At 74.9% G+C, this 53,566-nt stretch carries 41 protein-coding genes, 1 tRNA gene and 12 pseudogenes; 20 read left to right on the top strand and 34 right to left on the bottom strand.

Annotation, left to right across the window (positions count from 1 at the left end):
• Nucleotides 1–185: hypothetical protein (locus BJF88_RS20350; protein ID WP_222843956.1), on the top strand; the 185-nt coding region annotated here is incomplete at its 5' end.
• Between the two features lie 67 nt (nt 186–252).
• Here the strand turns inward: BJF88_RS20350 and BJF88_RS07830 are convergent.
• Nucleotides 253–1,703: pseudogene (locus BJF88_RS07830) on the bottom strand (aldehyde dehydrogenase family protein).
• A 214-nt stretch (nt 1,704–1,917) separates the two neighbouring features.
• Nucleotides 1,918–3,216, bottom strand: coding sequence for a GAF domain-containing protein (locus tag BJF88_RS07825; RefSeq protein ID WP_075828398.1), 1,299 nt, complete (start codon nt 3,214–3,216; stop codon nt 1,918–1,920).
• 118 nt (nt 3,217–3,334) lie between these two features.
• Between BJF88_RS07825 and BJF88_RS07820 the strand changes: the two genes are divergently transcribed.
• From BJF88_RS07820 to BJF88_RS07810, 3 genes are all read left to right on the top strand, one after another.
• Nucleotides 3,335–3,760: a hypothetical protein gene (locus BJF88_RS07820; protein ID WP_075828397.1), complete on the top strand. Its 426-nt coding sequence runs from the start codon at nt 3,335–3,337 to the stop codon at nt 3,758–3,760.
• 100 nt (nt 3,761–3,860) lie between these two features.
• The gene (locus tag BJF88_RS07815) at nt 3,861–4,772 is read left to right on the top strand and encodes a sulfurtransferase (protein WP_075828396.1); all 912 of its coding nucleotides are present in this window, start codon (nt 3,861–3,863) and stop codon (nt 4,770–4,772) included.
• Nucleotides 4,773–4,938: 166 nt separating this feature from the next.
• The gene (locus tag BJF88_RS07810; RefSeq protein ID WP_075828395.1) at nt 4,939–5,397 is read left to right on the top strand and encodes a SufE family protein; all 459 of its coding nucleotides are present in this window, start codon (nt 4,939–4,941) and stop codon (nt 5,395–5,397) included.
• Nucleotides 5,398–5,408: 11 nt separating this feature from the next.
• On the opposite strand, the gene BJF88_RS07805 is transcribed toward BJF88_RS07810, so the two are convergent.
• The 5 genes and pseudogenes from BJF88_RS07805 to eda form a co-directional block, all read right to left on the bottom strand.
• Entirely contained in the window at nt 5,409–6,413 is a 1,005-nt protein-coding gene (locus BJF88_RS07805; protein ID WP_075828394.1) for a bile acid:sodium symporter family protein, read from the bottom strand.
• Between the two features lie 91 nt (nt 6,414–6,504).
• Nucleotides 6,505–6,966, bottom strand: coding sequence for a zf-TFIIB domain-containing protein (locus BJF88_RS07800; RefSeq protein ID WP_075828393.1), 462 nt, complete (start codon nt 6,964–6,966; stop codon nt 6,505–6,507).
• Between the two features lie 84 nt (nt 6,967–7,050).
• Nucleotides 7,051–7,257, bottom strand: coding sequence for a hypothetical protein (locus BJF88_RS07795; protein ID WP_075828392.1), 207 nt, complete (start codon nt 7,255–7,257; stop codon nt 7,051–7,053).
• A gap of 282 nt (nt 7,258–7,539) precedes the next feature.
• Nucleotides 7,540–8,670, bottom strand: coding sequence for a sugar kinase (locus BJF88_RS07790; protein ID WP_075828391.1), 1,131 nt, complete (start codon nt 8,668–8,670; stop codon nt 7,540–7,542).
• A 2-nt stretch (nt 8,671–8,672) separates the two neighbouring features.
• Nucleotides 8,673–9,328, bottom strand: a pseudogene (eda, locus tag BJF88_RS07785) (bifunctional 4-hydroxy-2-oxoglutarate aldolase/2-dehydro-3-deoxy-phosphogluconate aldolase).
• 70 nt (nt 9,329–9,398) lie between these two features.
• Here eda and BJF88_RS07780 point away from each other — a divergent pair.
• Nucleotides 9,399–10,253: an IclR family transcriptional regulator gene (locus BJF88_RS07780; RefSeq protein WP_083648970.1), complete on the top strand. Its 855-nt coding sequence runs from the start codon at nt 9,399–9,401 to the stop codon at nt 10,251–10,253.
• A 45-nt stretch (nt 10,254–10,298) separates the two neighbouring features.
• Nucleotides 10,299–10,682, top strand: a complete 384-nt coding sequence (locus BJF88_RS07775; RefSeq protein ID WP_075828390.1) for a universal stress protein — start codon at nt 10,299–10,301, stop codon at nt 10,680–10,682.
• Here the strand turns inward: BJF88_RS07775 and BJF88_RS07770 are convergent.
• Together BJF88_RS07770 and BJF88_RS07765 are read right to left on the bottom strand one after the other, a co-directional pair.
• A complete protein-coding gene (locus BJF88_RS07770) occupies nt 10,679–11,644 on the bottom strand; it encodes a VOC family protein (protein ID WP_075828403.1) in 966 nt (321 codons plus the stop codon). The genes BJF88_RS07775 and BJF88_RS07770 overlap by 4 nt on opposite strands.
• A 2-nt stretch (nt 11,645–11,646) precedes the next feature.
• A pseudogene (locus BJF88_RS07765) lies at nt 11,647–12,524 on the bottom strand (NAD(P)H-binding protein).
• 165 nt (nt 12,525–12,689) lie between these two features.
• On the opposite strand from BJF88_RS07765, the gene BJF88_RS07760 reads away from it, so the two are divergent.
• Complete coding sequence (locus BJF88_RS07760) at nt 12,690–13,097, top strand: helix-turn-helix domain-containing protein (RefSeq protein WP_075828389.1); 408 nt, start codon at nt 12,690–12,692, stop codon at nt 13,095–13,097.
• Between the two features lie 23 nt (nt 13,098–13,120).
• On the opposite strand, the gene BJF88_RS07755 is transcribed toward BJF88_RS07760, so the two are convergent.
• Complete coding sequence (locus BJF88_RS07755) at nt 13,121–14,194, bottom strand: hypothetical protein (RefSeq protein WP_075828388.1); 1,074 nt, start codon at nt 14,192–14,194, stop codon at nt 13,121–13,123.
• A gap of 68 nt (nt 14,195–14,262) precedes the next feature.
• Complete coding sequence (locus BJF88_RS07750) at nt 14,263–15,411, bottom strand: SPFH domain-containing protein (protein ID WP_075828387.1); 1,149 nt, start codon at nt 15,409–15,411, stop codon at nt 14,263–14,265.
• A gap of 203 nt (nt 15,412–15,614) precedes the next feature.
• Between BJF88_RS07750 and moaA the strand changes: the two are divergent.
• Nucleotides 15,615–16,732: pseudogene (gene moaA / locus BJF88_RS07745) on the top strand (GTP 3',8-cyclase MoaA).
• A gap of 150 nt (nt 16,733–16,882) precedes the next feature.
• On the opposite strand, the pseudogene BJF88_RS23280 reads toward moaA, so the two are convergent.
• Both BJF88_RS23280 and glp read right to left on the bottom strand, forming a co-directional pair.
• A pseudogene (locus tag BJF88_RS23280) lies at nt 16,883–17,125 on the bottom strand (molybdenum cofactor biosynthesis protein MoaE); the annotation flags it as partial.
• A 62-nt stretch (nt 17,126–17,187) separates the two neighbouring features.
• Entirely contained in the window at nt 17,188–18,483 is a 1,296-nt protein-coding gene (gene glp, locus BJF88_RS07735) for a gephyrin-like molybdotransferase Glp (RefSeq protein ID WP_075828386.1), read from the bottom strand.
• On the opposite strand from glp, the pseudogene nhaA reads away from it, so the two are divergent.
• Nucleotides 18,392–20,094: pseudogene (gene nhaA / locus BJF88_RS07730) on the top strand (Na+/H+ antiporter NhaA). The gene glp and the pseudogene nhaA sit on opposite strands and share 92 nt — an antisense overlap.
• A gap of 28 nt (nt 20,095–20,122) precedes the next feature.
• Here the strand turns inward: nhaA and BJF88_RS07725 are convergent.
• The 10 genes and pseudogenes from BJF88_RS07725 to BJF88_RS18960 all read right to left on the bottom strand — a co-directional run bounded on the left by BJF88_RS07725 (nt 20,123) and on the right by BJF88_RS18960 (nt 29,097).
• Complete coding sequence (locus BJF88_RS07725; RefSeq protein WP_075828385.1) at nt 20,123–20,668, bottom strand: thioredoxin domain-containing protein; 546 nt, start codon at nt 20,666–20,668, stop codon at nt 20,123–20,125.
• Nucleotides 20,669–20,747: 79 nt separating this feature from the next.
• On the bottom strand, nt 20,748–20,990 hold the full coding sequence (locus BJF88_RS07720) for an acylphosphatase (RefSeq protein WP_075828384.1): 243 nt from the start codon (nt 20,988–20,990) through the stop codon (nt 20,748–20,750).
• Nucleotides 20,987–21,463 carry a dsRBD fold-containing protein gene (locus BJF88_RS07715; RefSeq protein WP_075828383.1) on the bottom strand — a complete coding sequence of 159 codons (477 nt, stop codon included), beginning with the start codon at nt 21,461–21,463 and terminating at the stop codon, nt 20,987–20,989. The genes BJF88_RS07720 and BJF88_RS07715 overlap by 4 nt, the downstream gene beginning before the upstream one ends.
• Entirely contained in the window at nt 21,460–23,526 is a 2,067-nt protein-coding gene (locus BJF88_RS07710) for a thioredoxin domain-containing protein (RefSeq protein WP_139315969.1), read from the bottom strand. Before BJF88_RS07710 ends, BJF88_RS07715 begins: the two co-directional genes overlap by 4 nt.
• Before the next feature lie 828 nt (nt 23,527–24,354).
• Nucleotides 24,355–25,209 (bottom strand): hypothetical protein, encoded by an 855-nt coding sequence (locus tag BJF88_RS20345; RefSeq protein ID WP_222843955.1) that lies wholly within the window; start codon nt 25,207–25,209, stop codon nt 24,355–24,357.
• Nucleotides 25,166–26,461, bottom strand: coding sequence for a hypothetical protein (locus tag BJF88_RS20340; RefSeq protein WP_222843954.1), 1,296 nt, complete (start codon nt 26,459–26,461; stop codon nt 25,166–25,168). Before BJF88_RS20340 ends, BJF88_RS20345 begins: the two co-directional genes overlap by 44 nt.
• Before the next feature lie 85 nt (nt 26,462–26,546).
• A pseudogene (locus BJF88_RS07695) lies at nt 26,547–27,298 on the bottom strand (amino acid ABC transporter ATP-binding protein).
• A 79-nt stretch (nt 27,299–27,377) separates the two neighbouring features.
• A complete protein-coding gene (locus tag BJF88_RS21720; RefSeq protein ID WP_255371866.1) occupies nt 27,378–27,740 on the bottom strand; it encodes an ABC transporter permease subunit in 363 nt (120 codons plus the stop codon).
• A gap of 461 nt (nt 27,741–28,201) precedes the next feature.
• Nucleotides 28,202–28,822, bottom strand: a complete 621-nt coding sequence (locus BJF88_RS07685) for a transporter substrate-binding domain-containing protein (RefSeq protein ID WP_255371869.1) — start codon at nt 28,820–28,822, stop codon at nt 28,202–28,204.
• The gene (locus tag BJF88_RS18960; RefSeq protein WP_139315968.1) at nt 28,759–29,097 is read right to left on the bottom strand and encodes a hypothetical protein; all 339 of its coding nucleotides are present in this window, start codon (nt 29,095–29,097) and stop codon (nt 28,759–28,761) included. The genes BJF88_RS07685 and BJF88_RS18960 overlap by 64 nt, the downstream gene beginning before the upstream one ends.
• Before the next feature lie 143 nt (nt 29,098–29,240).
• Between BJF88_RS18960 and BJF88_RS07680 the strand changes: the two genes are divergently transcribed.
• The 5 genes from BJF88_RS07680 to BJF88_RS21710 all read left to right on the top strand — a co-directional run bounded on the left by BJF88_RS07680 (nt 29,241) and on the right by BJF88_RS21710 (nt 32,943).
• Nucleotides 29,241–29,504: a DUF6343 family protein gene (locus BJF88_RS07680; RefSeq protein WP_075828382.1), complete on the top strand. Its 264-nt coding sequence runs from the start codon at nt 29,241–29,243 to the stop codon at nt 29,502–29,504.
• Nucleotides 29,505–29,532: 28 nt separating this feature from the next.
• On the top strand, nt 29,533–30,153 hold the full coding sequence (locus BJF88_RS20335) for a hypothetical protein (protein ID WP_222843953.1): 621 nt from the start codon (nt 29,533–29,535) through the stop codon (nt 30,151–30,153).
• 11 nt (nt 30,154–30,164) lie between these two features.
• On the top strand, nt 30,165–30,596 hold the full coding sequence (locus BJF88_RS20330) for a hypothetical protein (RefSeq protein ID WP_222843952.1): 432 nt from the start codon (nt 30,165–30,167) through the stop codon (nt 30,594–30,596).
• 93 nt (nt 30,597–30,689) lie between these two features.
• Nucleotides 30,690–31,739 (top strand): hypothetical protein, encoded by a 1,050-nt coding sequence (locus BJF88_RS21715; RefSeq protein WP_255371865.1) that lies wholly within the window; start codon nt 30,690–30,692, stop codon nt 31,737–31,739.
• Between the two features lie 136 nt (nt 31,740–31,875).
• Nucleotides 31,876–32,943: an FUSC family protein gene (locus BJF88_RS21710; RefSeq protein WP_255371864.1), complete on the top strand. Its 1,068-nt coding sequence runs from the start codon at nt 31,876–31,878 to the stop codon at nt 32,941–32,943.
• 107 nt (nt 32,944–33,050) lie between these two features.
• Here the strand turns inward: BJF88_RS21710 and BJF88_RS07665 are convergent.
• Together BJF88_RS07665 and BJF88_RS07660 are read right to left on the bottom strand one after the other, a co-directional pair.
• Nucleotides 33,051–33,124: transfer RNA gene (locus tag BJF88_RS07665), tRNA-Met, on the bottom strand.
• Between the two features lie 167 nt (nt 33,125–33,291).
• Nucleotides 33,292–36,370 (bottom strand): annotated as a pseudogene (locus BJF88_RS07660) (UPF0182 family protein).
• 133 nt (nt 36,371–36,503) lie between these two features.
• Between BJF88_RS07660 and BJF88_RS21705 the strand changes: the two are divergent.
• A pseudogene (locus BJF88_RS21705) lies at nt 36,504–36,950 on the top strand (PPA1309 family protein); the annotation flags it as partial.
• Between the two features lie 215 nt (nt 36,951–37,165).
• On the opposite strand, the gene BJF88_RS07650 reads toward BJF88_RS21705, so the two are convergent.
• Nucleotides 37,166–38,272, bottom strand: coding sequence for a PDZ domain-containing protein (locus BJF88_RS07650; RefSeq protein WP_255371868.1), 1,107 nt, complete (start codon nt 38,270–38,272; stop codon nt 37,166–37,168).
• Nucleotides 38,273–38,437: 165 nt separating this feature from the next.
• Between BJF88_RS07650 and BJF88_RS07645 the strand changes: the two genes are divergently transcribed.
• Nucleotides 38,438–39,946 carry a zinc-dependent metalloprotease gene (locus BJF88_RS07645; protein WP_075828381.1) on the top strand — a complete coding sequence of 503 codons (1,509 nt, stop codon included), beginning with the start codon at nt 38,438–38,440 and terminating at the stop codon, nt 39,944–39,946.
• On the opposite strand, the gene BJF88_RS21700 is transcribed toward BJF88_RS07645, so the two are convergent.
• Nucleotides 39,943–40,083, bottom strand: a complete 141-nt coding sequence (locus BJF88_RS21700; protein ID WP_255371863.1) for a hypothetical protein — start codon at nt 40,081–40,083, stop codon at nt 39,943–39,945. The two genes, BJF88_RS07645 and BJF88_RS21700, sit on opposite strands and share 4 nt — an antisense overlap.
• A 94-nt stretch (nt 40,084–40,177) precedes the next feature.
• Nucleotides 40,178–40,420, bottom strand: a pseudogene (locus tag BJF88_RS21695) (YgjP-like metallopeptidase domain-containing protein); the annotation flags it as partial.
• A 370-nt stretch (nt 40,421–40,790) separates the two neighbouring features.
• On the opposite strand from BJF88_RS21695, the gene BJF88_RS07635 reads away from it, so the two are divergent.
• On the top strand, nt 40,791–41,888 hold the full coding sequence (locus tag BJF88_RS07635; RefSeq protein WP_255371862.1) for a ThiF family adenylyltransferase: 1,098 nt from the start codon (nt 40,791–40,793) through the stop codon (nt 41,886–41,888).
• 63 nt (nt 41,889–41,951) lie between these two features.
• On the opposite strand, the pseudogene BJF88_RS21690 reads toward BJF88_RS07635, so the two are convergent.
• Nucleotides 41,952–42,226, bottom strand: a pseudogene (locus tag BJF88_RS21690) (WhiB family transcriptional regulator); the annotation flags it as partial.
• A 575-nt stretch (nt 42,227–42,801) separates the two neighbouring features.
• Nucleotides 42,802–44,876: pseudogene (locus BJF88_RS07620) on the bottom strand (ATP-dependent helicase).
• A gap of 144 nt (nt 44,877–45,020) precedes the next feature.
• Here BJF88_RS07620 and BJF88_RS07615 point away from each other — a divergent pair.
• The gene (locus BJF88_RS07615; RefSeq protein WP_075828378.1) at nt 45,021–45,287 is read left to right on the top strand and encodes a mycoredoxin; all 267 of its coding nucleotides are present in this window, start codon (nt 45,021–45,023) and stop codon (nt 45,285–45,287) included.
• 8 nt (nt 45,288–45,295) lie between these two features.
• Here BJF88_RS07615 and nudC read toward each other — a convergent pair whose 3' ends face one another.
• Nucleotides 45,296–46,297: an NAD(+) diphosphatase gene (gene nudC / locus BJF88_RS07610; RefSeq protein WP_075828377.1), complete on the bottom strand. Its 1,002-nt coding sequence runs from the start codon at nt 46,295–46,297 to the stop codon at nt 45,296–45,298.
• An 87-nt stretch (nt 46,298–46,384) separates the two neighbouring features.
• Here nudC and BJF88_RS07605 point away from each other — a divergent pair, with 87 nt between their 5' ends.
• The gene (locus tag BJF88_RS07605) at nt 46,385–47,308 is read left to right on the top strand and encodes a phosphotransferase (protein ID WP_075828401.1); all 924 of its coding nucleotides are present in this window, start codon (nt 46,385–46,387) and stop codon (nt 47,306–47,308) included.
• Between the two features lie 19 nt (nt 47,309–47,327).
• Here BJF88_RS07605 and BJF88_RS07600 read toward each other — a convergent pair whose 3' ends face one another.
• The 3 genes from BJF88_RS07600 to BJF88_RS21680 form a co-directional block, all read right to left on the bottom strand.
• A complete protein-coding gene (locus tag BJF88_RS07600; RefSeq protein ID WP_083648967.1) occupies nt 47,328–50,783 on the bottom strand; it encodes an ATP-dependent DNA helicase in 3,456 nt (1,151 codons plus the stop codon).
• Nucleotides 50,780–51,946 carry a PD-(D/E)XK nuclease family protein gene (locus tag BJF88_RS21685; RefSeq protein ID WP_075828376.1) on the bottom strand — a complete coding sequence of 389 codons (1,167 nt, stop codon included), beginning with the start codon at nt 51,944–51,946 and terminating at the stop codon, nt 50,780–50,782. Before BJF88_RS21685 ends, BJF88_RS07600 begins: the two co-directional genes overlap by 4 nt.
• 1,070 nt (nt 51,947–53,016) lie before the next feature.
• Entirely contained in the window at nt 53,017–53,295 is a 279-nt protein-coding gene (locus BJF88_RS21680; protein ID WP_075828373.1) for a hypothetical protein, read from the bottom strand.
• 86 nt (nt 53,296–53,381) lie between these two features.
• Here BJF88_RS21680 and BJF88_RS21675 point away from each other — a divergent pair.
• On the top strand, nt 53,382–53,566 hold a 185-nt coding region (locus BJF88_RS21675; RefSeq protein ID WP_255371861.1), incomplete at its 3' end, for a hypothetical protein.

Here is a 53,566-nt window from a genome sequence, read left to right as displayed (position 1 = left end):
CGCTGGTGTTCGACCCGCCCGGGACCTCGAACGGGGAGCGGCCCGCGAGCAGCGTGTACGTGGACCTCCTGGCGGGGACGGACGAGAACGACGTCGCTCGCTGCCGAGCACGAGGTCGGTGCCGTGATGACGCTCAGAACGACGTCAACCCCGTGCTCGGCGGCGGGCGGGACGGGCCGGCCTAGAAGAAGCCGAGCTTCTGTGCCGAGTACGACACGAGCAGGTTCTTCGTCTGCTGGTAGTGGTCGAGCATCATCTTGTGGTTCTCGCGCCCGACGCCGGACCCTTGTAGCCGCCGAACGCGGCCGCCGCGGGGTACGCGTGGTAGCAGTTCGTCCAGACGCGGCCGGCCTCGATGGTGCGGCCGGCGCGGTAGGCCGTGTTCCCGGACCGCGACCACACCCCGGCCCCGAGCCCGTAGAGGGTGTCGTTGGCGATGGTCATGGCGTCGTCGAAGTCGGTGAAGTCCGTGACCGCGACGACGGGGCCGAAGATCTCCTCCTGGAAGATCCGCATGGAGTTCTTGCCCTCGAAGATCGTCGGCTGCACGTAGTAGCCGCCCTCCAGGTCCCCGCCGAGCTCCGCCCGCGCCCCGCCCGTGAGCACCTTCGCGCCCTCGGCCTTCCCGATGTCGATGTACGACAGGATCTTCTCGAGCTGGTCGTTGGACGCCTGCGCGCCGATCATCGTCTCGGTGTCGAGCGGGTTGCCCTGCTGCACCGCCCGGGTGCGCTCGAGCGCGTCGCCGAGGAACGAGTCGTAGATCGACGACTGGATGAGCGCGCGCGACGGGCACGTGCACACCTCACCCTGGTTGAGGGCGAACATCGTGAACCCCTCGAGCGCCTTGTCGTAGAAGTCGTCCCGGGCGTCGGCGACGTCGGAGAAGAAGATGTTGGGGCTCTTCCCGCCGAGCTCGAGCGTCACCGGGATGATGTTCTGGCTCGCGTACTGCATGATCAGGCGCCCGGTCGTCGTCTCGCCCGTGAACGCGATCTTGCGGATGCGCGGCTGGACGCGAGCGGCTTGCCCGCCTCGACGCCGAACCCGTTGACGACGTTGACCACCCCGGGCGGCAGCAGGTCGCCGATGAGGTCCATGAGCAGCAGGATCGACGCGGGCGTCTGCTCGGCCGGCTTGAGCACGACGCAGTTGCCGGCCGCGAGCGCCGGCGCGAGCTTCCACGTCGCCATGAGGATCGGGAAGTTCCACGGGATGATCTGCCCGACGACGCCGAGCGGCTCGTGGAAGTGGTACGCGATGGTGTCCTCGTCGATCTCGGAGATCGACCCCTCCTGCGCGCGGATCGCGCCCGCGAAGTAGCGGAAGTGGTCGATCGCGAGCGGGATGTCGGCGGCGAGCGTCTCGCGGACGGGCTTGCCGTTCTCCCACGTCTCCGCGACGGCGATCTTCTCGAGGTTCGCCTCCATGCGGTCGGCGATCTTGTTGAGGATGTTCGCGCGCTCGCTGACGGACGTGCGTCCCCACGACCGGGCGGCGCCGTGCGCGGCGTCGAGGGCGCGCTCGACGTCGTCGGCGGTGCCGCGCGCGACCTCGGTGAAGGGGCGGCCCGTGACGGGGCTCGGGTTCTCGAAGTACTGGCCGCTCGACGGTGCGACGTACTCGCCGCCGATCCAGTGGTCGTACCGGGACCGGTACTCGACGACCGCGCCGTCGGTGCCCGGGGCTGCGTAGACGGTCATGCTGCCTGCCTCCTCGCCGTGCTGCCTCGTCGCGCCCGCGCGGTCGGGGTGTCCGACGGCGGTGCGCGGCCCGGCGCGTCGTCGCGCCGTGGTCGTCACGGTAGGCAGCGGAGGGTTGCAGCAGCGTTGCAGCGGCGGCGTGCGGGTGGCGGCGGGTGGCGGCGGGCAGCGTCGAGCACGGGGTTGCTCGCGCCCGAGCACGAGGTCGGTGGCGTCATGGGCGCGTCGCGACATCAAACTCGTGCTCGGCGGGGGTGGCGGGCCCGCTCAGCGCAGGACGGTGTCGAGCACCGCGAGGTGGGCACGGGCGCGCGCCGCAGGGGGCTGCCGTCGTCGGTGAGGTGCACGAGGCGGGTCCACGCGGCGTGGTCCTCGGCACCGTCGTCGGTGCGGGTCCACGTGTCGAGCACGCCGCGTCGTCGCTCGCGTGCACGGCGGCGCGCAGCTCGGCGGCGAGCTCGGCGCGCAGGCGTTCGATCCCCGGCGCGCTCGAGCGGACGAGCAGCGGGCCGCCGTAGGCGGCGACGGCCCCGGCCACGTCGCCGCGCGCGAGCCGCTCGCGGACGACGCCGACGTCCGTGGCCACCGGGCGGGCGAGACGGTAGGGCCGCGAACCGACGAGCAGGGTCCCGGCGACGCGTCGCAGGCGGGAGACCTCGGCGCGCACGGTGACGGCGGACAGGTCGCCGGGGTGCAGCAGCACGGCGAGCTCGTCGGCGGACAGGCCGCGGGGGTGCTCGGCGAGCAGCGCGAGGATCTCGGCGTGCCGCAGGGAGAGGCGGCGTGCGCCGTCGGGCAGGACGACCGCCGGGGTGCCGAGGAGGCGCAGGGCAGGTGCGCCGTGCCGCCCGTCGGCGGCGACCGCCCGCGCGGCCAGCTCGCGCTCGAGCGTCGCCACGGTCGCGCGCACGAGCGACAGCACGACGTGCGACGCGGCGGGCAGCCCACCCGTCACGTCGAGCACGCCCACCACCTCTCCTCCGGGGCCGCGGATCGGCGCCGCCGCACAGTTGAGGTCCTGCACGGGACGGGAGAAGTGCTCGGCGCCGAGCACCTGCACGGGACGCCGCGTCGCGAGGGCCGTGCCGGGCGCGTTGGTGCCCACCCGCTCCTCGCGCCACACGGCCCCCTCGGCGAACCCGACCCGCTCCACCGCACCGCGCGTGCGGGCGCTGCCCTCGACCCACAGCAGGCGCCCCGCGTCGTCGGACACCGCGACGACGAGGCCGTCGTCGCGCGCGCCGTCCACGACCAGCTCGCGCACCACCGGCATGAGGGACGCGAGCGGGTGCGCCGCGCGGTACGCCTCGAGCTCGTCACCGGCGAGGCCCTCCCCCGGGCGCGGCGTGTCCGGGTCGACGCCCGAGCGCAGGCTGCGCCGCCACGACGCGGCGACGAGCGGGTCGACCCCGGGGAGCAGCGCGCCGGTACCGAGGAAGACGTCGTAGGCCGCGCGGACGGAGCGGGGGTCGCGGCGCGCGGGGCCGCCGGGTGTCGCTGGCCGCTCCGCCATGCCCACCTCCGACGTCGGCGTCCGGGTGCTGTCGTCAGTGTAGGGGGCGCCGTGACCTCGTCACACGGCGTTGTCCGCCCGCCCGGCGCGCCCGGGTTCCAGGGCGTACCGTCGACCCATGGTGCGTCCAGCGGCCGTCGCGCTCGCGTACGCGGCGGCGACGGTCTACGGCTCGTGGGTGGCGGTGCTCCACGACCTGCGCTCGGAGCCGTTCGGCCGCGACGTCATCCCGCTGCCGGCGTCGCGGACGGTCGCCGTCGGGCTCGGCGGCGGGACCGCGATCCCGGCCGTGATGTCGGCGGTCGCCGTGCTCGCGGCGTTCCGGTCCGAGCGGGACCCGCGATGGGCGCGGGTCTGCGTCGGGATCGGGTCCACGTCGGTCGTCGGCACGCTCGTCGAGGCGGCGACCTGGGGTCGGCGCGCGCCGGGGCCGGACATCGGAGCCTCGGTGGTGCTCAACCTCGGCGTGTCGGTCGCGCTCGTCGCGCACGGCCTCGGCAGCCGGTCCCGGACGCTCCGCACGGCGGCGGGACGTGGCGCGTAACACTGTCTCAGGATGCGCTCCCCGCTTCTCGTCAGGTGGACGCCCGGCCTAGCCTGGCGGGCGGACCGGACGACCAGCCGGACGATCAGGAGGACCCCCCATGCCCGCACCGCTCGACACCAGCGAGAAGATCACGCAGTACGCCCACCCGGACCGCCTCGTGAGCACGGCGTGGCTCGCGGAGCACCTCGGGGAACCGGGCATCGTCGTCGTCGAGTCCGACGAGGACGTGCTGCTCTACGAGACCGGGCACATCCCCGGCGCCGTGAAGATCGACTGGCACACCGACCTCAACGACCCCGACACCCGCGACTACGTCGACGGCAAGGCGTTCGCCGAGCTGCTCGGCTCGAAGGGCATCGCGCGCGACACGACGATCGTCGTCTACGGGGACAAGAACAACTGGTGGGCCGCCTACGCCGCGTGGGTCTTCACGCTCTTCGGCCACGAGGACGTGCGTCTGCTCGACGGCGGCCGCGGCACGTGGATCGCGGAGGGCCGCGAGACGACGACGGACGTCCCGACGCCCGAGCCGGTCGAGTACCCCGTCGTGGAGCGCGACGACGTGACCGTCCGCGCCTTCAAGGAGGACGTCCTCGCCCACATCGGCAACGGCCCGCTCGTCGACATCCGCTCCCCGCAGGAGTACACGGGCGAGCGCCTGCACATCCCGGACTACCCGGAGGAGGGCGTGCTGCGCGGCGGGCACATCCCGACGGCGCGCAACGTCCCGTGGGCGACCGCGGTCGCCGAGGACGGCACGTACAAGTCGCGCGCCGAGCTCGAGGCGATCTACCAGGAGGGCGGCCTCGGCCTGCGCACCGACGACGAGGTCGTCACCTACTGCCGCATCGGCGAGCGCTCGAGCCACACGTGGTTCGCGCTCACCTACCTGCTCGGCTTCGACACCGTCCGCAACTACGACGGCTCGTGGACCGAGTGGGGCAACGCCGTGCGCGTCCCGATCGTCAAGGGCGACCAGCCCGGCGACGCCCCCGCGTCGCTCGGCTGACCCGCCGCCCGGCCGACCCGGCGCGCGGCCTGTCCGGCGCCCGGCCGCGCCCCTCCTGCCCGACGGCGCAGGGCGGGCCTCCCCGCGAGGCTCGCCCCGCGCCGTCGGCGTCCCGCCCGACGAACCCGCGCCGCGGCGCACCCGACGAGATGCGAGGATCGACAGCATGAGCGCTCCCCCGACCGACGCGGCGCTGCCCGCCACGCTCGCCGAGATCCGCGACGACTTCCTCGCGCTGCCCGAGCGCGAGCGGCTGCAGCTCCTCCTCGAGTTCGCGAACGAGCTGCCCGACCTGCCGGAGCGGTACGCGAGCGCGCCCGGGATGCTCGAGCGCATCGAGGAGTGCCAGTCCCCCGTGCGCGCGTTCGCCGAGGTGGGTGACGACGACGTCGTGCACTTCTACGCGACCGCGCCCGCCGAGGCGCCGACCACGCGCGGCTTCGCGTCGATCCTCGCACAGGGCCTGTCCGGCCTCACGGCCCAGCAGGTGCTCGACGTGCCCGACGACTTCCCGGGCAGCATCGGGCTCACGCGCGCCGTGAGCCCCCTGCGCCTCGGCGGGATGAGCGGGATGCTCACGCGGGCCAAGCGTCAGGTACGCGAGCAGGTCGCCGCACGAGCCTGAGGCGGGGCGGATCAGGCGCGCAGCGCCAACCGACGCGCGAGGACCGCACAGACCATGAGCTGGAGCTGGTGGAACACGATCACCGGTACGGCCACGACGCCCGCGACGGCCACGGGCAGCAGCACGCTGGCCATGGGCAGGCCCGTCGCGAGCGACTTCTTCGACCCGCACATGAGCAGCGCGACGCGGTCCTCGAGCGGCAGCCGCAGGGCGGCACCGCCCCACCAGGTGGTCGCGAGCATCGCCGCGAGCAGCACCGCGCTCACGCCCACCAGCGCGACGACGGCCCAGCCCGACACGCTCGCCCACACGCCCGCGGACGAGGCGGCGGCCACGGCCCCGAACACCACGACGAGGATCGTGCCCCGGTCCACGCCGAGCGTCAGCCACCGCCGGGACCGGATCCAGCCGCCGACCCACGGCTGCAGGAGCTGACCGACGACGAACGGCACGAGGAGCTGGAGCAGCACGGTGCGCAGGCCGCCGAGCCCGCCGGCCACGTCACCGGCCACGTCACCGGCGGGAGGCTCGGGCACGACACCCGCGCCGTCGGACAGCAGCCACAGCACGAGCAACGGCGTGACGAGCATCCCGACCACGTTGGAGACCGTCGCGCCGCAGACCGCGCCCGCGACGTTGCCGCGCGCCACCGAGGTGAACGCGACCGACGACTGCACCGTCGACGGCAGCAGGGACAGGAAGAGCACGCCCGTCGCGAGGCCGGCGCCGAGCAGCGGCACGACGGCCCACGCGACGAGCAGCCCGAGCAGCGGGAAGACGACGTAGGTCGACGCGAGGACCGCGCCCTGGAGCCGCACGTTCCGCAGCCCCGCCCACACCTCGCGCGTCGACAGCCGCATCCCGTAGACGAGGAACAGCACGGTCACCGCGAGGTCGGCGACGACGTCGACGACGCGCTGCGCCGCAGGCGGGACCGGCACCAGCAGACCCAGCACCAGCACGACGAACAGGGTCACCACGAAGGGGTCGACCCACCGGGCCAGCACAGCGCGCACGACGCCCGAGTCTAGGGCGACCGCTCTAGGACGACCGCCGCCCCGCGCCGCCGCGTCGACGGTCACGCGCGCCGGCGACCGGCGTCGGACCTCAGAAGTCGAAGAGGTCCTCCAGCCACGACTCCTTCTTCTTGCGCTTGCGGTAGCGCGGGTCGTAGCCATAGCGGTCGTCGTCGCGACGGTCGCCCCCGTACCGCCCGTCGTACCGGCGGTCGTCGCGGTAGCGGTCGTCGCGGTAGCGGTCGTCGCGGTAGCGGTCGTCGCGGTAGCGGTCGTCGTCGCGCCGGTCACCGCCGTACCCCGGCGGCGTGCCGTAGGGGGCCGGTGCGGCGGGCGGGTACGTCGTGGGGGCTGGTGCCGGTGCGGGAGCCGGGGCGGCGCCGCCTGCGGGACCCGTCGCCTCGGCGGCGATCTCCGCCTCGAGGGACCGGTCGATGATCTTGTCGAGCTCGCCGCGGTCCAGCCACACGCCACGGCACGTGGGGCAGTAGTCGATCTCGACGCCCTTGCGCTCGGTCATGACGAGCACGGTCTGGTCGGTCGGGCACAGCATGGGTCCTCCAGAGGTCGGTCCTCGTGTCCCAACGTGCCGCGCGCCGCGCGGGTTCCCCGGCGCACCCCGGGGCGGAGGTCGTCGTCAGGCCCGCTCGACGTCGAGCCGGCCGAGGAGCTCGCCGACGCGGTGCACGTCCTCGTCGAGCGCGGCGATCGCGTCGGCCACGCGCGGCAGGAAGTCGGCGCCGGCGAGGAACCACTCCGCCCCGGCGAGGTAGCGCGCGGCGGCGACGTCGTCGTGCAGGGCGATCGCGAGGTCCGCCCGCAGCACGAGCGCCCGGAACCGCACCCGCTCCGAGACGCGCGCGCGCGGACGCCCTCGGCCGCGAACGCCGCGTCCAGCACGCGTGCCGCGCCCGCCGGGTCGCCAGCGGCGCGCAGGATGCGCGCGTGGTCGAGCGCGTGCGCGAGGTCGGGCGGTCGCTCGACGCGTCGCCGGGGCAGGCCGGGTACGGCCACACGTCCTCTGGTCACGCGCCCTCCCTGCCGCCCCCGGTGCTCGCGGGTTCACCCTATCCCCGCGCGGGAGGGCGGGCACCGGCCGTCCCGGCGCCCGCCCTCGCCGCGGGGCTCAGCGCTGGACGCGCGCGCTGCCGCCCGACGCGAGCTTACGGACCTCGGCGAGCGACGCCGTGGACGTGTCGCCGGGCGTCGTCATCGCGAGCGCGCCGTGCGCGGCGCCGTACTCGACCGCCTCGGCGATCGACCCGAGCTCCAGGAGCCCGTACGCGAGGCCCGACGCGAACGAGTCGCCGCCGCCCACGCGGTCGAGGATCTCCAGGCCGGGGCGGTGCGTCGCCTCGGCGAAGCCCTGCACGCGCGACCAGGCGATCGCGCCCCAGTCGTTCACCGTCGCGGTCCGGACGCCGCGGAGCGTCGTCGCGATCACCTGGAAGTTCGGGTACTCGTCGGCGGCGCGGCCGATCATCGCGCGGAACGCGCCCGTGTCGAGGTCGGTGAGGCTCTCGTCGACGCCCTCGACCTCGAACCCGAGCGAGGCGGTGAAGTCCTCCTCGTTGCCGATCATCACGTCGACGTAGCGCGCGAGCCGGCGGTTGACCTCCTGCGCTCGCTCGACGCCCCCGATGCCCTGCCACAGCGACGGGCGGTAGTTGAGGTCGTAGGACACGACCGTCCCGTGCCGGCGCGCGGCGGCCATCGCGGCCTCCGCGACGTCGGCGCTCGACTCCGAGAGCGCGGCGAAGATGCCCCCGGTGTGGAACCAGCGCACGCCCTGCCCGAACAGCGCGTCCCAGTCGACGTCGTCGGGCCGCAGCTGCGAGATCGCGGTGTTGCCGCGGTCCGAGACGCCGACCGCGCCGCGCACGCCGAAGCCCCGCTCGGTGAAGTTCAGGCCGTTGCGCAGGCTGCGGCCGATGCCGTCGTAGGGGCGCCACACGACGTGGCTCGTGTCGAGCCCGCCGGTGAGCATGAGGTCCTCGACGAGCCGGCCGACCTCGTTGTCCGCGAGCGCCGTGACGACGGCGCCGCGCAGGCCGAAGCAGCGGCGCAGGCCGCGGGCCACGTTGTACTCGCCGCCGCCCTCCCACACGTCGAAGCTGCGGGCCGTCTTGATGCGCCGCTCGCCCGGGTCGAGCCGGAGCATGACCTCGCCGAGGGCGACGACGTCGTAGGCGCACTCGTCGGCGGGGCGGACCGCGAGGGGCGGGGTGGTCGCGGCGGCGGTCGTGCGGTCGGCCATGATCAGGCTCCTTCGGTGACGGGGAAGGACGCGGCGAGCTCGACGGCCTCGCGCGTGCGGCGGGTGATCTCGGCGGTGTCGCCGGCGCGCACGAGCGCGCGGTCGACCATCCAGGAGCCGCCGGCGGCGAGCACGGAGGGCAGGGCGAGGTAGTCGCCGAGGTTGACGGCGCTCACCCCGCCCGTGGGGACGAAGCGCAGCCCGGGGAACGGGGCGGAGAACGCCTTCACGGCGGCGGGGCCGCGACGACGTTCGCGGGGAACAGCTTGACGGTGCTCAGGCCGAGGCCGAGGGCGGCGATGATGTCGGACGGCGTCGCGACGCCGGGCAGGACAGGGACCCCGCGCTCCTGCGCGCGGCGCACCACGTCGACCGAGAGCCCGGGTGACACGAGGAAGCGCGCACCCGCCTCGACCGCCTCGTCGACCTGCGCGGGCGTCACCACGGTCCCCGCGCCGACGAGCACGTCGGGCACCTCGCGCGCGATGGCGTCGATCGCCGCACCGGCACCCGCCGTGCGGAACGTGACCTCCGCGACGGGCAGGCCGCCGTCGCGCAGCGCTCCGGCGACCTCGAGCCCCTCGCGCGCGTCGTCGACCACGACGACGGGCACGACGCGCGCGCGGCCGATCTCCTCCAGGACGGTGTCGGGTGACATCCTCGCTCCGTTTCGCTATGGTGAACGCTCGTTGTTCACTGCGGAACGCACTCTAGAGGAGGACGCCCGGATGCCCCAACCCGACCCGGCGCCGTCGGGCACCCCCGCGCCCCACGCCGTCCCGGCGACCCCCAGCCCGCTCGGGAGCGTGGACAAGGCGCTCGCGGCCCTCGAGGCGCTCGCCGCCGCCGGGCCGGACGGCCTCCCGCTCGGGCTCCTCGCGCAGGACCTCGGCCTGCACAAGGCGTCCCTGCACCGCACCCTGGCGGCGCTGCGCCACCGCGGCTACGCCGAGCAGGACGAGGAGAGCGGGCGGTACCGGCTCGGGTCCGCCGCGACCGCGCTGGCCACCGTCTACCTGGGCGAGGAGAATCTCCCCGCGCTCCTGCACCCCGCGCTCGTGGCCGTGTGCCAGGCCACCGACGAGCTGGTCCACCTCGGCGCGCTCGCCGGCACCGAGATCGTCTACCTCGACAAGGTCGAGCCCGCCCGCACGGTCCGCGTCTGGTCCGCGGTCGGTCGCCGCCGCCCCGCCGCCACCACGGCGCTCGGGCGCGCTCTCCTCGCGCACCAGGACCTCGACGACGCCCGGCTCGGCTGGTACGCCGACGCCGCCCCGCCGGACCTGACGACGGCCGACCTGCGGGTGATCTGCGCCCGCACGCGCGAGCAGGGGTTCGCGCACGAGGTCGAGGAGAACGAGGCCGGGATCAGCTGCGTCGCCGTCCCCGTGCTCCGCGGGGGGCGGCCGGTCGCGGCGATCAGCGTGACCGTGCCGGTCGAGCGCCTGGGTGCGCGCCGCCGCCGGGAGGTCGAGGACGAGCTCGCGCGCGTCGTCCCGGCGCTGCTGCCCCCCTCGCTCGGGGTCCCGGGCGCGGTGTCCGCGCGGTCCGCCGCTCGGACGGCGGCCCCGCCGCCCGTGTGAGAGAGTTCAATCCGCACTCCGACCGGCAGCACGGAAAGGCCCGCGATGACCGTCCTCGTGGCGTACAACGACTCACCGCAGGGCGAGACGGCGCTGCACGCCGCGATCGCCGAGGCGGAGCGCCGCGGCACCTCGCTCGCCGTGCTCGTGCTCACGCCGCAGGACGAGGGCGCGGGCGTGCCGGCCGCGCTCGCGCACCAGCTCGACGCCCTGCCGGCGGGCATGGAGCGGCCCGACGTCACCTACCGCTCGGAGCACGTCGACCCGGCGGACGCGATCGTCGAGGAGGCCGAGCGCCTGCGGCCCGAGCTCGTCGTCATCGGCGCGCGCAAGCGCTCCCCCGTGGGCAAGTTCCTGCTGGGCAGCACGACGCAGCGCGTGCTCCTCGACTCGCCCTCCCCCGTCCTCGTGGTCAAGGCCCGGCACTAGCCCGCGCGCACCTCGACCCGGTTGCGCCACGGGTCCTCGAACCGCAGGACGGCGCCGTCGTGCGCCGTCGCGACCCCCGCGCGGGCGAGCCGCTCGCCCAGCGCCCCGACGTCGTCCGCCCCGGGCACCGTGATCGCGACGGCACCGAGGCCGAGCGACGACGCCCGCGGCCCGGCGCCGCGGCTGTTCCACGTGTTCATCGCCATGTGGTGGTGGTAGCCGCCGGCCGAGACGAACAGCGCCCCTGGGACGGTGGCGGTCTCCTCGAAGCCGAGCGTGTCGACGTAGAACGCGCGCGCCGCGCGCACGTCGCCCACCTGGAGGTGCACGTGCCCCACCGCCGCACCGCCCGGGCCGGTGGGCGACGCGTCCGCCCGCTCCCCCGCGTCGGCGCGCGGGCCCGCGAGCAGGTCGCGGGACGCGTCGCTCAGGTGCTCCGCGAGGAACGCGTTCGGGTCGAGGTGCAGCGTGTCCATCCGCACCCCGTGCTCGTCCCAGCCCCACGTCTCGCGCGGGCGGTCGGCGTACAGCTCGACGCCGTTGCCTTCGGGGTCGGTGAAGTAGAAGGCCTGGGAGACGAGGTGGTCGGCGCTGCCGACGAACGTGCTCGGCGCCGTCGTCGCCACGGACGCGAGCGCGTGCGCGAGGCCGGATTCGTCGTCGAACAGCACGGCGGTGTGGAACAGGCCGGCCTCGCGACGCCCGGGCACCGGCAGGTCCGGGGTGCGGTGCAGGACGACGAGAGGCGTGGCGCCGCGTCCGAGCACGACCGTCTCGGCACGCCGGGCGCCGTCGGGCAGGACGAGCGCGTCCGGCAGCGGCAGCACCACGAGCGACAGCGCGTCCCGGTAGTACCGCGTCATGAGGTCGAGGTCGCGCACGTGCAGCGTGACCGCGTCCATGCGGGTGTCCGCGGGGAACAGGTCGTCCGCGGCGCGCTCCGTGCCGGGCCGCTGGGGCATCGTCACCCCTCCCGGCCGGCGGCCGCGCGCAGCCCGTCGACGAGCGGGGTCGTGGGGCGGCCGAGGAGACGCGCCAGGTCGCCGGTCACGTCGGACAGCAGCCCGTCCCGGATGTTGCCGTCGAGCGCCACGACGAAGCCGGCCGTGCCCTCGTCCAGACCGGCCCCGACGAGCAGCCCGTGGTGCTGCTCCGGCGTCACCCGGCGGTACGCCACAGGCCGGTCGACGACCTCGGCGGCGGCGGACGCCAGGTCGTCGTACGTCCAGGCGACGTCTCCCCCGAGCTCGTACACCGCGCGTCGTGGGCGCCGTCGCGCAGCGCCTCCAGCGCAACGACGGCGGCCGCCTCGGCGAAGTCGGCGCGGGACGCGCTCGCGACGCGCCCGTCGCCCACGCTCGCCACGATCTCGCCCGTCTCGCGAGCACGCAGCACATCCGCGACGTAGTTCTCGGTGTACCAGTTGTTGCGCAGGACGGTCGTCGACAGCCCGGACGCGGCGAGCAGCTCCTCGGTCGCCTTGTGCTCGGGTGCGAGGACCAGGGCCGAGGTGGTCGCCCGGGGCGCGCTCGTGTAGACGAGGCGCGAGACACCGGCGGCGAGCGCCGCCTCCACGACGGCGCGGTGCTGCTCGACCCGGCGGCCCACCTCCGACCCGGACACGAGCACGAGCACGTCGACGCCGGCGAGCGCACCCTTCACGGTCTCGGGCCGGTCGTAGTCGGCCTCGCGCACGACGACGCCCCGCTCGGCGAGGTCGGCGACGGCCGCGACGTCACGGGCCGTGGCGACGACGTCACCCGGCGCGGTGCCGTGCGCGAGCAGGGAGTCGACGACGAGGCGACCCAGGTGTCCGCTGGTTCCGGTCACGGCGACGGTCATGGAGGCTCCTTCGGATGGGCGGCGGGGCGCGGCGGGCACCGGCCCCGAAGGCGTCGCGCGGGACGCACACCTTGATCATGCACTTACTTTTCGCCAGTACCAACCGGATGCTTGTGCGGCGTGGATCACAGCGCACCCACGGTGAGCGCGCCGTATCCTGGCCGCATGACGACGGACACCCGCGCGCTCGACGCCGGCCCCACCGACGAGATGGTGGCCGACGTCTTCCAGCGCGGCTGCACGTCCCGCCACGTCCTCGAGTCCGTCACCGGCCGCTGGGGCGTCCTGACGGTCGCGGGCCTGCGCGACGGCGGCGTGCGCTTCAACGCGCTGCGCCGCCGCATCGACGGCGTCAGCGAGAAGATGCTCGCCCAGACGCTGCAGGGCCTCGAGCGTGACGGGATCGTCGTGCGCGACGTGCGGGGGACGATCCCCCCGCACGTCGAGTACTCGCTCACCCCCCTGGGCCGGCGCGTGGCAGACAGCCTCACCGCGCTCATCGACGTGCTCGAGGACGCCGTCGACGAGGTGGGCGCGTCCCAGCGCGCGTACGACGCGCGCCGGGGCTCCTAGCGCCGGCGCGGCGGCCGGCGACCTCAGCCGGCGCCCTGGCTCGCCAGGTACCAGACGACGACGGCCGCGACCACCGCGAGCCCCGCGAGCACGGCCAGCGTGATCTTCCAGGCGCTGTACGGGCGGCGCCCGACGACCTCGCCCGTGTTCGCGTTGACCATGACCTGCCACTGCTTGCCCGCGTACACGTAGGTCGCGACCCACAGGGGCAGCAGCACGAGCTTGAACATCACGGCGGCGTACGCGGTGCTGATCGCGTGCACGCGCTGCTCGTCACCGCCGATCGCGGACCGGACGTCCCCGCGGATGACGGGCGCCATCTCGTCCTTCGCGCGCTCCAGGCCGTGCGGGGGGTCGACGTCGTAGCGCGCCGTCGCGTAGCCCGCCAGGTACTCGGGGCGGTAGGGGCTGGCCTGGTCGAGCTGCCAGGGCCCGAGCCGGTCCAGGTCGCGGTCCGGGACCTGCGTCGAGGCGGGCACGAGCACGTCGTCGAAGAAGCGCTGCGTCGTGCCGGCCACGGGAGTCCAGCGCACGCGCCGCTCGGTCCGCCGGTTCTCGCCGTCGCCCACCGTGACGTAGTACGCGTCGCCGCGCTGACCGGACCACCGCGACGTCGTGTCCGCGTCGAACGTCCAGTGCGGCACGTACGTGCCGTGCAGCGACTCCGTGTCGCCGACCTTCTTCAGCGCCCCCGGCGCGAACCAGCGCGAGCGCACCCACGACCGGAACGCGTCGCGCGCCGCGTCGCCCCCGACCGCGAACGGGAGGACGGCCTCCGGCTCGACGACCCCCTCGACGGGGCTCGCGACGACGAGGTGGCCACCGCAGAACTGGCACGCCACCGACAGGTCCGTGCCGTGCGTCGTCGCGCCGCAGCCGTCGCACGCGAGGGCCTGGTCGCCCGCGAGCGCGACCGGCGCGGCTCCCGTCGCCAGCCAGGAGTCGTACGCGTGCTCGTCGACGGCGTCGCCGGGGGCGTGCACGATCTCGACGCGCGAGCGGCACGCCACGCACTCGAGCGACCCGGCCGCGGCCGAGTACGCCAGCTGCGACCCGCACGCCTCGCAGCGCGTGCGGACGAGGTCCGCCGCCGGCACCGGCCGCGGAGACGGCGGCGAGGTCGGCAACGGCGGTGGACCCGGCCGTGACGCGCTGCCGGGACCGGTCACGCGCCCGCCCCGGGCGCCGCGCCGTCCTGCGGCAGCGGCGGCGGGACGGCCGCGAAGAGCGGCGAGAGCGCCGCCACCTGCCCCGCCGCCGTCCAGCCCGCCATGCCCTCCTGCCACACGAGCGTCTCGCGCGTGACCTCACCGGACCGCACGAGTGCGCTCAGGTCGGCGACCGACCCCGGGCCGGCCTGCGCCCCGCCGACCGCCCAGTACCAGGGAGAGCCCGCGCCCGGCAGGGGCGGCGGTCCGGCCGGCGCGGACTGTGGCTGCGCGGGGGCCGCGGGCGCCGTCGAGCCGCCCAGCGACTGCGCCATCTGCTGCCCCATCGCCATGCCCATGCCGAGCCCCAGGCCCTGCCCCGCGCCGCCCGGGTTCCCGGCCGCGGTCTCGATCGCGTTCGCGGACTGGAGCTGCGTGTACCGGTCGAGGTCGCCGACGACCGCCATCTGCGTGCGCTTGTCGAGCGCGGCCTCGACCTCGGGCGGGAACGAGACGTTCTCCAGGACGAAGCGCGGCACGGCGACGCCGTACTGCGCGAGGTCCTCGCTGAGCTGGCCGCCGATGCGGTCCGCGATCTCGCGCTGGTTGGCCGCGAGGTCGATCGCCGCCACGCCGGCCTCGGCGAGGGCCGGGCCCAGCCCGCCCACGACGAGGCGGCGGAAGTACTCGCCGATCTCGTCGGTGCGGAACTGCGGGTCGGTGCCGACGAGCTGGCGCAGGAGCGCCGCCGGGTCGACGACCTGCAGCGCGTACGTGCCGAAGGCGCGCAGGCGGACGGCGCCGAGCTCGGGGTCGCGCAGCATCACCGGGTTCTGCGTGCCCCACGTGAGGTCGGTGAACTGACGCGTGGCGACGAAGTACACCTCGGCCTTGAACGGCGAGTCGAACCCGTACTTCCAGCCCTGGAGCGTCGAGAGGACCGGCAGGTTCCTCGTCTCGAGCGTGTAGGTGCCGGGCTCGAACACGTCGGCCAGCCGGCCCTCGCTGACGAAGACCGCCGCCTGCCCCTCGCGCACCACGAGCTGCGCCTGGTTCTTGATCTCGTTCCCCTGCCGGGGGAACCGCCAGACGATGGTGTCCCGGCTCGCGTCGAGGAACTCGATGATGTCGATGAGCTGGCCGCGAAGCTTGTCGAAGAAGGCCATGCCGTCTCTTTCGTGGGTGCGTCGTCCGTCGGGCGGGTGGGCCGACCGCCGGCCCGCGGCGAGCATAGCCGAACGGCATGACGAGGCGTGTTTTCCACCAAGCGACGGCAAAACGCGCTGCGTGGGCGGTGGTGCCCGTCCCGGTCCGTCCCGGCCCGTGCCCGGCCGTGCGCCACGCGCGGTCGCCCGCCTACGATCGACGGATGACCGCCGTCGCGCTCGGGATGCCTCAGGTGCGCGGTCGCGCGCCCTCCGCCGGCCGCCCCGGCGTCCTGCCGGACGACCGGCCCGCGACGGAGGCGCTCGTGGACCGCTACGGCCGCGTCGCGCGCGACCTGCGGATCTCGATCACCGAGAAGTGCACGCTGCGCTGCACGTACTGCATGCCCGCCGAGGGCCTGCCCGCGATCCCTCGCGAGGACCTGCTCACGCCCGCCGAGATCGGGCGGCTCGTGCGGGTGGCGGTCGGCCGCCTCGGCATCACGGACGTCCGGTTCACCGGCGGCGAACCCCTCGTGCGACGCGACCTCGCCGAGATCCTGCGGCTGTCCCGCGACGCCGCCCCCGACGTGTCGCTGTCGATGACGACCAACGCGATCGGTCTCGACAAGCGCGTGCACGAGCTCGTGGCGGCGGGGCTCGACCGGGTGAACATCTCGCTCGACTCCGTCGACCGCGAGCACTTCGCGCGGCTCACGCGCCGCGACCGGCTGCCGACGTCGTCGCCGGGATCCGCGCCGCGCTCGCCGCGGGCCTGGCACCCGTCAAGCTCAACGCGGTCCTCATGCCGGAGACCCTCGCGGGCGCGGCCGACCTGCTCGCGTGGGCGGTCGACCACGGGTGCCACCTGCGCTTCATCGAGCAGATGCCGCTCGACGCGGACGGGCGCTGGACGCGCGACGACCTCGTCTCGGCCGCCGACCTGCTCGGCGTCCTGGGCGGGCGCTTCGCTCTCACGGAGGTGGGTCGCGACGACCCGTCCGCGCCGGCCGAGGAGTGGCTGGTCGACGGCGGGCCGCAGACGGTGGGGATCATCGCGTCGGTGACGCGTTCGTTCTGCGGCGACTGCGACCGCACGCGCCTCACCGCGGAGGGCACGGTGCGCTCGTGCCTGTTCGGCGACGACGAGACCGACCTGCGCGCGGTCCTGCGCTCCCCCGACCTCGACGAGGACGCCCGGGACGACGCGATCGCGCGCGCGTGGCAGGGCGCCATGTGGGCCAAGCCCCTCGCGCACGGGATGGACGCCGACGACGCCCGGGCCCGTGGCCGGGAGACGTTCGCCGCGACGTCGCGCTCGATGGGGGCGATCGGCGGCTGAGCCGCGCAGGTCCCGCGGACCCGGGGGCCCGTCAGAGCCCGACCCACTCCGAGACGCCGTCGGTGAAGTGCTGACGCTTCCAGATCGGCACTCGGCCTTGATGCGCTCGACGAGGAGCGAGCAGGCCTCGAACGCCTCGCGGCGGTGCCCGGCGGAGGCCGCCGCGACGAGGGCGACGTCACCGATCGTCAGCGTGCCGTACCGGTGGACCGCCGCGAGGCGCAGACCCGTCTCCGCCGCGACGGCGTCGACGCAGCGCCGCAGCACCGCCGTCGCGTCCGGGTGCGCCTCGTAGTCGAGACCGGTCACACCGCGCTCGTCGTCGACGTCCCGCACCACGCCCCGGAACGTGACGACGGCACCGTGCTCGGGCGCCGCGACGGCGTCCTCCACGGCGCGCGACACCGACGCGTCGAGCACGTCGTCGGTCACCCGGCTCACGGCACCGCCTGCGCTCACAGCTCCCACACCTCCAGCTCGGTCCCGGCGTCCCACCCTGTCATGTCCGCCGGGACGTCGACGAGCACGTCGGCGCGCGCCATCGAGGCGACGAGGTGCGACCCCGGCCCGCCCACGAGACGCACGCCGCCACCCGGCACGCTCGCGCCCCGCAGCAGCTGGCGTCTCCCGGCCGGCGACTCGCCCGCCTCGACGACTCGCGCGCGCCGCACTGCGCGCGCGGGCGGCCGACCGGCCGCCTGCCCGAGGAGGTCCCGCAGGAAGACGACGAACGACACCTGCGCGCTCACCGGGTTGCCCGGGAACGTGAGGACCGGTGTGCCGTGCACGGTGCCGAGCCCCTGCGGGCCGCCCGGCTGCATCGCGACCGAGCGGAAATCCACGCCGTCACCCACGCCGTCGCCGGTGGTGCGGCGGCCCAGCGCGTCCTTGACCACCTCGTACGCCCCCTGGCTCACGCCACCGGACGTGAGGACGAGGTCCGCGTCCTGCGCCGCCGCCTCGAGCGCACGCGCGAACGCGTCGACGTCGTCGGGACAGCGCGCCACCGTCGCGACCGTGCCTCCGGCACGCCGGACGGCCGCCGCGAGGGCCGGACCGTTCGCGTCGAACACCTGGCCGGGGCCGGGCTCGGTCCCCGGACCGACGAGCTCGGCCCCGGTCGACAGCACCGCGACGCGCGGGCGGACGAGCACCCGCACGCGTGCGACCCCGCACGCCGCCGCCGCCGCGAGGTGGTGGGGCGCGAGCACCGTGCCGTCGACGAGGACGACGTCGCCCGCGCCGACGTCGCTGCCGGCCTCGCGCACGAAGTCGCCCGGTGCCCGTGGGACGAGGACGTCGACCGTCCGGTCGGCGCCACCGGCCGTCGTGCGCGCGTCACCGGGCGGCACGGGCGCGAAGGTCCTCGCCCCGGTGTCCTCGACCGGGACCACGGCGTCCGCGCCGTCGGGCACCGGCGCGCCCGTCATGATGCGCGCCGCCGCACCGGGCGCGAGGGCCGGCGCGGTGCCCGCCCGCGCCGGGACCTCGGCGACGACGGGCAGGCGCGCGGGCGACCCGGGTGCGCCGTCCGCGACGTCGCGCGCCCGGACGGCGTACCCGTCCATCTGCGCGTTCCGGAACCGCGGCACCGCGTGCGGTGCCACGAGGTCGCCGGCGAGGACCCGGTCGAGCGCGTCGGCGAGGTCGACGTCCTCGGTGCGCGCGCGCCGTCGGGCCGCCTCCACGAGCGGCGCGAGCAGCGCCGCGACGTCCGCGCGGTGCTGGTCGACGCTCACGCGTCCCGCCACGTCCTCACCTCCGTCCTGCCCGCCGTCGTCGGGGGCCGTGCCCAGCCTGCCACGTCGTCGCGGCACGTCACGTCACGTCACGTGGCTATACGTTCCGCACGTCGCGGAGGACCGTTGCGGAAGCACCGGCGGGCGGCGAGAGTTGTCACGCTGTGCAGCGGTCGCCCGCCCGACGTCCGCCCGACCCGCCGGAGGCCCCGTGACCCAGCCCGCCCCGCCGCCGACCACGCCGCAGTTCCCCGTCCCCGCGCGACCGGGTCCGCCCCTGCGCATCCAGCTGCGGCCGCTCGCCCCGTCGCTGCGCTCGTTCCTCGCGACCGAGGCCGGCGGCGCGGTGCTGCTGCTCGCCGCGACGGTCGTGGCGCTCGTGTGGGCCAACTCGCCGTGGTCGTCCGCGTACGACGACCTCTGGCACGCCACGGCCGGGTGGACGCTCGGCCCGTGGTCCTTCGAGATGGACCTGCACCACTGGGTCAACGACGCCGCGATGGCCGTGTTCTTCCTCGTCATCGGCCTGGAGATCAACCGGGAGGTGACGAGCGGCGAGCTGCGCAACCGGCGCACGGTCGCCGTGCCGGCGCTCGGCGCGCTGGGCGGCCTCGCCGTGCCCGCGCTGATCTTCCTCGCGTTCAACGCCGGCTCCCCCGCGCAGCACGGCTGGGGCATCGTCATGTCGACCGACACCGCGTTCCTCGTCGGCATCCTCGCGCTGTTCGGCCCGCGCTGCCCCGACCAGCTGCGGCTGTTCCTGCTCACCCTGGCGGTGGTCGACGACATCGGCGCGATCACCGTGATGGCGCTGTTCTACACCGACGAGCTGTGGCTGCCGGGACTGCTCGTGGCCGGGCTGCTGGTCGCCGCGATCGTCGTCATGCGATGGCTCGGGGTGTGGCGGCTCGCCCCGTACGTGCTCGTCGGGCTCGGGCTGTGGGCCGCGGTCTACGCGTCGGGCGTGCACGCGACACTCGCCGGCGTGCTGCTGGGTCTGCTCGTGCCGTCGCGCTCGTCGCGGCCCGTCGACGTCGCGCTGGTGCCGAAGTACGCCAAGCGCCTCGCCCAGGAGACGACCGCCGAGCGCGAGCACCTCACCGAGCTCGCCGCGCGCGCGGCCGTGCCGACGAGCGAGCAGCTGCAGCGCGTGCTGCACCCGTGGAGCGCGTACGTCGTGGTGCCGGTGTTCGGCCTGGCCAACGCGGGCGTCGCCCTCGACGCCGAGTCGCTGCGCGCCGCGGCGACCTCCCCGCTGACGATCGGCGTCGCCGTCGCGCTCGTCGCCGGGAACGCCGTCGGGATCTACGGGCGTCCGCGCTCGCCCTGCGCCTCGGCCTCGGCGACCTGCCGGGACGGGTGCGCTACTCGCACCTGCTCGGGGGCGCGATGCTCGCGGGCATCGGGTTCACGATCTCGCTGTTCATCGCCGAGCTCGCGTTCGACGACGAGGTCCTCGTCGAGCAGGCGAAGATCGGCATCCTCGCCGGGTCGCTCGTGGCGGCCGTGCTCGGCTCGCTCGCGCTGCGGCTCTTCGGCGAGCGCTGGCCGCTGTGCTCGCCGGGGGCGGACGGACCGCCGCCGTCGCTCCCGCCGCTGCCCTGGCGCGCGCCCGCGACCTGAGCGGGGAGGGCCGGGCCCCGCGGCGGCGCTACCGTGCCGGCAGGGCGGCGACCGCGGCCTCCAGTCCCTCCCGGGTGACCCGGCCGCGGTAGCGCACGCCGTCGACGAACAGCGTCGGCGTGCCCTGCACGCCGAGCGCGAGGGCGTCGGCGTAGTCGCGCTGCACGACGGCGGCGAACTGCTGCGCCGCGTCGCCGACCACCGCGGCGCCGTCGATCCCGAGCTCCCGCGCGCGCTCGGCGAGCCCCGCGTCGTCGAGCCGGTCCTGGTGCGCGAAGAGCGCCTCGTGCATCTCCCAGAACCGGCCGTGGGCGTCCGCGGCCTCGACCGCGAGCGCCGCCGTGAGCGCGTACGGGTGGATCTCGAACAGCGGGAAGTGGCGGAAGACCAGGCGCACGCGGCCCGCGGACGACGCCACGACGTCGCGCAGCACGGGTGCCGCGGCGGCGCAGTACGGGCACTCGAGGTCCCCGAACTCGACGATCGTCACGGGTGCGGCCGGGTCCCCGAGGACGTGCGCGTCCTCGGGGACGAGCTGCTCGAGGGGGACGCGCGCTGCGGTCTGCTCGGTCACCGGCTCAGCATGGCACGCGGACGCTCTCGCGCGACCCGTCGGGGCGGCGGCCCCGCGGGGGCGGTCCGGCTCGGGGCGGTCAGGCGTCGCCCGAGCGCTCGACGTCGACCCCGCTCACCCGGCCCGGCGTCGGCCCGTCGCGCAGCCACGCCACGAGGTCCCCGAGCGCGTCCGGCCGTCCCGTGGCGACCACCTCGACCGTGCCGTCGGGCAGGTTGGCGGCCTCGCCGTCGAGCCCGAGCACACCGAGCCGCTCGCGCGTCGCCGCGCGGAAGCCGACGCCCTGCACGCGCCCGTGCACGACGGCGCGCACGCGGCTCACTGGTGCACGTGCGCGGGCACGCCCGTCGAGGACTCGATGTCCGCCTCGGCGTCGTCGAGCAGGCGGTCCGCGAGGCGCCGCAGCGCGCGCCCGACGGCGATCTCGTCGCCGATGATCGGGACGTCGGTGTCGTGCGGGTCGCGCCGCGCACGGCCCACCGTGCGGACGTGCTCGGGCGGCCCGGCGACCAGCACCGCCTCCGCGGTGGTACGGCCCTCGGACTCGACGACGCTCACCTGGACGCGCCACACCTTCGTCGTGTCCGTCCCGTCGCCGTTCTCGGCGCCCGGGACGTGCTCGACGTAGCTGTCCGAGCCCGGGTAGACGAGCGTGCGCTCGCCCGTGTCGCCCCACTCGACGAGATAGGGCGGCGAGCCGTCGTCGTGCCGCAGCTCGACGACCACGCCGTCGCGCACCGCGCCGCCCACGACGCCCGACGCGGTGACGATCCTGTCTCCGACCGATGCCTTCATGGCTCCTCCTCCGGCGGGTCCGTCGGCCGACCTCGGCACGCCCCCGTCGCACCGAGGTGCCCTCCCATCATGCGGCGGCGTCCGGCGTCCTGCACCCGTGGGGGCACGCGTCGGCGGGCGGCCGGACGGTGCGCCGGCTCAGGCGCCGAGCTGTCGACGCAGGTCCTGCGGGTCCTGCGCCGGCAGCCGACACACGAAGTCCGCGCACAGGTAGCGCCCGGCCCGCGGCCGGCGAGGCTCTCCAGGCCGTCCCCGCCGAGCGCGGCGGCGTCGTCGGGCGTCGCGGCGACCAGCAGCGCCCCGGGGTGGTACCAGTCCCGCGCCGCCGCGAGGAACGCGGCGCGCGGCGCGTCGTCGGCGACGACGACGAGCTGGTGGGCGGGCTCGGCCAGCCCGACGGCGAGGCGCAGCACCCCGCCGGCCGCCAGGGGGCGCCCGCTCGCCCCGCGCGACGCCGCCGCGTACGCCTCGGCCGCGGCGCGGTAGCGCCCCTCCCCCGTCGCGAGGTGGGCCAGCAGCGCGGCGCGCGCGGCCGTCGTCGGGCCGGACGGGGTGGCGCCCTCCGACGGGTCCGCGGCCGCGCCCGCGTCCAGCCCGATCCCGGTGAGCACGGGGTCCGTGCCCTGCGGCGCGCGCAGGCCCGCGTCGGCGGTCACGGTCGCGGCGACGAGCCGCAGCCCCTCGCTCACGTAGCGCGTGCGACCGGTCAGCCCGCCGAGCACCAGGAGGGCGGAGGCGAGCGCCCCGTGGTCCTCGAGCGTGGCGACGGCCTCGGAGACGCGGTCGTCGACCGACGCGCGCGCGAGGCTGCCGTCGGGGCGCACGTGCGTCGCGAGCAGCCGGTCCGCCGCGGCGCACGCGGCGTCGGTGAGCTCCGGCAGGTCGAGGTGGTGACCGGCGCGTGCGAGCGCCTCGACGGCGAGCCCGTTCCAGCCGGTGAGGACCTTGGTGTCGAGCGGCGGCGGCTCGTGCGCGGCGCGCTCCGCGGGCGGCAGCAGGTACCACCCGCCCTCGACGCGTCGACCGTCGAGCGTCGACTCCGAGTCCTGCGCGCTCGCGAACGCGCCGCCGGGCAGGCGCAGCGTCCGCAGCAGGAACTGCCCGACGCCGGCCGCGACCTGCGCGGCGCGCGCCGCGCCGTCCTCGTCGCGGTCCCGACGGCGCAGCACCGCGAGCGTCGTCGCGGCGGACAGGAGCTGGGCGTTGTCGTAGAGCATGCGCTCGTAGTGCGGCTCCGACCAGTCCGCGCGGGTCGCGTAGCGGAAGAACCCGCCGTCGGCGTCGCGCAGCGGGCTCGCGGCCATCGCGTCGAGCGTGCGGCCCGCGAGCACGAGGGCGCGCGCGGCGACCGCCTCGTCGACGACCGACGACGCGGCGACGTCGAGCAGCAGCTCCAGCCCGGGCGCGACCGGGAACTTCGGCGCCGCGCCGAACCCGCCGTGCTCCCGGTCCTCCAGCGCCTCGAGGCCGTCGACGACGCCGGGCGCCCAGCGCGCGACGTCGTCGGTCCCTGCGGTCGCACCGTCGGGCTCGCCCGCTGGTCCCGTCGCCGCCCGGCCGGCCGCGGCGTCGCGCAGTGCCGCGCGGATCGACCCGCCGGTCTCGAGCACCTCCGCCCGCCGCTGCGTCCACGCCCGAGCCACGGCGTCGAGCACGTCCCGGAACGCCGGATGACCCTGCACGGGCACGGGCGGCCAGTAGGTGCCTGCGTAGAACGGCGCGCCGTCCGGCGTCGTGAACACCGTGAGCGGCCAACCGAGGTGCTGCGTGAACGCGCTCGCCGCCGCCATGAGGCTCGCGTCGACGTCGGGGTGCTCCTCGCGGTCCACCTTGACGGCGACGAACCGATCCCCGAGCGCCGCACCGACCTCCGGGTCGGAGAAGCTCTCGCGCGCCATGACGTGGCACCAGTGGCACGTCGCGTACCCGACGGACACCATGACGGGCACGTCGCGCCGGCGGGCCTCGGCGAACGCCTCCTCACCCCAGGGGTACCAGTCGACGGGGTTGTCGGCGTGCTGGCGCAGGTACGGGCTCACGGCGTCGGCGAGGCGGTTGACCATCCGTCCACCCTCGCAGAGCCCGGCGCCCCCGCCACCGCGGGTGCTCATAGCGGCCCGAGCACCGTCTGCGACGCGGCGTCGAGGTCGAGCGCCGTGAGCACCTCGCCGAGCGCGCTCCTCGTAGCGGAAGTGCGACACCATGATCGCGCCAACCCCGTCGAGTGGCGGGCGACCTCGAGCACCGTGGCCGGCCCACCCGAGACGCCTCGCAACCCGGTCGAGCACAGCCTCAAGGTCTACGAGGAGGTTGGCGATCATGCCGTCGTCCTGCCGCAGCGCCCGCACGACGGCACACCGCTCGGGGTGCCGCCGCTCGAGCTCGGGGAACAGCGCAGCGTGCCCGCTCGTGTGTGCCGGCTCGGCGCGGTGCAGAAGCTGCGGCAATACACGAGCAGGTCAGCGCGCGGGGGCCCGCGCCGTCCGGAGTACCGCCAGGGGCGTCGTCCGCCGTGTCGCGGAGCAGCTCGAGCGCACGGCCGAGCCGGCCGTGCACAGCTGTCATCTCGACGTACCAGGCCACCAGCCTGGTCGTCTGGCCCTCACCAACGGGGGAGGAACGAGGAGAGGTCCGCGCGCTGCGCACGGGTACCTCTTCCGGACTCTAGGACTCCATGCCTTGACGCAGTCGGCCATCGGCACGCGACGCTGGCGAGCAACCCTACCGAGGAGCGCCGCCTGCGTCGACGCCAGTCCCGGCCGCCGCGACCCAGGCCTGCGGACGGCGCAGAAACGCGCGTTCACAAATGTTGGCACGAGCCGCGATCCGACCGATACCGCCGATCAGCGTACCGACAAGTCAGTGGCATTTGCGTTAAACTTCGCCACTCTCTAAGCCGTATCAGCATTGGCCGACAGGCAAAAGTCGTCGTTCATCTTGATGACGAGCGCAACAATCGACCTCAAAGCAGTTATATACGCGGCAAAATGCGAACCCTCGCCATCTCCGTCAGCTTGCGAACCGTGAAGATACTTGTTGCGCCATTCTGGCCCATTGCTGAAATCGACCTTGTTGAGGAGATAATTGAAGTACTGCCCTTCCGCTTCAGTCAACAAGGACGCCCGGCGCACCACCCAACCTTTCGCCTCCATGGCATCCAACTCTGCACGCCCGGACTCCGACAGGTGATAATAACTGCAGGCTTGAGTCGTGAACAGACGGTTGAGGATGGAGAACCGTTCTGCGTTGGCAATTCGAACCCGGCTTCCCGTTTCCTCCAGGATGCCGAGCCCCATCAGGTCATCCACAATTCGCTTCTGATAATCGTGGAAGTCGTCGTATGCAACGGCCTTCTCTAGAAGCAGCCGAGCGGCATCGCTCCCCTCCAGCCCTTCGTTGATATGGGCGAGTGCCGACTGGTCGGAGAACATCGTGTGCAGTATGCCCACGATCTCCGGGCTCTCCGAACGGTAGACATACTTGCCGGGGAGGAGACTTGGAACCTGCTTATAGCGAACCTGGTCCGATGTAATGGCAAGCAGATCCCGATCAAGTTCCCCATCCTCGACGAACAGACTAAATTGCGCCACAACACTCTCCATCTCGGCAAAAAGATGACGCGCTCGCTCGAGGTAGGAAGCGCCGATGCTCGACGGCCTAAAGGAGAAGTTGAAGGCGCGAAACTCATCAGCAAGGTAGTCTTCAAAGAACCACGCGATGACTTCCTCCAGGCCCGAGCCGTTCACCTCCAAGTAGTGCTGGTATAGCCGCGTTTGAAGGAAGCTGCTCCATTCGAGCGCCTGGAAAGCCGACGCCCACCTGATAGTGCGTGACGCCCGACATCGACATAAATCGCTCGAAAACCCCGAGCTGCGCAGGGTACGACGGAAGGGTCAGGAGTACGTGGTCATTACCGAACTCGAACAGGTGTTGGAAATTGTTGAGAATGCTGGGGTTGTCGCGCGTACTATCCAGCCAGCGCGTACTATAGGTAAACCGCGCGACTAAACCGCCGGACTCGTCCATCTCAAACTTCGCTGGCTCGTCCTGCGCATCTGAGAGCGCAACCTCAGTACCGACCTTGAGGCCGATCGTCTCCTCGAAAAACTTCTCGGTCATCTCAGCGTTCCGCCGCTTCGCCCGCAGCTTCAGCTTCGCGTCGACACCCGTGGAGGCGTTGACGGGAGCCGTCTCGATCAGCCCGACGTAGTTCGGGTTCGCATTTGGACTGTCAACGTAACGCTCAAGAAGGTCGCGCGCATCGGCGGGCGTGAAGGTTGCGGGAAGGTACACCTTGACGCGTGCGTCTCTCTCCATGTACTTCCGGACCAGGTGCTCCGCGTTTCTGGGCGCTTCAAGCATTGCGTCTCGAATCTCGCCACCGTAGGCAGCGACAAGCTTCTTACAAGCGAGGATGTCGCCCATGCGGACGTCCGCTTGCCGAAGCGCGTGCTGCATCGCCGCGGCGCTGCAGCGCTCGAACGCCTTATTTCGTCCAAGTAGATCGAGCAGATCGCGGTGGTACTCGTACTTAACATCCCTCATGACGTCAGCGCAGTTGGCATCATCAACCGCGGAGAAGAACCGGGCCACCACGCTCTGAATTTGGCCTACCCGCGCCCGGGCGATGGCGCGCTCGGACTCGGTGAAGTCATGAGGAAGGAGACCGTGTTCGATGTACTGCTGAACGTTGTGCAGCTCGATCACATCCATCGCACAGACTGGAACATTTGAAGTATCGAAGTGCTCAACAAGTTCGGCGACCCGTCCGACATAGACGCCCGCTGCCAGGTCATCGGGACCAAAGAACCGTACCCGCCGTAGGGGCGCATCCTCGTCGCTCACTGCTGTCCTCACGCTCAGGTCGAATATTGTCGGCCACATTCTGCCTGAGGGGTCAGACAGCGGCGGGCCGAAGGCTTCGCTGCCGGTGCTGGCTGACTCCACTAGGTACGTCCCAGCCGGGTTCAGGACTGGCCCGGCGCCGCGCTTCAGCATCCGTTCCTCGTTCCACGCGGGATCGACCGGAGAATCGTCCATCGCCCTAACCCCGAGGGCATGCTGTCCCCCAACCGACGCCGGCTCAGGCGTGCAGACGGCGCAGGAACTCGCGCGTGCGCGGCTGCTGCGGGTCGCGAGCACCTGCTCGGGCGTGCCGCGCTCGTGCACGCGGCCGTCGTGGAGAAAGCAGACCTCGTCGGCGACACGTCGCGCGAAGCCCATCTCGTGCGTGGCGACGAGCATGGTGCGGCCCTCGGCGCGCAGCTCGGCGAGGACGTCGAGCACCTCGCCGACGAGCTCGGGGTCGAGGGCGGACGTGACCTCGTCGAGCAGCAGCAGCTCGGGCTCGTTGACGAGCGCCCGGGCGATCGCGGCGCGCTGCTGCTCGCCGCCGGAGAGCTGGTCCGGGTACGCGGCGGTCTTGTGGCCGAGCCCGACGCGACGCAGCATCGCGACGGCTGCCTCCTCGGCCTCCTCGCGCGCCCGCCGGTGCACGAGCCGCGGCGCGAGCGTGACGTTGTCGAGCACCCGCATGTGCGGGAACAGGTTGTACGCCTGGAACACCATGCCCATCCGGGCCCGGACGGCGTCGGCGTCGAGGCGCGGGTCGGCGACGTCCTCGCCGTCGAGCAGGATCTGGCCGTCGTCGACGTCGTCGAGGAGGTTGACCACGCGCAGCAGCGTGGACTTGCCGGACCCCGACGCACCGACGAGGACCACGCAGCGGTGCCGGTCGACGTCGAGGTCGATCCCGTCGAGCACCGCACGAGGCTCTCCGGCCCGCGGTCCCGGGTACGTCTTGCGGACGGCGCGCAGCGAGAGCAGGTGGGTCACCGGATGTCCCCCGCCCCGCTCACCGTTGCGAGGGACCGGCCCCACCCGCGCCGTGCCTGGTAGGCGTCGACCGCCCGGGTCAGCGGGAAGACACGAGGAAGAACAGCAGGCCCGCGACGACGTACGGCGTGAAGTTGTAGCTGCCGGTCGTGGCGATCTGCGCGGCACGGATCGCGTCCACCGCCCCGAGGACGGAGATGAGGCCCGAGTCCTTCTGCAGCGACACGAGGTTGTTCGCGAGGGGCGCCGTGACGTTGCGCACCGCCTGCGGCAGGACCACGCGCCGCGTGGTCTGGGCACGCGTGAGCCCCAGCGAGCGCGCGGCGGCGACCTGCGACGGGTGCACCGACTCGATCCCCGCGCGGAAGACCTCGGCGAGGTACGCCGTGTAGGTGAGGACGATCGCGAGCGCGCCGAGGAACGCGCCGACGTCGGGAGCCACTCGAGGCGCAGCGCGGGCAGGCCGAAGCCGACGAGCAGCAGCACGAGCAGCAGCGGCACGCCGCGGAAGAGGTCGACGTACACGATCGCGAACGCCGCAGCGGGAAGAGCGCCGGGACGCGGCTCGTGCGGGCGATCGCGAGGCCGAGACCCAGGAGCGTCCCCACGACCCCCGCGACGACCCACACGCGCAGGTTGAGCCACAGCCCCTCGAGGATCGCGGGCAGCGACTCCCACGCGTTCTCCGGGTCGAAGAACGCGGTGCGCGCACGGTCCCAGCCGGGCGCGTTGACGACGACGAGCACCACCGTCGTGACGACCACGACGGTGCTGACGAGCGCCACGAGGGTCGAGCGGCGCCGCTGGGCGCGCCGGAACGCCGCCCGGTCGAGCGCGACCGGCGACGGGGTCCAGGCGGCGCCCGCCCGCCCGGGCGCGCGCCCGTCGTCGGGCCCGGTCACGTCACTCCAGGACGGGGATGTCGTCCGACTTCAGCCACGTCGTGCGCAGCTCGTCGAGCGTGCCGTCCTCCTCGAGCGCGTCGACCGCCTGCGAGACGCAGTCGGTGAGCGCGGAGCCCTCGTCGAGGACGAGGCCGTACTGCTCGACGACGCCCTGGTCGGGCAGCGTGCCGATGACCACGGAGTCCGGGAAGTACTCGGTCGACGCCGCGACGCCCTGGTCGACGTCCATGACCATCGCGTCGATCGTGCCGGACTGGAGCGCCTGCATGCCGTCGCCCGCCGCGTTGTACGGGGAGATGTCGGCATCCTCGCCGAACGCGGCCTCGGACAGCGTGAGGCTCGTCTGCGCCGCGGTCACGCCGATGCGCGCACCCTCGAGGTCGGCGAGGCTCGTCGCGTCGGCGTACGGGCCGTCCTCCATGACGATGACGCCCTGGCGCGTCGTGAGGTAAGGGCTGGAGAAGTCGACGGCCTGCTCGCGCTCCTCCGTGATCGACGTCTGGTACGCAGCGATGTCGAACGGCTTCACGGCCGGGCTGATGATCTGCTCGAACGTCACGGTCTCCCACTGCACGGCGTCCTGCTCGTAGCCGAGCTCCTCGGCCACGGCGTAGACCAGCGCCGACTCGAAGCCCTCGCCCGACTCCGGCTCGCCGGCGTACCAGGCAGGTACGGCTCGCTCGCGCCCACGGTCAGCACGCCGTCGGTCAGCGTGGGCAGCTCAGCCGCGTCGCACGCCGCGGCCTCGGCCGTGCCGGAGGTGGCGCTCCCCGCGGGCTCCTCGGCGTCCGGGCCGGACGAGCACGCGGTCAGGGCGAGCGAGGACCCGACGAGCAGGGCGAAGGGTGCGAGGGCACGGCGGCGGGAGGTTCCCGCCCGGGGAGACGGCGACATGGAGCCGAGCGTAGCCCGGCCCGGCGTCCCGTGGTCCGGCCCTTCCAGCTTGGGGCCGTGTGGCTCGTCACACCTGCGCAGCACGACGCCCGGAGGTCGTCCGGCGGCGTGCGAGGCCGCGGCGTCGTGCGCACGATGGCCGCATGAGCACGCCCGACGAGCGCGCACGCCCCGACCACCACGACCCGACGCGAGGCATCGGCGGTGCCCCACCGGCACGCAGCGCCCTCACGCTGCGACTGGTCCTCGCCGGTTTCGGGCTGATCGCCTGCGCGGTCGCGGCGGTGCTGCTCGCCGGCGCGGGAGCTCCGACCGCGGTCGTCGTCGCTCTCGCCGTGCTCGCGGTCGTCGCGCTCGTAGACCTGGTCGTCGTCGCGCGGCGCAAGCTGCGCGGCGAGCCGGGCTGAGGCCCCGGCACCGCGTGGAGGGTCGCGCATGAGCTGGACGCTGCTGCCCGGCGTCCTGGGCCTGCTCTCCTCCGCCGCCGTCCTCGTCGTCGTGGGCCCGCGCCTGGCGCGGACCGCGGACACGCTCGCCGAGCGCACCGGGCTCGGCGACGCCGTCGCCGGGGCGCTGCTCCTCGGCGCCGTCACCTCGCTGCCGGGCATCGTCACGACGGTCACGGGCGCGCTCGAGGGCGACGCGGCGTTCGCGCTCGCCAACCCCGTCGGCGGCGTCGCCGTGCAGACGGTGTGGCTGGCGATCGCCGACCTCGTCTACCGGCGCGCGAACCTCGAGCACGCCGCCGCGTCGCTCGAGAACGTCATGCAGGCGCTCATCCTCGTCGCGCTCCTCGCCGTCCCCGTGGTCGCGTACGCGACCCCGGAGATCGTCTGGGGCTGGATCCACCCGGCGACGCTGCTCATCCCCGCCCTCTACGGGTACGGGCTGGTGCTGCTGCGGCGGATGCACGCGGAGCCGATGTGGAAGCCGACCGCGACCGCCGACACCCGGACGGACGAGGAGACGGCGGAGGGCGGCGACCCCCGGACCGTCCCGCCTCAGGACCGGCCGACGGCGACGACGACACGCGGTCCACGCGCCGGCTGTGGCTGAGCCTGGGCCTGATGGCGGCCGTCGTCGGTGTCGTGGGCTGGGTGGTCGGGCGGTCCGGCGTGAGCCTGGTCAGAGCGACCGGGCTGCCCAGCGAGGTCGTCGGGTTCACCCTGACGACGGCGATCTCGTCGCTGCCGGAGCTCATCGTCCTCATCGCCGCGGTGCGCATGGGCGCGCTCACCCTCGGCGTGGGCAACATCATCGGCGGCAACGTCTTCGACACCCTGATGATCGCGGTGGCCGACGTCGCCTACCCGGCGGGCTCGATCTACGCCGCGGCCGGCCCGTCCAGCCTCGTGCTGCTCGGGGGCACGGTGCTCATGACGACGCTGCTCGCCGGCGGGCTCGTCATGCGCGACCGCCGAGGGATCGGGTTCGAGGGCCTGAGCATGCTCCCGGTCTACGCCGCCACCGTCGCGCTGACCGCCGTCGTCGCGACGTGACGCGCGCGGTCCGCACCGGTCGCCCCCGGCGGCGGGGGTGGGCACGGGGCCGCTCGACCGGCAGAATCACGGTGGATGAGGTGGCTCGACCGCGTGCGACGACACGACCGCGACCTGGCGGCGTTGCGCCGGGCCGCCCGGGGCGCGCTCGTGCTGCCACTGGTCTTCTACCTCGGCCTGGAGGTCGTCGGCAACGAGTACCTCGGGCTGTTCGCGGCGTTCGGCGCGTTCGCGGTGCTGCTCCTCGCCGACTTCACCGGACCGATGCCGCAGCGGCTGCAGGCCCAGGCGGCGCTCGGAGCGGCCGGCGCCGTTCTCGTGTGCCTGGGGACGCTGACCTCCGCGCACCCCTGGCTGGCCGCGCTCGGGATGCTGGTGGTGGGTCTGCCGATCCTCTTCGCCGGCGTGGTCAGCTCGATCCTCGCGAGCGCGACCCCGGCGCTGCTGCTCGCCTACGTCCTGCCGGCCTGCCTGCCGGCGCCGGCGAGCGCGATCCCGGAGCGGCTCGCCGGCTGGGGCCTCGCCGCCGTGCTCGGCCTGCTCGCGGTCGGGCTGCTGTGGCCGACGCCGACCACCGACCCGCTGCGCGAGCCCGCGGCCCGCTGCCTGCGGACGACGGCGGCGCGGATCCGGGCGGACGTCGCCCTCGCGGCCGGCGGGCCGGGCGCGCCCCGCCTCGCGGAGCGTGAGCGCGCGGTCGCGGCCGCGGACGCGGCGGTCGAGCAGCTCCGGCTGACCTACCTCGCCGCCCCCTACCGGCCGACCGGGCTCAACACCGTCGACCGCACCCTGGTGCGGCTGGCCGACGAGCTCGAGTGGTTGGCCCAGGTGGCGGAGCAGGGGCGGCCCACCGCCAGGGCCGCCCACGACGTCGACCCGGAGGTCCACGCCGTCGAGCTCGCCGCCGCCGACGTGCTCGACCTGGCCGCCCGGGTGCTGCACGACCCCGGGTCCGGCAGTCGCGACCTCGAGGCCCGGGTCGCGGTGCTGCGGGCCGCCGTCGAGGCCCTGGACGACCACGTCGCCGGCGGGCCGGCCGGGCGCTCGACGCCCGCGGCGGCACGCTCACCGCGCTCGACCCGACGTTCCGCTCCCAGGAGCTCGCGTTCGCCGCCCGCGAGCTCGCGACGAACGTCGTGCTGACCTCTGCGCCTGGCGGCGGACCTGGACCGACCGGCTCCTGGGCCGTCGGCCCGCCGGGATCTCGTCCGGCTGGACGGCGGCGGTCGAGCGCGGCTCGGCGCACCTGCGGCTGCGCTCGGTCTGGCTGCAGAACAGCGTGCGCGGCGCCTTCGGGCTCGCGCTCGCGGTCCTCGTCGCCGACAGCGCCGGCGTCCAGCACGCGTTCTGGGTCGTCCTGGGCACGCTGTCGGTGCTGCGCTCCAACGCCCTCAGCACCGGGCAGCAGGTGCTGCGGGGCCTGCTCGGCACCGCAGTCGGGTTCGGGGTCGGCGGCCTGCTGGTGCAGCTGATCGGGACCGACGAGCCCGTGCTGTGGGCGGTGCTCCCGCTCACGGTGCTGGTGGCGGGCTTCCTCCCGGCGGCGATCTCCTTCGCGGCCGGCCAGGCGGCGTTCACGGTCCTGGTGATGATCCTGTTCAACCTGCTCCAGCCGGCCGGCTGGGAGGTCGGGCTGGTGCGGATCGAGGACGTCGCGATCGGCTGCGCCGTCAGCCTGCTCGTCGGGCTGCTGTTCTGGCCGCGCGGCGCCGGGGCCGCGCTGCGCCGCGCGATGGCCGGGGCGTACGGGGACGGCGTCCGCTACCTCGAGGCCGCCGTCGGCTACGGGACAACCTGCGCCGAGCGCGAACCGGCCGTCGCCCGACCACCCGCGCGCGAGGCCGCCGCTGCGTCCGCCTCCTCGCACCGCCTCGACGACGCCTACCGCACCTACCTCACCGAGCGCGGAGCCAAGCCCTCCTCGCTGGCGGACGTGACCAGCCTGGTCAACGGTGTGGTCGGCGTACGGCTGGTGGCCGACGCCGTCGTCGCGCTGTGGCAGCGTGACGGGAGCTCGGCGCTCGCGCCGCGACCGGCGGCCCGCCGCGCCGTCGACGACGCCGCGCACCGGGTGGTCGACTGGTACGACGCCCTGGCCCGCAGCCTCGTCGGCGAGGGCGCCGTCCCGGACCCGCTGCCTCCGAGCGCGTCACCGGAGCAGCTGGTGGACGCCCTGCGCGGGGACCTGACCGGCGAGGACCCCGGCCGCACCGCCACCGCGGCCCGGCTGGTGTGGACCCACGACTACCTCGACGCGGTGCGCCGCTACCAGCACGCGGTGGTCGAGCCGGCCCGCGAGGTGGTGTCGTCGGGACGGGGAGCGGCGACGTCGGACGGCACCGCCTGAGGTGGCGCCCCGCACGCCCGAGCACCCGCCGGGCCCCGGCACGACAGAAGGCCCGGACCTCCGTGCGGAGGTCCGGGCCTTCGTCGATGTCCTGAGACATCTGATCGTAGCGGGGGCAGGATTTGAACCTGCGACCTCTGGGTTATGAGCCCAGCGAGCTACCGAGCTGCTCCACCCCGCGTCGGTGATCACCACTCTACGTGAGGAGCGGGACCGGGCCAAATCGAGCCGGGGAGACCTGCGTCACGGCAGAGCGGGCGCCGTCTGCGCCGACGCGCGGACGGGCGGGACCACGTGCGTGGTCCCGCCCGTCCGCAGCCGTCGTGGACGGCCTCCGGTCGGCCGGCGTCAGCCCTCGGACGACGCCGCGTCGAGCTCCTCCTCGGCGGCGAGCGCCGACTCGAGCGCGGACTGCAGGCGCTCCTGCGCCTCGCCGTACGCCGCGAAGTCGCCCTCCGCGAGCGCCGCCTGGCCCTCCTCGATCGCCTGCTGCGCGGCGCGCAGCGACTCGTCGAGACGCGTGCGGGCCTCGCCGCTCGCGCCGCCGTCCGCCGGCGGTGCGATGTCCTCGGCGTCCGGCTCGGTCCCGGGGTCGGTGCCCGGGTCCCCGACGCCGGGCTCCTCGGCCCCGGTGTCCGGGTCGGCCGTCTCGCCCTCGGCGGGCTGGTCGGGCACCTCGGTGTCGACCCCGCCGTCGGCGTCGCCGGCGCTCGCGCCGGAGTCCCCGCCGAACACCTGGTCGAGCGCCTCGTCGAGCGTGTCGGCGAACCCGATCTCGTCGCCGAACGACACGAGCACCTTGCGCAGCAGCGGGAACTGCGTGCCCTGCGTCGACTGCACGTACACGGGCTGGACGTACAGTAGACCGCCACCGACCGGCAGCGTCAGCAGGTTGCCGTTGATGACGCTCGAGTCGCCCTGCCGCAGCAGGTTGAGCTCGGTCGACACCGTCGGGTTCGAGTCGAAGTTGTTCTGCACCTGGCCGGGGCCCGGCACGGTCGAGTTGCGCGGCAGCTCGAGCAGCCGCAGCGTCCCGTAGTCCTCCGCGCGCTCACCGTCCTGGTTCCCGGGCTCCGCGTCCACCGCGAGGAAGCCGGTGAGGATGTTGCGGTCGCTCTGGCCGCCCGGGATGAACGTCGACATGAGCGAGAACGTCGGGTCGTCCTGGCTCGGCATCTGCAACGTCAGGTAGTACGGCGGCTGGAGCGGTGCGACGCCGGTACCGGACGTCGACGCCGTCGGGTCCTCCGGCTGCGCCAGAAGTCCTGGCCGGAGAAGAACTGGCGCGCGTCGTCGACGTGGTAGCTCGCGAGCAGCGTGCGCTGGACCTTGAAGAGGTCCTCGGGGTAGCGCAGGTGGCTCATGAGGTCGCCGCTGATCTCCGAGATCGGCTGCACCGAGCTGGGGAAGACCTGCGTCCACGCCTGGAGGATCGGGTCCTCGGTGTCCCACGCGTACAGGTCGACCGACCCGTCGTACGCGTCCACCGTCGCCTTGACGGAGTTCCGGATGTAGTTGACCTCCTGGGGCGCGAGCGCCTCGACCGAGTTCTGCGCGACGAGCGAGTCGGCCGTCGACTCCTCGAGCGACTCCGACGTCGAGTACGGGTACCCGTTGCTCGTCGTGTAGCCGTCGACGATCCACTTGACCCGGCCGTCGACGACCGCCGGGTACACGCGGCCGTCGAGCGTCAGGTACGGCGCGACCTTCGCGACGCGGTCGCGCGGGCTGCGGTCGTACAGGATCTGCGACTCGGACGTCACGCGGTCGGAGAACAGGATCTGCTCGGAGCCGAACTTCAGCGCGTAGAGCGTCTTGTTGAGGAAGGTCCCGACGCTCGGCCCGGCCGCGAGGTCCTGCGTGGGGAACGTGTTGTTCACCTGGCCGCCCGCGTCGTCGACCGGGTAGTCGAGCTCCCACGGGTCCGTGCCCTCGGGCGACCCGACGATCGAGTACTCGGGCGCCTCGGGGCTGAAGTAGATGCGCGGCTCGTAACCGCCGGCGTCGGTGAAGGCGCCGGTCGAGGGGATGCTGCCCTCGTAGAACGCGGGGCGGCCGTCCGGGCCGATCTGGTTGCCGTACGCGGCGACCACGCCGAACCCGTGGGTGTAGACGGTGTGGTCGTTGACCCAGTTGCGCTGGTCGGCGCCGAGGCCGTCCTGGTTGAGCTCGCGCACCGCGATGACGGTGTCGCGGCTCTCGTCTCGATCGTGTACCGGTCGACGGACAGCGACTCCGAGAAGCCGTAGTACTGCTTGTTCTGCTGGAGCTGGCTGAACGACGGGCTGACGATCTCCGGGTCGAGCAGACGGATCGACGCCGTCGTGTCGGCGTCCTCGCGCAGCGCGCCCGCCTCGGCCTGCGTGCTCGCGTTGTACTGCTCGGTCCGCACGTCGTCGATGCCGTACGCGGCCTGCGTCGCGTCGATGTTGCGCTGGATGAACTCCTCCTCGAAGTCCTGCGCGTTCGGCGTGACCTGGAACCGCTGGACGACCGCGGGGTAGATCCCGCCGATCGCGATGGCGGAGACGACCATGAGCCCGACACCGATCGCCGGCAGGCGCCAGGTGCCCCGCACGGCCGCGACGACGAACAGGGCCGCGACGATGACGGCCACGCCGGTGAGGATGGCCTTGGACGGGATGACGGCGTTGACGTCGGCGTACGACGCGCCGTCGAACCGGTCGCCGGAGGAGGTGAGGATCGAGTACCGGTCGAGCCAGTAGTTCGCCGCGATGAGGAGCATGAGGACCGCGGCGACCACGGAGAGCTGGACGCGCGCGGCCGTGGTCGTGCGCGGACCGGCGTCCGCACCGCCGCCGATGCGCAGCCCGCCGTAGAGGTAGTGCGTCGCCACGGCGGCGATGCCCGAGATGATGACGGCCGCCATGAGGAAGCTGACGACGAAGCGCACCGCTGGCAGCGTGAAGACGTAGAAGGACAGGTCGATGCCCCACTGCGGGTCGCTCGTGCCGAACGGCACGGCGTTGAACGCGAGCAGGACGGTCTGCCACTGCGAGGCGGCGGCGGCGCCGGCGAAGAAGCCGACGAGCGCGGGCGCGACGATCATCACGACCTTGCGCAGCGGCTCGATCGCCTCGCGGTACTGGTCGAGCGTCGCCTGCTCCGGCGTCGACGGCGCGTAGATGGGCCGGGACCGGTAGGCCAGGGAGAACGACAGGAACACCAGTCCGCCCATGACGAGGAAGCCCCCGACGAAGAGCGCGATGCGCGTGCCCCACTGGGTCCACAGGACGCGTTCGAAGTCGAGCTGGGTGAACCAGAGGACCTCGGTCCAGAACTGGGCGAGCAGGAGGAGCAGGACCACGAGGACGCCGACGACGGCGATCGCGATCCCGATCGGGCTCCGGCGCCTGGCGGGCCGGTTCCCGGAGGACGGCCGGCGTGGCGCTGCGGCGAATGACACGGTGGGTATACCTCTTTGCGTCGTGACTCGGACGTGCGCGGGCGGCGACGGGTCTCGCCCACCGGTGACAACGCGCGCGCTCCCCTCAAGGTTCCCATGCCCGCGGGGGTCGCCGCTCTGGGACGATGGGCGCATGCCGAACGCCGACGACGCCCCGCGCCCCGGCGCGGACGAGGTCCCCCCGACGCACGCGCCCGACGGGCCGGGCCTGCCGCCCGCGCAGCGCACACTCGCCCTCGCGGTCCACGAGGTCGAGACGCACGCCGCGGCCGCGGGCTGGGACGCACCGCCGCGGCTCTTCGCGCTCGTGCGCACCGCGCGCGCCCTCGCGGACGACCCCTCGCTCGCGGACCGCCTGCCGCCCGACGCCCTCGCCGCGGCGACCCGCGGACCCGCACCACGTGCTGTCCGTGGAGCAGGAGGCTTCGTCGTCGACGGGGACCTCGAGGAGTCGCTCGCCCGCATCGCGTGGCCGGGCACGGTCGACGGGACGGCGCTCGTCGTCGAGCGCATCGTGCTGCCGCCGTCGGCGGAGGAGGGCGTTCCCGAGGACCAGGACGCGGCGCTGGACTACCTCGCGAACCACCCCGAGCGCCAGGACGTGCGCGTCGCGGTCGGCGTGCTGCGCGACGGCCGGAGTGGTGCGCCGTCCGCTCGCGCGCCCACGACGCCGCCGCCGACGTCGCGTCCGGGCCCGACCTGGTCCCGGGGCTCGTCACCGCGCTGCGCGCGACGCTCGAGGACTGAGCGCGGTCGCGCGGCGCGGGCGCGACCCGGACGTCCCGGGCGGCCGCGTCACGCGGCCGTCTCGCACGTGGGCAGGGTGTCGCCCTGCCCCGCGCCGATCGCCGTCATGGCGTCGCGCGCCTCGCCCAGGGTCGCCACGCGCACGACGTCGAGGCCCTCCGGGACGTTCCCCGCGACCTCCGGGCAGTTGCCCGCGGGCGCGAGGAACCACGTCGCACCGTCGCGCACGGCACCGTAGAGCTTCTGCTGGATCCCGCCGATCGGGCCGACGTCGCCCTCCACGCTCATCGTCCCCGTCCCGGCGATCGACACGCCGTCCGCCTCGTCCTCGGGCGTGAGCTGGTCGACGATGCCCAGCGCGAACATCATCCCCGCGCTCGGACCGCCGATGTCGTCGATCTGGATCGTCACGTCGACGGGGAAGTCGAACGCGGGGTCGATGAAGACGCCGAGCAGCGCGGTGTCGCCGCCGTCGCTCGTCGTCACCGTGAGGTCGGTCTCCTCGCCGTCCCGCACCACGCCGAGCGTCACGTCGTCGCCGGGCGGCACGTCCTCGAGCCCGGCGATGAGGTCGGCGTACGTCGGCACCGCGTCGCCGTCGAGGGAGACGATGACGTCGCCCGGCTCGACCACGCCCTCCGCCCCGGTCCCCGGGCTCGTCCCCTGCACGGTCAGCGTCGCCGGGACGTCGTAGCCGAGCTCCGTGAGCGCGGCCACGGTCGCGTTCTCCTGCGAGCTGATCATCTCCGCCTGGCTCTGCTCCTCCGTCTCCTCCTTGGAGCGGTCGCGGGGGAACACCTCCTCGACGGGGCGCACCGAGCGCGAGCCCGCGAGCCAGCCCTGCACGACCTGCGCCAGGTTCACCGGGTAGCCCGGCCCGCCGGCGACGGACACCGTCGTCAGCCGCAGCTCGCCCGTGGAGTCGTAGGTCTCCGCCCCGCTGACGGAGATGAGCGGCCGGCCGTCCTGCTCGCCCAGCGTGTCCTCCGTCGGTCCGGGCGCGCGCACCGCGTAGGGCGCGGGCAGCACCGCGAGGCCCGCCACGAGCAGCGTCGTGGCGAGCAGCGAGACGCCGAACGTCACGGAGCGCCGGGTGACGAGGGGTGCGGGCTCCTCCTCGGTCAGGAGGTCGTCGAAGGACGGGCGTTCGGTCACCTGCCCATCATCCCCGACGATCCTGGGATCTTCCCGGACGCCCGCCGAGGACGCCCCGGCGCGCTGCGCCGTGAGCGAACCCGCGGCGCGGAGGCCGCCCGGACCCGCTGCGGCGCAGCGATCGTGGTTACGGTGAAACCCGACGCCACCGTGAGGAGTTCTCCCATGAGCAGCCTGCCCCCCGACGACCGCACGCCCGGCCCCGACGACGCCGGCGGGGCCGACCGCGGCTTCGAGGAGCTGCTCCGGTCGATGCTCGGCGCGGACGCCGACGAGGCGCTGCGCGAGCTGCGCGCGCGGGGGTTCGACCCGCAGGCGCTCGCCGCGGCGGGCGGTCCCGCGGCGGCGGACCCGCAGCTGTTCCAGCACGTCCTCGCGCAGGTGCAGCGCCTGCTGGCGACCCCGACGGACGGCCCGGTCAACACGGACGTCTCGCACGACGTCGCGCGCCAGGTCGCCGTGGCGGAGGGCGACCCGACCGTGACGGGCGGGCAGCTGCGCGACGCGACCCAGGCCCTGTCGGTCGCGGAGCTGTGGCTCGACGTGGTCACCGACCTGCCGCCGTCCGGCGGCCGCGCGCACGCGTGGAGCCGGTCGGAGTGGGTCGAGCGGACACTGCCGGCGTGGAACGCGCTCGTCGCCCCCGTCGCGGCGTCCGTGGCCGACGCGCTCGCCACGGTGCTGCGCGACCAGCTCGGCGACCTGGGCGGCGAGGCGGGCGACGAGGTGGCGCCGCCCGTCGGTTTCGCGCTCCCCGGACTGCCCGGGGCCGGGCTCGGCGGTGACCCGGCCGCCCTCATGCGCCGGCTGGGGTCCGCCGTCTTCGGCATGCAGGTGGGGCAGGCGGCCGGGACGCTCTCGCGCGAGGTCTTCGGCGCGACCGACGTCGGGCTCCCGCTCCTCGACGAGCCGGCGACCGTGCTCCTGCCGACCAACGTCGCCGCGTTCTCCGAGGGGCTGGACGCGCCGGCGGAGGAGGTCCGGCACTTCCTCGCGCTGCGCGAGGCCGCGCACGCGCGGCTCTTCACGCACGTGGCGTGGCTCCGCGGGCACCTGCTCGGGCTCGTCGACGCGTACGCGCGCGGCATCACGATCGACCTGGACGCGCTCGAGTCCCAGCTCACCGACGTCGACCCGACGGACACGGCGGCGCTCCAGCGTGCGCTGTCCGGAGGCGTGTTCGGCCTGCAGAACACGCCTGAGCAGCAGGCGACGCTCCTGCGCCTCGAGACGACCCTGGCGCTCGTCGAGGGCTGGGTGGACGAGGTGACCGCGACCGCGGCGCTCCCCCACCTGCCGCACGCGGTGCCGTTGCGCGAGATGCTGCGCCGCCGACGTGCGGCGGGCGGTCCGGCCGAGCACACGTTCGCGTCCCTCGTCGGGCTCGAGCTGCGTCCTCGACGCTCGCGCGACGCGGCGGCGCTGTGGGCGCTCATCGCCGCGCAGTCCGGGCCCGACGGGCGCGACGGCGTCTGGGACCACCCCGACCTGCTGCCCGACGCGACCGACCTCGACGACCCCGCGGGCTACCGTGCCCGACGCGAGGCGGCGCGGGCCGAGGAGGCGGACGTCGACAGGGCGCTCGAGGAGATCTTCCGCACCGCGGGCGACGGCGAGGACCGCCCCGACGGCGAGGACGAGGGCGGCGGCGAGCGCCCCGGGCCGTCGGCCTAACCGGGCGGACGCCCCGGGCCGTCGGCCTCGTCGTCCGTGCCGACGACGTCGTCCACGTCGTCGTCGGTGACGTCCTGCTCGGCGTCGGCCGGCCCGGGGCCGGCCGCGCCCGCGGCCGTGTCGCGGGCGAACGACACGCCCTCGAGGAAGCCGCGCGCGCTCCGTGCGGGGGTAGGCGTCCAGGAGACGCCAGAAGTCCGGGCCGTGGCCGGCGTGCAGCAGGTGCGCGAGCTCGTGCAGCAGGACGTAGTCGAGCACCCACCCGGGCATGCCGCGCACCCGCGTCGAGATGCGGATCGACCCGTCGACGAGGGTGCACGAGCCCCAGCGCCGGTCCTGGTTGGCGGCCCAGCGCACGCTCGTCGGACGGGCACGCCCGTCGAGGTACTTGTCCGAGAGCTCGGCCGCGCGCCGGGCGAGCTGGTCGTCGGACGGCCGGCGGCGACGCTCGGAGTCGGCGAGGCGGTCCAGCATGCGCTGCACCCACTCGCGCTCCTGCGCGCGCGTGAACCGGGCCGGGATGGCGATGATCGTCCGGTCCCCGTCGCGGTACGCGCTCACGGTGCTCTTGCGCCGGCGGCTGCGCCGGACCTCCACGACCGTCTCTCGGACCACGCCAAGACCGTACTGGTTCTTGGCACGGGACGGCAGTCCCCACGCCGTCGGTGCCGGTCACGGCGCCGACATGCCGGGGCGCCACGCCGGCTTCGGGCGAAACCGGGTCAAGGGATCGTCATCCTCGGCCGTGCCGGGTGCCCCTGTGGACGACGCGGTCGTGCGTCCGGCGGCGTGCCACGCTGGCGCTGCGGCCCGAGCGGGCCCGACCGGCGACCCAGGAGGAACCGTGCCCGGACGACGCGTCCTGCGTCCCTCGACCCCCGTGCTGCGACGCGCGCCCGGTGAGGTCCAGTACGGCACCGACCCGCGCTGGGCGGTGCGGCTCGTCGGGCTGGACGCCGCGGAGGAGGCGTGGCTGCGCACGGTGTCCGGCCCCGTCAGGGCCGCCTCCGAGCACCCCGCCGTCCCCGCGGAGCGGCGTGCGAGGCTCGTGCAGGTGCTCGAGGACGCCCTCCTCCTCGTGCCCGCCCCGCCACGGCGCGCGACGACGACCGCTCCCGGCGGGGGCGAGGCCGATCTCGGGGTGCTGGCGGCGCTGCGGCCTGACGGAGCCGGGCACCGTGTTCTCGCCGCTCGCGCGAGGTCGGCGGTCGCGGTGGTGGGACTGGGACGGCTCGGGGCGACGCTCGCGACGACGCTCGCGACCGCGGGCGTGGGATCGGTCGGCCTGCACGACCCGTCGCCGGTGCTGGTGACGGACGTGGGCCTGGGCGCCTACCGCGTCCGTGACGTCGGGGCGCCCCGCGAGACGGCGCTCGCCCGGGCGATCGATGAGATCTCGCCCGACGTGCGGACCGGTGCCGCGGCCGCGTCCGCGCGGAGGGCCGGTGCGGCCGCCGAGCCGCCGGACGTGGTGGTCGTCGTCGAGCACCACGCGGCGGACCCGGCCCGCGTGCGAGAGCTCGTGGGCGACGGCGTCGCCCATCTCTCCGTGGTCGTGCGCGAGGCCGACGTGGTCGTCGGCCCGTTCGTGCGCCCGGGCCTCGACCCGTGCCTGACGTGCGTGGACCTGCACCGTGCGGACGTCGACCCGTGCTGGCCCCAGGTCGCGCGCCAGCTGCGCGAGCTCGCCGCCCCGCAGCACGAGGAGTCCGTGCTGGCGGGTGCCGCCGCGTCCCTCGCGGCCGCGCAGGTGCTGGCCGCCCTCGACGGGACCGTCCCGCGCACCACCGCGGCGTGCCTCGAGATCCCTGCTCCCGATGCCGTGCCGCGGTTGCGCGGGACGTCCCGCCACCCCCGGTGCGGATGCGCCGGACCGGCGAGCGCCGCCCCCGACGGGACGCCGCTGGCGGCCCGCACCTCAGGCGGCCGGGGCCGAGGCTGACGCCTCGTCGCCCGTCCGGTCCGCCTGACGATCCGCCTGGCGGGCCGCTTCCTCCGCCTGGCGGGCGAGCACCTCGGCCTTGCTCGGACGGCCCCGGCCGCGCTTGCGCGCGACGACGACCCCGTCGACGAAGACCTCGCCGCCCCAGACGCCCCAGGGCTCCCGGCGCTCGACGCGCCGGCGAGACAGCCCTCGACGAGCGGGCAGGTGCGGCACAGGGCCTTGGCCTGCTCGACCTCGGCGGCGCGCTCCGCGAACCAGAGCTCGGGGTCGTTGCTGCGGCACGGCAGGAGGCCCGCGACGAGACGGTCGAACTCGGCGGCGTCCTTCTCGCCCAGCGGCGTGGCGGGTTGGTGCGGCGCCCAGGGGCCGGATCCGCCCTGGGCCGTGATGTTGTCGAGCAGCGCGGTGAGCCGCACGATGTCCTCCAGTGATGTCCTGTCGTGGTGTGAACGTCGTCGTCACAGGACCCCGAGGACAGCGGTCCCGTCGGTGGAGACGGGAACCACCGGTGATCCTCATCGACAGTCGTGCCGGAAGACACGAAGGCCGCGGGTCCCAGATGGACTCCGCGGCCTGGAAGCTGCCGGTCGATCAGACCGGAGACGTCCTGGGAGCGGAGCCGGGTGCGGGGCGGTTGACGAAGGCGCCCCCGTGCGCACGCACACGGAAACGGAGCCCTCCTGGCGTGGCCGCGGTCGCGACCGCGAGATCCAGCAGGCTCGTCATCACGATCTGGTTCTTCATCTCGGCACCCACCCCCTCTCTCCGTTCGAGGACCCGCCTCTCGGCGCGCCCCACTCCATCAGGACTCGATGACCATATGCCGCCCCTCGGACGGCGCACAACATATTTACGAGACTTCTTCGGACGACGTCTCCCGGCTCCGTCCGGGGCGCCGGCCGGGCGGTCGTCAGGAGCCCGCCCGGGCGACGATGTCGAGGAGCGTCTCGCCGTACCGCTCGATCTTCGCCGGCCCGAGGCCGTTGATGCGCGCGAGCTCCGCGACGGTGCGGGGGCGGGTCTCCGCGATGGCGGCGAGCGTCGCGTCGACGAGCACCGTGAACGCCGGCTTGTCCGTCTCCTGCGCCACCTGCAGCCGCCACTCGCGCAGGCGGTCGAACAGCTCGCGGTCGTACTCGCCGGAGAGCTGCACCCGCGCCTGCCCCGGTCGCGGGCGACGGCCGCGGGACGAGGACGGGTCGTCGGGCCACAACCCGTCGAGGAACCGGGTGCGGCGCCGCGTCGCCCGGCCGCCCGGGTTGCGCGAGCGCGCGAACGAGACCTCGAGGTGCTCGCGGGCGCGCGTGATGCGACGTAGAGGAGCCGGCGTTCCTCTGCGACCGCCTCGTCCGTCTCGGCCAGCGAGATCGGCATGAGCCCCTCGCTCATCCCCGCGAGGAAGACGGCGTCCCACTCGAGGCCCTTCGCGGCGTGCAGGGAGGCGAGGGTCACGCCCTCCACGGTCGGGGCGTGCTGCGCCGCCGCGCGCTCCTCGAGCTCCGCGACGAACGCCGGGAGGGTCGTGGCGTCGGCTCCCAGCGCCCGCGCCGCCCCCGCGAGGTCGTCCGCCAGGGCGACGAGCGCCTGCATCGACTCCCAGCGCTCGCGCGCCGCACCCCGTGCGGCCGGCGGCTCGGGGGCCCAGCCGGCCGCGGCGAGCACGTCGCGCACCGTCTCCGGCATCGGGACGTCCGGGTCGGCCGAGCGCGCGGCCCCCCGCAGCAGCACGATCGCGTCGCGCACCTCCTTGCGCTGGAAGAAGCGCTCGCCGCCGCGCACGAGGTAGCCGATGCCTGCGTCCGCGAGCGCCGACTCGAACGCCTCGGACTGCGCGTTCGTGCGGTACAGGACGGCGATCTCGCTCGCCCGCGTCCCGGCGGCGAGCAGCCGCCCGACGCGCTCGGCGATGCCCTTCGCCTCCGCGTCGTCGTCGTCGTACGCCGTGAAGGAGACGGGCGGACCGGCCGGTCGCTGCGCGACGAGCTCGAGCGCCTGGTGCGCACCGCCGGCGCGACCGGCTCGGGCGAGGAGCTGGTTGGCGAGGTGGACCACCTGCGGCGTCGAGCGGTAGTCGCGCACGAGCCGGACGACCTGGGCGCCGGGATGCGTGCGGGAGAACGTCAGGAGGTGGTGCGGCGTGGCGCCCGTGAAGGAGTAGATCGTCTGCGACGGGTCGCCGACCACGCACAGCTCGTCGCGTCCCCCGAGCCACTGGTCGAGCACGAACTGCTGGAGGGGCGAGACGTCCTGGTACTCGTCGACCACGAAGTGGCGGTACTGGCGCCGCACCTCGTCCGCGACGCGCCCCTGCGTCGCGAGCATGTCGCCCAGCATGAGGAGCACGTCCTCGAAGTCGATGACGGAGCGCTCGGTCTTGACGTCCTCGTACGCCGTGATGAGCCGCGCGACGGTCTGGTGGTCGTAGCCCGCCGGCGGGTCGCGGTCGATCGCGGCGCACGCCCGCACGTAGTCGTCGGCCGTGACGAGCGAGACCTTCGCCCACTCGACCTCCGAGGACAGGTCGCGCACCGCGACCCGGTCCACGCCGACGCCGAGGCGCCGTGCCGCCTCGGCGACGGCCGACGCCTTGTGCTCGAGGATGCGGGGCGACGCGCCGCCCACCACCTTCGGCCAGAAGTACCCGAGCTGGCGCAGCGCCGCGGCGTGGAACGTGCGCGCCTGGACGCCCGTGGCGCCGAGCTCGCGCAGCCGGGTGCGCATCTCCCCCGCCGCCCGGGCGGTGAACGTCACCGCGAGCACCGACGTCGGCGTGTACGCGCCCGTGCGCACCCCGTACGCGATGCGGTGCGTGATCGCCCGCGTCTTGCCCGTGCCGGCGCCCGCGAGGACGCACACCGGCCCGTGGAGCGCGAGCGCGACGTCGCGCTGGTCGGGGTCGAGCGCGTCGAGGATCGCGTCGGCCGAGAGCAGGGTCGAGGTGGGCGCGGGGGCGGACGGGCGGGACGAGACCGGTGACGTGGACATCACCCGCGATTCTCGCAGCCCGGTCCCACACCCGGCACGCCGCGGGCACCGCCCGGGAACAACGGGCGGCGGATGCGGCGTTGACCGTCCGGTGCGAGGCTGCGACCGCAGCCCGACCCCGAGACCCCCGAGGAGACCTCCACGATGGCCACCGCCCCGACCACGCCCGCCGCCGGCTCGATCGTCATGTACTCGACGAGCTGGTGCGGCTACTGCCGCCGGCTCAAGACGCAGCTCGAGTCCGAGGGCATCGGGTACACCGAGGTGAACATCGAGGAGCACCCCGAGACGGCGGCGTTCGTCGAGCAGGTCAACGACGGCAACCAGACCGTGCCCACGGTCGTCTTCCCGGACGGCTCCGCCGCGACCAACCCGTCGCTCGCCGAGGTCAAGCAGCGCCTCACCGCCTGACGCCGCGGTCACGCGCCGGGAAGCGCCCCGCCGAACCACTCCTCCACCAGGGCGCGGGCCACGGACCCGCGCCCCGGCAGGAGGACCTCCCCCGACCGCACGTCCCGCTCGAGCCCGGCGCGCGTGAACCAGCGCGCGTCGGTGAGCTCGACGCCGTCGGGGTGCAGGTCCGCGGTCCGCGCGCGGGCGACGAACGCGACCATGAGCGAGGCGGGGAACGGCCACGGCTGGCTGCCGCGGTACTCGACCTCGCCGACCTCGACGCCGACCTCCTCGCGCACCTCGCGCCGCACGGCGTTCTCGAGCGACTCGCCCGGCTCGACGTAGCCGGCGAGCGTCGAGAACCGCCGGTCCGGCCAGTGCGCGGCGTGCCCGAGCAGCAGCATCTCCTCGGGCTCCTCGCGGACGACCGCCATGATGACCGCGGGGTCGGTGCGCGGGTAGAGCTCCGTGCCCTGCGCGACGCAGCGGCGCGTCCAGCCCGCGTTCTCGAGCGTCGTGGGCTCGCCGCAGCGCGGGCACCGCTCGTGGACGGCGTGCCACGCGGCGAGCGCGACGGCCTCGGTCGCCAGCGCGGCCGGTGCCGGGTCGAGGCGCGGGGACAGCTCGCGGAGACCGGCCCAGGTGTGCTCGCGGGCGAGCAGCGCGAGCGGACCGGCCGGGTCGACGCCCTCGATGTCGACGTCCTCGGCGTCGGCGTCGTCGGGCAGGACGAGCGCCAGGTACGACGTCGGCGTCCCGACCACGCCGGTCTCCTCCCCGAGGAACAGCCAGCGGGGCCGTTCCCCGTCGGCCGGCACGTCGGTGAGCGCCTCGGGCGGCAGCAGCTCGAGCCCGCCACCCGTGGCGACGGCGAGGCGGCCCCGGTGCACGAGGACGACCCGGGTCGTCGGCTCGTCGCGGAGCACGCGGACGAGGTGCGGCTCCGTCCGCCGGTGCGCCGCGCGGTCGAGGGCGGCCGTGTCGAGGGGCTGCGGCAGGGTGCGCGGGGCGCGGGTCACGGGGCTCACCCGTCGACCGTAGGCCACGGCGCCACGGGTCGCCGACGCGGCCCGGCGGACGGGCGGGCACGCGCCCCGAACGGCTACGTTGGGCACGTGCCTCGCTCTGCCCTCACCCTCGCCGCGCTCGCGACGGCCGCCCTGCCGGGCCTGGACGCGCGGTCGGCGCGGCCCGCCGCCGATCCCGGCGACTACGACGCCGCGGTCGTCACCGACGCGGACGGCGTGCGCTGGACGGTGCGTGCGCCGCGCAGCCTGCAGGCCGGTGCGGCGCTGGAGGCGGAGACCGAGCTGCTCGCGAGCCTCCAGGTCCACGTCGAGTCGGGTGCGCTGCCCTTCGCGGTCCCGCGTATCAGCGGGTCCGCGCCGCTGCCCGAGGGCGGCCGCGCCGTCGTGCACCCGGCGGTCGAGGGCGAGCCGCTCGACGTCGAGACGCTGCGCCCGGGCCCGGGCCTGGCCGCCGACCTCGGCCGCGCCGTCGCCTCGGTCCACGAGCTCCCGCGCGCGGTCGTCGACGACGCCGGCCTCCCCGCCTACGACGCGGAGACGTACCGCGCCCGCCGCATGGCCGAGCTCGACGAGGCGGCGGCCACGGGCAAGGTGCCGGCCTCGCTGCTGCGGCGCTGGGAGTCCGCGCTCGAGGACGTCTCGCTGTGGCGGTTCCAGCCCGTCGTCGTGCACGGCGACCTCGGCCCGGACCAGGTCCTCGTGTCCCGGGGCCGGGTCACGACCGTCACGGGCTGGTCGGACGCGCGCGTCGCGGACCCCGCGGACGACCTCGCCTGGCTCCTCGTCTCGGCGCCGCCCGAGGCCGTGGACTCCGTGATGGAGGCGTACCTGCTGCGGCGCACCGAGCTCACGGACCATCACCTGACCGAACGGGCGCTGCTGGTGGGCGAGCTCGCGCTCGCGCGCTGGCTGCTGCACGGCGTGCGGCACGGGCTGGACGACGTCATCGCCGACGCGCTGGACATGCTCGCCGACCTCGAGGAGGCCACGCGCGCGGCCGAGGACGACTGACGGTCCCGCCGTGCGCGCGTCAGCCGCGCAGGAGCGCCTCGATCTCCGCCTCGCCGAGCAGCCGCTCGGGGCGCACGGTCTCGTCGGAGGCCACGTGGTAGAAGGCCGCGTGCACCTTCTCCAGCGGGAGCCCGGACCACCGCGACCACGCGAGCCGGTACACCGCGAGCTGCACCTCCCGCGCACGGCGGGCCTGGGGGTCCGACGGCGCGCGCCCCGTCTTCCAGTCCACGACGACGACCGCGTCCGTCGCGCCGCCCGCGTGCTCCGGCAGCTCGGGGAACACGGCGTCGATGCGTGAGCGCAGGACCGTCGAGCCGACGGGCGTCTCGACGTCCACCTCGACCGCGACCGGCGTGCGCGCCGCCCACGACGACGCGAGGAACGTGCGCTGGAGCGCCTCCAGGTCCTGGTCGGGGTCGAGGTCCGCGTCGTCGGCGCCGGGGAGGTCCTCGACGTCGAGCAGCGACGAGCTGCGGAAGTACCGCTCGGCCCACAGGTGGAACCGGGTGCCGCGCCGGGCGTGCACCGTGGGTTCGCTCGGCACCGGGCGGCGCAGGTGCAGGGCGAACTCCGCCCGGTCGCTCGCGAGCCGCACGAGCCCGGAGGCCGACACGTGCGCCGGCAGCGCGACGTCCCGACCCGCACGGTCGGCGCGCTCGGCGAGGAGCACGCGCGCGAGCGCCACGAGGTCGCGTCCGTCCGCGTCCACGAGCACGCCCTCGCGCGCGGTGAGGCCCGGGTCCCGCGGCTCTTCGCCGGTTGTGCGGGACGCCCGCACGAGGTCGTCCCGCTCGGCCGCCGCACGGGCCACGCGGTCCGCCGTGGCGCGCAGGACGGCGCGTGCCGAGCCCGGCGCCAGGTCGTCGCCCGCCGGCCACGTCGCGGTGACCTCGACGTCCTCGAGCGGGTTCGGGGCACCGGGCTCGGGCGCGGCGGCCCAGTCGTCGGTCGAGACCGCTCCCGCCTCGGCGAGCTCGAGCAGGAACGGGGACAGCGACCGCGGGTTCGACCCGCCCTGCCACCACGCCGCCGTGAGGAGCAGCTCGCGGCGCGCACGGGTGAACGCGACGTAGGCCAGGCGGCGCTCCTCCGCGAGCTGGTGCTCGCCGCACTCGGCGCGGAACGCGTCGCGCCGCGCGACGAGGTCCTTCGTGTCGCTCGCGAGGTCGTAGCGGAACGCCGGGAGGTCGGCCGCGTCGCCGCGCAGCGGGTACGGCAGCTGCGCGACGTCCGTCAGCCAGCCGCTGTCCGCCCGCGTGCCCGACGCGTTCTGCGCGACCGTCGGGAAGACGCCGTCGACGAGCCCCGGCACGGCGACGACGTCCCACTCGAGCCCCTTGGCGGCGTGCGCGGTGATGACCTGGACGGCGTCCGGGTCGGGCTCGCGCACGGGCAGGTCGAGCCCGTTCTCCCGCGACGCCGCGACGCCCAGCCAGGCGAGGAACGCCCCGAGCGTCGCCACGTCGGCGGTCTGCGCGAAGGTCGCCGCGACGTCCCGCAGCGCGTCGAGGTGCTCGCGCGCGCGGTCGCTGACCGCGTCGGGGTCGGCCATCCCGGGGGTCGCGAGGAGCGTCGCGGTGGTCGCGGCCTCGACGTCGAGACCGAGCGCCCGCTCCGCCTCGACGACGAGCTCGGGCAGGGACAGGTACGTCAGCCCGCGCAGGCTGCGCAGGACGTCCGCGAGCGCGGCGAGCCGGTGGTGGGCGGCGGCGCCGAGCACGCGCCCGTCGGCGGCCGCCGCACCCGGTGCCGGCAGGTCGTCGAGCGCGTCGACGATCGAGCGGTGGTCGACGCGTCGCAACGACGGCGCCGTCGCCTCGGCGTCGGCCGGGACGCGCCGGTCGCGCGGGAGCCGTCCCGGTCCGCCGTCCAGCCGGGCGAGGTCCGCCGCGTGCGACCCCAGCGCGTGGAGGTCGGCCGCGCCGAGGTTGACGCGGGGCCCGGTGAGCAGCCGGACGAGCGCGTCGCCGCGGGACGGGTCGTGCACGGCCTCCAGCAGCGTGACGACGTCCACCACCTCGGGCGTCGTGAGCAGGCCGCCGAGACCGACGACCTCGACGGGCAGGCCGCGGCGGCGCAGCGCCACCTCCATGGCGGCGAACTGGCTGCGCTTGCGGCACAGCACGGCGGCCGTGACGCGTCCACCCGGCGCGCGCCCCGGACGCCAGCGCGCGGCGACGAAGTCGGCGACGGCGGCCGCCTCCTCGTCGGGCGTCGCCGCGACGTGGGCGGCCACCGACCCGGGGCCGGCGCCCGGGCGCAGCGCGAGGGGCGGGACCGCCACCGCGTCGCCGTGCCCGCCCGTCCCGGCCCGCAGCGGTGCGGACGTCACGTTGGCCGCGCCGAGCACCGCGGCGTCGTTGCGCCAGGACGTGGACAGGTAGTGCACGGCGGCACCGGCGCCGTCGGCCCGGCGGAACCGGTCCGGGAACCGCGCGAGGCCCCCGGCGCTCGCGCCGCGCCAGCCGTAGATCGACTGGTGCGGGTCGCCGACCGCGGTGACGGCGTGGCCGCCGCCGAACAGCCCGGCGAGGAGCTCGACCTGCGCGTGGGAGGTGTCCTGGTACTCGTCGAGCAGCACGACGCGGTACCGCGAGCGCTCCGTGGCCCCGACGACGGGCACCTCGCGCGCGAGCCGGGCGGCGAGCGCCACCTGGTCGCCGAAGTCGAGGGAGTCCGTGGCGCGCTTGCGACGCCGGTACTCGGCGACGACGTCGAGCAGGCGGACCCGTTCCGCGACGTCGCCGACGAGCTTGCCCACCTCCTTCGTCCGGGCCTTCTGGCGCGGCCCGAGCGGCAGCCCGTCGAGGGTCTCGGCGATCTCGGCGAGGCGGTCGCGCGCGTCGTGGGGCTCGAGCAGGTGCTCGCCGAGCGCGCCGGACAGGCCGAGCACGGCGGCGACGACCGTGCTCACCGCCCGGTCGGTGCCGAGGTCCTCGTCCCAGCTCTCGACGACCTCGGACGCGAGCTGCCACTGCTGCGCCTCGCCCAGGAGCCGGGCGCCGGGCTCGATCCCGACGCGCAGGCCGTGGTCCGCGACGAGCGAGGCCGCGTACGCGTTGTAGGTCGCGACGGTCGGGCGCTCGAGCAGCGTCAGGGCCGAGCCCGTGGTGCCTCGCGCCCGGCCGAGCTGGGCGAGCCGGGTCTGGACCCGCTCGGCGAGCTCGCCGGCGGCCTTGCGCGTGAACGTCAGCCCGAGGACGGCGTCCGGCGCGACGAGCTCGTTGGCGATGAGCCAGACCACCCGCGCGGCCATCGTCTCCGTCTTGCCGGAACCGGCGCCGGCCACCACGAGGGTCGGCTCGAGCGGCGCCTCGACGACCTCGACCTGCTCGGGGGTCGGCCGGGGCCGGCCGAGCAGGTCGGCGATGCGCGTGGCCGAGAGCGTCGGCGTGGGCGCCGCGTCCGCCGCGACCTCCGTCCCGAGCGCGGGCTGCGCGTCCTGCGGGAGCTCGAACAGCTCGCTGCTCATGCCACGACCTTCCTGCCCTCGGGCTGCACGGGGCACGAGCGCCGCACCGGGCACACCTCGCACAGCCCGTTCTGGCGTGCGGTGAACGTCGACGACGCCATCGTCGCCGCCGCGTCCTGCACGAGGTCGCGCGCCCAGCTCGAGCCGTCCGGGGCCGGGTCGAGGGCGGGCTGCGCGACGACGGCGTGCCCGACGTGCGTGCTGCCGACGTAGACGAGCTGCGCGCCGGCGCTGCGCGTCCCCTCGGGCAGGTCGAGACCGCCCGCCTCGACGGCGAGCTGGTACGCGCCGAGCTGCGGGTGCTCGGTCCCCTCGGCCTTCGTGGCCGTGCGGCGACCGGTCTTGAGGTCGACGACGCGGACCTTCCCCTCGCCGGCGTCCTCGACCCGGTCGATCGTGCCGCGCAGACGCGCACGGCCCACCGTCACGTCGAACGACGGCTCGACCAGCACCGCCTCGCCCGCGCCGGCGAGGTACGCGGCGAGCTTCTCCACCATCCGGTCGGCGCGGCGGCGGAGCTGGCGCGACGGCCATCCGTCGGGCAGGGCCAGCTCCGGCCAGCGCCGGTCGAGCTCGGCGCGCAGGTCCGTCAGCGAGCCCGACGGCGCGCTCTCCGCGATCGAGTGCACGAGCGTCCCGAGGCTCTGGTGGGCCGCGTCGGGCGCCGTCCCGCCCGCGGCCTCGAGCGACCAGCGCAGCGCGCACGTCGTCACGGTCTCGACCTTCGACGGCGAGACGGTGACCGTCTCGTCGTCGGACCGCAGCGGGGCCACGCTGGAGACCGGGGCGACGCCGTACCACGTCTCGGGCCGCGCCTCGGCGACGCCCTGCTCGCCGAGGTCCGCCAGCAGACGTGCGGCCTCGCGCGCCGCGACGCCGGCGTCCCCCCGTGCCGCGTCGGCGACGAGCGCCGACCGCGCGGCGGCGACGAGCCCGCGCAGGTCGAGGGGGGCACCGACCTGCACGTGCCGGCGCGCACCCTCGAGCGCACCCGGGATCCCGTCGTCCCCGTCGCCCGGACCGTCGCCGGGGTCCGTCGGCGGCACGACGAGGTCGCAGAAGACCGACGGCGAGTCCTCGCTGTCCTCGACCGCGGTGACCAGCAGCCGGCGCGCGGCCCGCGACGTCGCCACGACGAACGCCCGGAGCTCGTCGGCGAGCACCTGGCGCGCGCCTCGGGACCGACGCCCCGCGCGTCGTGCGAGCGGCCCGCGAGGAGCTCGACGAGCGCCTGCGACCCGAGCAGCGAGTCGCGCAGCCGCAGGTCGGGCCAGACGCCGTCCTGGACGCCCGCGACCACGACGACGTCCCACTCGCCCCCGGCGGCACCGGCCGGCGTGAGCGCGGCCACCGAGTCGGCACCGCTCCCCCGCGCCGCGAGCGAGTCCGCGGGGCAGGTCCGTGGGACGCGAGGTAGTCGACGAAGCGCCCGCCGGAGCACCGGGCATGCGGTCGACGAACGTCTCCGCGGCGCGGAACAGGGGACGCCGCGTCGAGGTCACGGTCGGCGCGCGCGCCCGCGGGGCCGCGTCGAGCGCGGCGGACCGCCACCGCTCGGCGAGGCCGGTCGACGCCCACACCGCCCACAGCACGGTCTGCGCGCTCGCCCCCGGCTCGGCCGCCGCGGCACGGCCGGCGGCCAGCGCACGCGCGACGACGCCGCCGGCCCGCGACGCACGACGGCGGGCAGGGTCGCCGCGCGGGCCGGGTCCTCGAGCAGCTCGACCAGCAGGGCGTCGGAGGACCTCCCGCCGCCCCCGTCGAGCTCCTCGGCGCGCAACGTGCGGCGCAGCCGGCGCAGCGCCACCACGTCCAGCCCGCCGAGCGGGGACGCAGCAGGAGCGCGGCCGTCACCGGGTCGAGGGCCGGTCCGTCGTCCGTCGGCGCGACGCACGTGCGCACCGCGGCGAGCAGCGGCGCCACGGCGGGCTCGTCGCGCAGCGGGACGTCGGACCCCAGCAGGGTGACCGGGACCGACGCGGCGACGAGCTCGCGCCGCAGGGCCGCGAGGCGGCCGCCCGTGCGCGCGACGACCGCCATGCGGTGCCACGGCGTCCCCCGCAGCAGGTGCTCGGCGCGCAGCTCGCGCGCCACGAACGCCGCTTCCTGGGCGGCCCCGGACAGGACCGCGACCTCGACCCCGACGCCCGCGTCGCGTCCCGCGGCCCGCGCGCGCCCGCCCCGCGGTGGACCGCCCCGGAGAGCGTGCCGACGTGCGCCGCGACCCGGCGCGTCACCGCCCGCAGCGCGTCGGGCTGCCGCCAGGCGGTGCCGAGGACCGCCACGCGCGCGCCGAGCTCTCCCCGCGCGCCCGGCCCGCGACGCCGGGGCGCGGAGGCGCGGCCCACGAGGCCGGGGCTCGCGCCGCGGAAGCCCTGGACCGCCGCGTCGGGGTCCGCCAGGAGCACGAGACGGGCGCGTCGTCCTGGAGGACGTGCAGGAGCCGCGCGGTCGCCACCGTCGCCTCCTGGTAGTCGTCGACGACGACGAGGTCCCAGCGGGGCCGCGGCACGTCCGGTACCTCGTCGTCCCAGCGAGCAGCGCCTCGGCGGCCTCGTCCACGACGACGGCGGGGTCGAGGCGCGCGCCGCGTCCGGCGTGCCGGCCCGCAGCGCCGTCACGTCGAGGTACTCCCCGTACAGCCTGTGCGCCCAGCACCCACTGGCCGCCTCCGTGCCGGCCGCCGAGCGCCTCGAGCTCGACAGGGGCGAGGCCGCGCTCCGCGGCCCGCATGAGCAGGTCGCGCAGCTCCTGGCGCAGCCCGCGCAGCCCCAGCACCTCCG

Origin of the sequence: Cellulosimicrobium sp. CUA-896 (assembly GCF_001942335.1) — a bacterium.
In the GTDB taxonomy this organism is placed as follows: domain Bacteria; phylum Actinomycetota; class Actinomycetes; order Actinomycetales; family Cellulomonadaceae; genus Cellulosimicrobium.
This window is presented reverse-complemented; position numbering and strand designations above follow the sequence as displayed.

Coding starts and splice junctions, on each gene's coding strand:
- BJF88_RS07820 (WP_075828397.1), top strand. CDS start 3,335: ATGGTGCGTCCAGCGGCCGTCGCGCTCGCGTACGCGGCGGCGACGGTC.
- BJF88_RS07780 (WP_083648970.1), top strand. CDS start 9,399: ATGCCCCAACCCGACCCGGCGCCGTCGGGCACCCCCGCGCCCCACGCC.
- BJF88_RS07645 (WP_075828381.1), top strand. CDS start 38,438: ATGAGCAGCCTGCCCCCCGACGACCGCACGCCCGGCCCCGACGACGCC.
- BJF88_RS07815 (WP_075828396.1), top strand. CDS start 3,861: ATGCCCGCACCGCTCGACACCAGCGAGAAGATCACGCAGTACGCCCAC.
- BJF88_RS07810 (WP_075828395.1), top strand. CDS start 4,939: ATGAGCGCTCCCCCGACCGACGCGGCGCTGCCCGCCACGCTCGCCGAG.
- BJF88_RS20335 (WP_222843953.1), top strand. CDS start 29,533: ATGAGCTGGACGCTGCTGCCCGGCGTCCTGGGCCTGCTCTCCTCCGCC.
- BJF88_RS07825 (WP_075828398.1), bottom strand. CDS start 3,216: ATGGCGGAGCGGCCAGCGACACCCGGCGGCCCCGCGCGCCGCGACCCC.
- BJF88_RS07760 (WP_075828389.1), top strand. CDS start 12,690: ATGACGACGGACACCCGCGCGCTCGACGCCGGCCCCACCGACGAGATG.
- BJF88_RS07800 (WP_075828393.1), bottom strand. CDS start 6,966: ATGCTGTGCCCGACCGACCAGACCGTGCTCGTCATGACCGAGCGCAAG.
- BJF88_RS07775 (WP_075828390.1), top strand. CDS start 10,299: ATGACCGTCCTCGTGGCGTACAACGACTCACCGCAGGGCGAGACGGCG.
- BJF88_RS20340 (WP_222843954.1), bottom strand. CDS start 26,461: ATGCTGAAGCGCGGCGCCGGGCCAGTCCTGAACCCGGCTGGGACGTAC.
- BJF88_RS07715 (WP_075828383.1), bottom strand. CDS start 21,463: ATGAAGGCATCGGTCGGAGACAGGATCGTCACCGCGTCGGGCGTCGTG.
- BJF88_RS07600 (WP_083648967.1), bottom strand. CDS start 50,783: ATGAGCAGCGAGCTGTTCGAGCTCCCGCAGGACGCGCAGCCCGCGCTC.
- BJF88_RS07750 (WP_075828387.1), bottom strand. CDS start 15,411: ATGGCCTTCTTCGACAAGCTTCGCGGCCAGCTCATCGACATCATCGAG.
- BJF88_RS18960 (WP_139315968.1), bottom strand. CDS start 29,097: ATGTCGCCGTCTCCCCGGGCGGGAACCTCCCGCCGCCGTGCCCTCGCA.
- BJF88_RS07710 (WP_139315969.1), bottom strand. CDS start 23,526: ATGGTCAACCGCCTCGCCGACGCCGTGAGCCCGTACCTGCGCCAGCAC.
- BJF88_RS20330 (WP_222843952.1), top strand. CDS start 30,165: ATGGCGGCCGTCGTCGGTGTCGTGGGCTGGGTGGTCGGGCGGTCCGGC.
- BJF88_RS07790 (WP_075828391.1), bottom strand. CDS start 8,670: ATGGCCGACCGCACGACCGCCGCCGCGACCACCCCGCCCCTCGCGGTC.
- BJF88_RS07615 (WP_075828378.1), top strand. CDS start 45,021: ATGGCCACCGCCCCGACCACGCCCGCCGCCGGCTCGATCGTCATGTAC.
- BJF88_RS07770 (WP_075828403.1), bottom strand. CDS start 11,644: ATGCCCCAGCGGCCCGGCACGGAGCGCGCCGCGGACGACCTGTTCCCC.
- BJF88_RS07680 (WP_075828382.1), top strand. CDS start 29,241: ATGAGCACGCCCGACGAGCGCGCACGCCCCGACCACCACGACCCGACG.